At 42.6% G+C, this 57,671-nt stretch carries 44 protein-coding genes, 1 tRNA gene, 1 rRNA gene and 4 pseudogenes (1 of these 50 only partly in view); 24 read left to right on the top strand and 26 right to left on the bottom strand.

Going from position 1 to position 57,671, the window contains the following annotated elements; all coding sequences use genetic code 11:
* The 7 genes from LEP1GSC194_RS02745 to LEP1GSC194_RS02715 all read right to left on the bottom strand — a co-directional run.
* On the bottom strand, positions 1-422 hold the beginning of the coding sequence (locus LEP1GSC194_RS02745) for an AEC family transporter (protein ID WP_036040950.1). Its footprint begins 514 nt before the window's first position; 422 of the gene's 936 nt are visible here — the first part of the coding sequence; its start codon is at positions 420-422; the stop codon falls past the left edge of the window.
* A gap of 48 nt (positions 423-470) precedes the next feature.
* Positions 471-542, bottom strand: a tRNA-Thr gene (locus LEP1GSC194_RS02740).
* A gap of 150 nt (positions 543-692) precedes the next feature.
* On the bottom strand, positions 693-1,331 hold the full coding sequence (locus tag LEP1GSC194_RS02735; protein ID WP_020772202.1) for a DUF2889 domain-containing protein: 639 nt from the start codon (positions 1,329-1,331) through the stop codon (positions 693-695).
* A gap of 96 nt (positions 1,332-1,427) precedes the next feature.
* A complete protein-coding gene (locus LEP1GSC194_RS02730) occupies positions 1,428-2,765 on the bottom strand; it encodes a formylglycine-generating enzyme family protein (protein WP_020772108.1) in 1,338 nt (445 codons plus the stop codon).
* A 144-nt stretch (positions 2,766-2,909) separates the two neighbouring features.
* Positions 2,910-4,448 (bottom strand): DEAD/DEAH box helicase, encoded by a 1,539-nt coding sequence (locus LEP1GSC194_RS02725; RefSeq protein ID WP_036040947.1) that lies wholly within the window; start codon positions 4,446-4,448, stop codon positions 2,910-2,912.
* Between the two features lie 412 nt (positions 4,449-4,860).
* Positions 4,861-6,645, bottom strand: a complete 1,785-nt coding sequence (locus LEP1GSC194_RS02720) for an alginate export family protein (RefSeq protein ID WP_408605324.1) — start codon at positions 6,643-6,645, stop codon at positions 4,861-4,863.
* A 515-nt stretch (positions 6,646-7,160) separates the two neighbouring features.
* Positions 7,161-7,832: a YdeI/OmpD-associated family protein gene (locus tag LEP1GSC194_RS02715; protein ID WP_036040944.1), complete on the bottom strand. Its 672-nt coding sequence runs from the start codon at positions 7,830-7,832 to the stop codon at positions 7,161-7,163.
* 430 nt (positions 7,833-8,262) lie between these two features.
* Here LEP1GSC194_RS02715 and LEP1GSC194_RS02710 point away from each other — a divergent pair, with 430 nt between their 5' ends.
* The gene (locus tag LEP1GSC194_RS02710; protein ID WP_020772149.1) at positions 8,263-9,594 is read left to right on the top strand and encodes an MFS transporter; all 1,332 of its coding nucleotides are present in this window, start codon (positions 8,263-8,265) and stop codon (positions 9,592-9,594) included.
* A 93-nt stretch (positions 9,595-9,687) separates the two neighbouring features.
* Complete coding sequence (locus tag LEP1GSC194_RS02705) at positions 9,688-10,224, top strand: inorganic diphosphatase (RefSeq protein WP_020772193.1); 537 nt, start codon at positions 9,688-9,690, stop codon at positions 10,222-10,224.
* Between the two features lie 165 nt (positions 10,225-10,389).
* Here the strand turns inward: LEP1GSC194_RS02705 and LEP1GSC194_RS02700 are convergent, their stop codons facing one another.
* Positions 10,390-11,292, bottom strand: coding sequence for a lysophospholipid acyltransferase family protein (locus LEP1GSC194_RS02700; RefSeq protein WP_020772175.1), 903 nt, complete (start codon positions 11,290-11,292; stop codon positions 10,390-10,392).
* A gap of 422 nt (positions 11,293-11,714) precedes the next feature.
* Here LEP1GSC194_RS02700 and LEP1GSC194_RS02695 point away from each other — a divergent pair, with 422 nt between their 5' ends.
* The 4 genes from LEP1GSC194_RS02695 (at position 11,715) to LEP1GSC194_RS02680 (ending at position 18,487) form a co-directional block, all read left to right on the top strand.
* Complete coding sequence (locus LEP1GSC194_RS02695; RefSeq protein WP_020772151.1) at positions 11,715-12,428, top strand: 7-carboxy-7-deazaguanine synthase QueE; 714 nt, start codon at positions 11,715-11,717, stop codon at positions 12,426-12,428.
* On the top strand, positions 12,429-15,284 hold the full coding sequence (locus tag LEP1GSC194_RS02690) for a DEAD/DEAH box helicase (protein ID WP_020772160.1): 2,856 nt from the start codon (positions 12,429-12,431) through the stop codon (positions 15,282-15,284).
* Between the two features lie 81 nt (positions 15,285-15,365).
* A complete protein-coding gene (pheT, locus tag LEP1GSC194_RS02685) occupies positions 15,366-17,792 on the top strand; it encodes a phenylalanine--tRNA ligase subunit beta (protein WP_020772185.1) in 2,427 nt (808 codons plus the stop codon).
* Positions 17,793-17,917: 125 nt separating this feature from the next.
* Positions 17,918-18,487, top strand: a complete 570-nt coding sequence (locus LEP1GSC194_RS02680; protein ID WP_020772177.1) for a gamma carbonic anhydrase family protein — start codon at positions 17,918-17,920, stop codon at positions 18,485-18,487.
* 212 nt (positions 18,488-18,699) lie between these two features.
* On the opposite strand, the gene LEP1GSC194_RS02675 is transcribed toward LEP1GSC194_RS02680, so the two are convergent.
* The 6 genes and pseudogenes from LEP1GSC194_RS02675 to LEP1GSC194_RS02650 all read right to left on the bottom strand — a co-directional run bounded on the left by LEP1GSC194_RS02675 (position 18,700) and on the right by LEP1GSC194_RS02650 (position 22,846).
* Entirely contained in the window at positions 18,700-19,206 is a 507-nt protein-coding gene (locus tag LEP1GSC194_RS02675) for a hypothetical protein (RefSeq protein WP_020772164.1), read from the bottom strand.
* Positions 19,207-19,262: 56 nt separating this feature from the next.
* Positions 19,263-19,698 (bottom strand): annotated as a pseudogene (locus LEP1GSC194_RS22840) (PIN domain-containing protein).
* Positions 19,688-19,905, bottom strand: a pseudogene (locus tag LEP1GSC194_RS02665) (antitoxin). The pseudogenes LEP1GSC194_RS22840 and LEP1GSC194_RS02665 overlap by 11 nt, the downstream one beginning before the upstream one ends.
* Before the next feature lie 60 nt (positions 19,906-19,965).
* Positions 19,966-20,610 (bottom strand): LIC_13215 family putative lipoprotein, encoded by a 645-nt coding sequence (locus LEP1GSC194_RS02660; RefSeq protein WP_020772179.1) that lies wholly within the window; start codon positions 20,608-20,610, stop codon positions 19,966-19,968.
* Positions 20,611-20,887: 277 nt separating this feature from the next.
* Complete coding sequence (locus tag LEP1GSC194_RS02655) at positions 20,888-21,475, bottom strand: cytochrome C oxidase subunit IV family protein (RefSeq protein ID WP_020772186.1); 588 nt, start codon at positions 21,473-21,475, stop codon at positions 20,888-20,890.
* A 105-nt stretch (positions 21,476-21,580) separates the two neighbouring features.
* A complete protein-coding gene (locus LEP1GSC194_RS02650; protein WP_020772169.1) occupies positions 21,581-22,846 on the bottom strand; it encodes a hypothetical protein in 1,266 nt (421 codons plus the stop codon).
* A 44-nt stretch (positions 22,847-22,890) separates the two neighbouring features.
* On the opposite strand from LEP1GSC194_RS02650, the gene LEP1GSC194_RS02645 reads away from it, so the two are divergent.
* Complete coding sequence (locus LEP1GSC194_RS02645) at positions 22,891-23,685, top strand: LIC13212 family protein (protein WP_086005136.1); 795 nt, start codon at positions 22,891-22,893, stop codon at positions 23,683-23,685.
* A gap of 50 nt (positions 23,686-23,735) precedes the next feature.
* Here LEP1GSC194_RS02645 and LEP1GSC194_RS02640 read toward each other — a convergent pair whose 3' ends face one another.
* The gene (locus tag LEP1GSC194_RS02640; RefSeq protein WP_020772139.1) at positions 23,736-23,945 is read right to left on the bottom strand and encodes a hypothetical protein; all 210 of its coding nucleotides are present in this window, start codon (positions 23,943-23,945) and stop codon (positions 23,736-23,738) included.
* A 176-nt stretch (positions 23,946-24,121) separates the two neighbouring features.
* A pseudogene (locus LEP1GSC194_RS02630) lies at positions 24,122-25,522 on the bottom strand (MFS transporter).
* Positions 25,523-25,617: 95 nt separating this feature from the next.
* On the opposite strand from LEP1GSC194_RS02630, the gene LEP1GSC194_RS02625 reads away from it, so the two are divergent.
* The 3 genes from LEP1GSC194_RS02625 to LEP1GSC194_RS02615 are packed head-to-tail and all read left to right on the top strand — an operon-like array spanning position 25,618 to position 27,155.
* Positions 25,618-25,845: a (2Fe-2S)-binding protein gene (locus LEP1GSC194_RS02625; protein ID WP_051185296.1), complete on the top strand. Its 228-nt coding sequence runs from the start codon at positions 25,618-25,620 to the stop codon at positions 25,843-25,845.
* The gene (locus tag LEP1GSC194_RS02620; protein WP_036040903.1) at positions 25,842-26,504 is read left to right on the top strand and encodes a RibD family protein; all 663 of its coding nucleotides are present in this window, start codon (positions 25,842-25,844) and stop codon (positions 26,502-26,504) included. Before LEP1GSC194_RS02625 ends, LEP1GSC194_RS02620 begins: the two co-directional genes overlap by 4 nt.
* Before the next feature lie 18 nt (positions 26,505-26,522).
* On the top strand, positions 26,523-27,155 hold the full coding sequence (locus tag LEP1GSC194_RS02615; protein ID WP_020772121.1) for a biosynthetic peptidoglycan transglycosylase: 633 nt from the start codon (positions 26,523-26,525) through the stop codon (positions 27,153-27,155).
* 40 nt (positions 27,156-27,195) lie between these two features.
* Here LEP1GSC194_RS02615 and rrf read toward each other — a convergent pair.
* Positions 27,196-27,312 (bottom strand): 5S ribosomal RNA (gene rrf / locus LEP1GSC194_RS02610).
* Between the two features lie 137 nt (positions 27,313-27,449).
* Between rrf and LEP1GSC194_RS02605 the strand changes: the two genes are divergently transcribed.
* On the top strand, positions 27,450-28,043 hold the full coding sequence (locus LEP1GSC194_RS02605; protein WP_020772180.1) for a TetR/AcrR family transcriptional regulator: 594 nt from the start codon (positions 27,450-27,452) through the stop codon (positions 28,041-28,043).
* Positions 28,030-28,536 carry a PaaI family thioesterase gene (locus LEP1GSC194_RS02600; protein WP_020772205.1) on the top strand — a complete coding sequence of 169 codons (507 nt, stop codon included), beginning with the start codon at positions 28,030-28,032 and terminating at the stop codon, positions 28,534-28,536. The genes LEP1GSC194_RS02605 and LEP1GSC194_RS02600 overlap by 14 nt, the downstream gene beginning before the upstream one ends.
* 501 nt (positions 28,537-29,037) lie before the next feature.
* Here the strand turns inward: LEP1GSC194_RS02600 and LEP1GSC194_RS02595 are convergent.
* Complete coding sequence (locus tag LEP1GSC194_RS02595) at positions 29,038-29,979, bottom strand: cation diffusion facilitator family transporter (protein ID WP_036040937.1); 942 nt, start codon at positions 29,977-29,979, stop codon at positions 29,038-29,040.
* A 373-nt stretch (positions 29,980-30,352) separates the two neighbouring features.
* On the opposite strand from LEP1GSC194_RS02595, the gene LEP1GSC194_RS02590 reads away from it, so the two are divergent.
* The 4 genes from LEP1GSC194_RS02590 (at position 30,353) to LEP1GSC194_RS02575 (ending at position 38,059) form a co-directional block, all read left to right on the top strand.
* Positions 30,353-31,366 carry a hypothetical protein gene (locus tag LEP1GSC194_RS02590; protein ID WP_020772162.1) on the top strand — a complete coding sequence of 338 codons (1,014 nt, stop codon included), beginning with the start codon at positions 30,353-30,355 and terminating at the stop codon, positions 31,364-31,366.
* A complete protein-coding gene (locus LEP1GSC194_RS02585; protein WP_017810044.1) occupies positions 31,351-31,785 on the top strand; it encodes a hypothetical protein in 435 nt (144 codons plus the stop codon). The genes LEP1GSC194_RS02590 and LEP1GSC194_RS02585 overlap by 16 nt, the downstream gene beginning before the upstream one ends.
* A 27-nt stretch (positions 31,786-31,812) precedes the next feature.
* Positions 31,813-33,537, top strand: coding sequence for a GMC oxidoreductase (locus tag LEP1GSC194_RS02580; RefSeq protein ID WP_020772131.1), 1,725 nt, complete (start codon positions 31,813-31,815; stop codon positions 33,535-33,537).
* A 325-nt stretch (positions 33,538-33,862) separates the two neighbouring features.
* Positions 33,863-38,059, top strand: a complete 4,197-nt coding sequence (locus LEP1GSC194_RS02575) for an AAA family ATPase (RefSeq protein WP_020772117.1) — start codon at positions 33,863-33,865, stop codon at positions 38,057-38,059.
* A gap of 117 nt (positions 38,060-38,176) precedes the next feature.
* On the opposite strand, the pseudogene LEP1GSC194_RS23525 reads toward LEP1GSC194_RS02575, so the two are convergent.
* The 4 genes and pseudogenes from LEP1GSC194_RS23525 to LEP1GSC194_RS02555 all read right to left on the bottom strand — a co-directional run.
* Positions 38,177-38,356: pseudogene (locus tag LEP1GSC194_RS23525) on the bottom strand (hypothetical protein); the annotation flags it as partial.
* A 106-nt stretch (positions 38,357-38,462) separates the two neighbouring features.
* On the bottom strand, positions 38,463-39,173 hold the full coding sequence (locus tag LEP1GSC194_RS02565) for a class I SAM-dependent methyltransferase (RefSeq protein ID WP_017809453.1): 711 nt from the start codon (positions 39,171-39,173) through the stop codon (positions 38,463-38,465).
* 250 nt (positions 39,174-39,423) lie between these two features.
* Positions 39,424-40,992, bottom strand: coding sequence for a GMC family oxidoreductase N-terminal domain-containing protein (locus LEP1GSC194_RS02560; protein ID WP_020772183.1), 1,569 nt, complete (start codon positions 40,990-40,992; stop codon positions 39,424-39,426).
* A gap of 48 nt (positions 40,993-41,040) precedes the next feature.
* Positions 41,041-44,454, bottom strand: coding sequence for an alpha/beta fold hydrolase (locus LEP1GSC194_RS02555; protein ID WP_020772150.1), 3,414 nt, complete (start codon positions 44,452-44,454; stop codon positions 41,041-41,043).
* 253 nt (positions 44,455-44,707) lie between these two features.
* Here LEP1GSC194_RS02555 and rsgA point away from each other — a divergent pair, with 253 nt between their 5' ends.
* Entirely contained in the window at positions 44,708-45,787 is a 1,080-nt protein-coding gene (gene rsgA / locus LEP1GSC194_RS02550) for a ribosome small subunit-dependent GTPase A (RefSeq protein WP_020772203.1), read from the top strand.
* Between the two features lie 235 nt (positions 45,788-46,022).
* Positions 46,023-48,485: a hybrid sensor histidine kinase/response regulator gene (locus LEP1GSC194_RS02545; protein WP_020772146.1), complete on the top strand. Its 2,463-nt coding sequence runs from the start codon at positions 46,023-46,025 to the stop codon at positions 48,483-48,485.
* Between the two features lie 195 nt (positions 48,486-48,680).
* Here the strand turns inward: LEP1GSC194_RS02545 and LEP1GSC194_RS02540 are convergent, their stop codons facing one another.
* Positions 48,681-50,327, bottom strand: coding sequence for a B12-binding domain-containing radical SAM protein (locus tag LEP1GSC194_RS02540; RefSeq protein WP_020772161.1), 1,647 nt, complete (start codon positions 50,325-50,327; stop codon positions 48,681-48,683).
* 134 nt (positions 50,328-50,461) lie between these two features.
* Between LEP1GSC194_RS02540 and LEP1GSC194_RS02535 the strand changes: the two genes are divergently transcribed.
* The 3 genes from LEP1GSC194_RS02535 (at position 50,462) to LEP1GSC194_RS02525 (ending at position 52,557) form a co-directional block, all read left to right on the top strand.
* Complete coding sequence (locus tag LEP1GSC194_RS02535) at positions 50,462-51,724, top strand: esterase/lipase family protein (protein ID WP_020772147.1); 1,263 nt, start codon at positions 50,462-50,464, stop codon at positions 51,722-51,724.
* 161 nt (positions 51,725-51,885) lie between these two features.
* On the top strand, positions 51,886-52,326 hold the full coding sequence (locus LEP1GSC194_RS02530; protein ID WP_020772134.1) for a GNAT family N-acetyltransferase: 441 nt from the start codon (positions 51,886-51,888) through the stop codon (positions 52,324-52,326).
* A gap of 21 nt (positions 52,327-52,347) precedes the next feature.
* Positions 52,348-52,557, top strand: a complete 210-nt coding sequence (locus LEP1GSC194_RS02525) for a cysteine-rich CWC family protein (RefSeq protein ID WP_017808557.1) — start codon at positions 52,348-52,350, stop codon at positions 52,555-52,557.
* Here the strand turns inward: LEP1GSC194_RS02525 and LEP1GSC194_RS02520 are convergent.
* Positions 52,526-53,416 carry an RNA polymerase sigma factor gene (locus LEP1GSC194_RS02520; RefSeq protein WP_020772115.1) on the bottom strand — a complete coding sequence of 297 codons (891 nt, stop codon included), beginning with the start codon at positions 53,414-53,416 and terminating at the stop codon, positions 52,526-52,528. The two genes, LEP1GSC194_RS02525 and LEP1GSC194_RS02520, sit on opposite strands and share 32 nt — an antisense overlap.
* 267 nt (positions 53,417-53,683) lie before the next feature.
* Entirely contained in the window at positions 53,684-54,040 is a 357-nt protein-coding gene (locus LEP1GSC194_RS02515; protein ID WP_020772178.1) for an antibiotic biosynthesis monooxygenase family protein, read from the bottom strand.
* 182 nt (positions 54,041-54,222) lie between these two features.
* Between LEP1GSC194_RS02515 and LEP1GSC194_RS02510 the strand changes: the two genes are divergently transcribed.
* Positions 54,223-55,689: a potassium/proton antiporter gene (locus LEP1GSC194_RS02510; RefSeq protein ID WP_020772196.1), complete on the top strand. Its 1,467-nt coding sequence runs from the start codon at positions 54,223-54,225 to the stop codon at positions 55,687-55,689.
* A gap of 75 nt (positions 55,690-55,764) precedes the next feature.
* On the opposite strand, the gene LEP1GSC194_RS02505 is transcribed toward LEP1GSC194_RS02510, so the two are convergent.
* Positions 55,765-56,121 (bottom strand): SRPBCC family protein, encoded by a 357-nt coding sequence (locus LEP1GSC194_RS02505; RefSeq protein WP_231384509.1) that lies wholly within the window; start codon positions 56,119-56,121, stop codon positions 55,765-55,767.
* Between the two features lie 231 nt (positions 56,122-56,352).
* Here LEP1GSC194_RS02505 and LEP1GSC194_RS02500 point away from each other — a divergent pair, with 231 nt between their 5' ends.
* Positions 56,353-57,141 (top strand): ArsR/SmtB family transcription factor, encoded by a 789-nt coding sequence (locus LEP1GSC194_RS02500; RefSeq protein ID WP_036040898.1) that lies wholly within the window; start codon positions 56,353-56,355, stop codon positions 57,139-57,141.
* 29 nt (positions 57,142-57,170) lie between these two features.
* Positions 57,171-57,587 carry a hypothetical protein gene (locus LEP1GSC194_RS02495; RefSeq protein ID WP_020772124.1) on the top strand — a complete coding sequence of 139 codons (417 nt, stop codon included), beginning with the start codon at positions 57,171-57,173 and terminating at the stop codon, positions 57,585-57,587.
* The last annotated feature ends 84 nt before the right edge of the window (positions 57,588-57,671 follow it).

Below are 57,671 nucleotides of genomic sequence, written 5' to 3'. Positions count from 1 at the left end.
GCGAGAATAAATCCGGGAATCGCAAGGCAAAGAAACGTTCCGAACTGATCTATGATTAATACCGAGTTGGTGACTTCCTCTCCGTAGAACACTCGTAAGACGGGAAGTCCTAAAAAAGACGTGTTCCCCAATCCGCAACAAAGTGTCGTTACGATTTTCGTTTCCGAATCCCAATCGAAGAATTTTCCGATCGTATAAAAAAATGCGACCGAAAGCCCGAAGATCAACCAAGGCATCAAGGCCAAAAAACCAAGAGACGTTTCGAGTTTCATCGTCGGAACGTTAGCTAAAATTAGAGAAGGAAGGGAAATATAGACTACGAAATTTCCAAGAACGAGCCCCGAGTTTTCGGGAAAAATTTTTCCTCGTTTGAGTACCCAACCTCCTATAAGACAAACCGGAATGAGTATTAGATGAGACACGATGTACAAAGTCTATCGTGTCTGCAATAGGGCAAGAGATTTAGAATTAGCCCGCTGCCGGAATTGAACCGGCGACCTTTTCATTACGAGGGAAATGCTCTACCCCTGAGCTAAGCGGGCGTTTGTCGATTCGAAGAATGAAAAATCTTGAATACGGTTTCCGAAAAACAAACTCGAACGTTCTTTTTTTACGAAGACCACATCATCCGCCTTGTCCGTAAATGTGCTACCTAAGTAAAAGTAGATTGTAGATCGGACAACGGAAAAAATTCAGGATTCGTTTTTCTTCGACTTCTTAAATTCTTTTACCATCATTGCAGTAATGCTGTCAAGATGTTTCACCTGGTCCTTAAGTTCCGGTTTTTCGTGACGCGAGGAAAAAGAATAACAGGAATTTTTGACACCTCTGTCTTTCATCCACCAATGCCTTCCGATTTCCCTTCTTTCTCGAGCGGGAAGGTTTCCTTCGTACATTTTATACTCGTCGAATTGAGCGGGAAAATTTCTTTCTTTGAGATAAAAAGCGTATGCGGAGTGAAAATTCATCGCGGCGTTTTGAATCAGTTCGTTGATATGAAGACAGCCTAACGTTTTATCCGCCGGAAAACGATTCATCAGTTTTACGTAGGACATTTCCTCTCCGACTAAATAATCGTATGCTTTAACCGCGGCGGGACAGGTCTCGTAAGGCACCCTTTTTTCGTCTACGCCCGATTTTACGATTTTCAACGTGGTAAGATCGACTTCGAGATACAAAGTCATATCGTGATAGGGATCGTATTGGTTTACTTCGATGATACAAAACGGAGGGGACTCTTCCGGAAACCAATAGTACCTACTTTCATAATTTCTTTGGAAGTCCGTATTCCGAAAACGAATCCTTTCCTTAAGCTCCTGCAACGTATTCATTCAAACCTCTTATTCCGAAGAAACGTTTAAAACATTTTCCGATTCTTCTAGGATCATCTTTTAAAGAGATTGAATTCGCTAAAGGATTTTTTCCGTTTATTTTCCGGGTAGATCCCAGACGAGCCGAATTCCCGCCCTACGATCCGTTTTTAAATTCGGAATTCCTCCGAAGGATCGGAAATACGTTGTGGATTCTTCCTTTGCCGAGGAAAAAGATCCGCCTCGAATAACTTTATGCATTTTTCCGAATGCGTTTCTTTTGAGCGAATGTCCCGGATACGGAAGATAATCCGAACTCGTCCACTCCGCTACGTTCCCGCACATTCCGATCGCTCCGTAGGGACTCGCCGATTTTTTCGCAAGTTCGTAGACGGAGATCGTATCCATTTTTTTGCTTTCGAGAGTATTGCATAAGGAAGAATCGAAATCGTTTCCGAAAGGATATTCCAAGGCATTTGGAAAAAAGGAATAGGATTCGTCCCGATTGATCATCCAAGTTATACCGGTTCCGCGGGCGGCCTTTTCCCATTCCATTTCGGTAGGAAGTCGTTTGCCGGACCAGCGCGCGTAAGTTTCCGCTTCTCTGTAAGTGATTCCGTTTACGGGATGATGTTCTTTTCCCGCCGCGTATATTCCGCCTTTCCAATGAGGCGGAGGAGGAGTATTCGTTTCTTTTAAGAATTTTGAATATTCTTGATTTGTAACTTCGTATTTATCAATGTAAAAAGAGGAAATGTCCTGAAGGTTTCCTCGTTCGGGTTTGAAGTAAAACGGATTGTAACTGTCTTCCGAAGGTTCGTCGCCTTGACCGTGGAGAAAAAATCCCATGGACTCGTAAAACGATTCTCCGTTTTGTTCGTAACCTCCGAATACGAGAACCATTTCCTTTCCGTCTTTCGGATGTCTGAGTTGTTTTGCGGGCTTGGTTCTTCTTTTATCCTCGGTGAAGAAAGCGCCCGGTTCTATATAAGCTATTTCTTGTTTATAGTCCTGAATGAAAGTTCCCGCCGTGAGGAGTTTTTCCGGCACGCCCGAATTTGCCGTAAATGAACCGTAGAGTTCGATTTCGGAGGCCTTCTTTCCTGACGAATTTGTTTGATAAGCGACCGAGATTTGGCGGATAAAAAAGGAGCCGATTTCTTTTTCGGGATTTTTTTGTAAGACCGCGTATTGAGTTTTTTTTTCCAGGACGGCTTTGATTTCCTCTTCTTCCTTTCCGTAAAAGATCGAACCTCTTCGAATTCGAATTTTTACTTTCCCTTTTCCGCTATAAACCGCTTCCACTTCTCCTTTCCAAAGCGGAACCATTCTCATGTTGAGAGAGGATTCTTCCTTTTCTTGGTCTTGAGTGAATAAAGAAGTCGTAAATCCTACGGCAAAAAGGAAAAGAATTACGATGAATCGTTTGAGTTTAAAAATGGAATCGAAAATCATAATGCCCGACCGACCTTTTTTTGAAAGGACGGTTTTCTGTTATTAGTTTCGGCATAAATTTCCGATTTGGAAAAGAATTTTAAGCGGGGTCCGTTTCAAAAACTTTTCGTCCAGACTTTAAACGGACTTTATTAAAGTTCGTTCTTACTTTTTCTTTTTTTTGAAGGAAGGGGCTCCGCTCGGTTTTTTATCTCCCTGGGAGAATTTAGAGCGAGATCCGTTGCCGGAACTACTATTGCCGGAATGTGAACTCGAACTCGATTTGGACCTCGGCTCCGACCTTCCAAAATTCCGATCCCTATATCTTCCGCCGCCGGATTTCTTTTTAGGAGGATTTTTTTCATCGTATTTAAAATCGGATTCGAATTTTACGGAATCGTCGAAGGTCACACTGTCTTTAAGAATCGTCATCTTAAACAAGGCGGCGGCGATGTCGAGCGCGGTGTAATCGTCTCCCATCAGTTTTTCCACTTGGTTTACGTATTTGCCGATATGACCCGCGTCCACGATGGATCTGACTTTGGAAGTATAGGAATGGATTTTTGTTTCTTCGAGATCGTCTAACGTTGGAATTTTTCCCGCTTCGATCTTGATTCCGTTGATCCGTTCGATCTTCTTGATGTTGTAAATTTGTTTCCCGACGATAAAGGAAAACGCGATTCCTTTTTTACCGGCCCTGCCGGTTCTACCGATTCTGTGTACATAGTCCTCTCCGTCTCTCGGAAGGTCGTAATTGAATACGGCTTCGACGTTGTTGACGTCGATTCCCCTTCCCGCCACGTCCGTCGCGACTAAAATTTCGATACTTCCGTTCCGAAACCCGTTCATTACCTTGTCTCTTTGTTTCTGATTCAAGTCTCCGTGAAGCGCCTCCGCAAAGTAACCTCTCGATTTCAGCAGTTCGACGACGTTGTCCACCTGCGCTTTTGTATTACAGAATACTAATGCGAGCTTTACGTTTCTGTATTCGATCAACCTCGCAAGGGCCTCCCCTTTTGCGTTTTCCTGAATTTCATAATAGATCTGTTCGATTTTAGGCGCGCTCAGTTTTTGATGAGTCACGTCGATGATTTGAGGATGCCTTTGAAATCGTTTCATCAACGTAAGGATATCGTTCGACATCGTTGCTGAAAACATGATCGTCTGACGATCCACAGGTGTGTCTTTTAGAATGAACTCCATGTCTTCGCGAAAACCCATGTCCAACATTTCGTCGGCTTCGTCCAGAACGACGATTTTGATATCTTCAAGGCGGATGGAACCCCTTCTCATGTGGTCCATCATTCTTCCCGGAGTTGCGATTACGATCTGAGGATTTTTGCGAAGCGCTCGGAGTTGTCTGTCTATTTCCTGACCGCCGTAAACCGGTACGACTTCAAAGTTCCCTTTGTATTTCATCAATTTGCGGAATTGTTCGCTGACTTGGATGACGAGCTCCCGAGTAGGACAAAGAATCAAGGCTTGTAGATGTTTACTTGCCACTTCCAGGAGTTCTATCGTCGGAATTGCAAACGCGGCCGTTTTTCCGGTTCCGGTCTGCGCGTGTCCGATGATGTCTTTTCCTTTTAATATGACCGGAATCGCTTCCGACTGAATGGGAGAGGCTTCTTCAAAGCCCATTTCCGAAATCGCGTTTTGGATTTCGGCGGATAAGTTTAGTTCGCTAAACTTGAGTTTTTTCATAGATGTTCCTTTCAAACGATAAATCGCCCGCATTCCGGGAACCTCTAATACTTTGAATTTTCAAGATGAACTTATCCGGAAGATCAAAAAACCGATCGAAGAGAGGAAGGTTGGAACCAGGAGATATTTTACGTCTTCGTTAATGAGACGTTTGTTTTTACTACGATTTTAGAATCGGTTATTTATACAAGGATAAAAGAATGAGGCGCTCCTTGTTTACGAATTTCGGGAGTTTGAAGATTCGATTTCAAAAATAAATCCGGATGTCGTATAACGGAATTTCAAAACGAAACGCGTCGATTTCGGGATGAATTCCGTTTAAAAACAACGATTGCGCGTGAAATCCGCCTTTCGAATCGAAAACGTTTTATCGAAAATACATTCAAAATTTTGAAAGTTATTTTTCTTCGGTTTAAAATTGAACCGTCATCATTAAGTAACCGAACTGCGCTTGAGGAAGAAAGTTGGTTTTTCTAAATTCGGGAGAAATCGAGTCGTCGTTGAGTTTGCGTCGAACCGCGTCGCCCGCAAAAATCCAACTCCCTCCTAACGCCCAAAGAATATCCTTATATTTGAATGAATAAAGCATATCGATTTCTCTAAACAAATTCTTTCCAAGAGTCGTTACTCCCCTTTGATCCAAGGCGCCTTTTTCGTTTTGAATATAGGGATCCTTAAAGCGGTTGTTTGCGTAGGATTCCGTACTGGCTCCGTCCTTGAGGGTTCCCGTAACGTCGTACCAACCATCTTGTCTTTTTTGTTTGTCAACGATCCAATAGGCGATTTTTAACTTACCGAATTCGCCCCCGTCCCAAGTAAGATTTGCGGACTTACCGATCATGTTGACCCAACTCACTTGATCCGCTTCTCCGAAAAAACCGTGATTGGAATGAAACAGGTTTGAGAACGTCGCAATTTTTCCGTCCTTTCGATTCGGATCTCCGCTACCAATGTCGTATACGCCGCCGAGTCGGAAGGATCCGATCGTATAACCGAAGTCGAGTGCGAACGCATAAGCATCGTAAGCTTGTCTTTCTTTGTAAACGTTATTCGTCATTGTTTTGCCGGTAAGAGGATCCACGGTGGAAAAGTTTGTGTTTAAACTATCCCAACTCGGTGCGATGTTCAGACCGTTCCTTCCGGTTTGTCTCGCGTATTCGATCGAAAAATCAAACGGAATTTTCGCCTTTTTATCGGGACTCGTTCTGTTGGAAAGTCTGAGTCCGAACGTATGCAGTTGATCGTATCTGGAATCCCTCGGAATCGTTTCGGGATTAGGAAGGAGCAGAATCGTAGAGTTATTATGAGGCAGCCACTTCTTATACAATCCGATATAATACGCGTCTATGTGGAGTAAATCGGACGGTTTGAACGTATTGTAAAAGCCGGTGAAGGTCGCGTCTCCTTGTTGTTGTTTGGAAAGTTCCGCGGTGAACGTACAAGCGGAAGGCGAGAGGGAATTGGGAGGGCAAGTGTATTGTATCGGAAACGAATTCCTTTTTCCTAAATTAGTGGAATTGCCCGCGACGTCCGAATCTTGTTCGCCCACGATCATCGCCCAGGCGTGAGAGGAAAAAAGTTCTTTATCGATCTTTAAACGGAAACCGTTAAAACTTCTTCCGACGTTGTTCCACTCCAAAGCGCCCACGAGTCTTTCGTCTCCGTATTTTAGAATTTGTCTTCCCGCTTGTAACGTAACGGGGCCGATTAATTCTTTGGATTCTATCCAAGCTTCTCGAATTCCGACCGATTGCCTTGTGTTGTCGTTTGCGGTATCGAGTCCGATGGAAGAACCTTTTTCACCTCCCCAAAGAGCGGAATCTTGTAATGTGATCTTTGATTTCGTTTTTTCGGTGAATTCTTTTTCGATCCAAATTTGAGCTTTGGCGCCTACGAAAGAAACATTATCATTTTTGAATTTATCAAAATCGTAATTGTACCTGGCTTCGGGACGAATTCGAACCAAACCGCCGAGTTTAACCGACTCGTGCCAGGGAGTTTCTTTTTTCGGTTCTTTAATTTCGACTTCGGTTGCGGCGGGCCCTGGAACTACTTCCTGTTTTTGAACTTCGATCGGTTCTCGCTGAACCATTTGTGTCGAGTTATTCCGAACTTTCGGACGTTTGACTCTTTTCGTTCTTTTAGCGTTGATTTCCGAGAATGAAAAAACAATTAGTATGAGCGAAAGTTGGATCATTTTCAATTTGCAAATTTTCAAGTCGGGTCCTCTCGATTTTTATTTCTCGTTTGCAGTGTCGCAAAAAATACGCGGGAACGGCCGGACTTAAATTTACGGAACGCAGCACGGCCCCTGATGGTTATAATTTGAATTTATTATATTATAAAATATAAATGTATTCAAAAATTGAATATGGAACGTTAAAGGGAATAGACGAATGGAATGCGGAAATTTTTTTACCGATTATGTCGGATGGCTAAGAATTTGCTCCAAACCTGTCGAGCGCCAATAGAAGCGAGACACTAAGTTCCACAAAAACGCAGGGAGTTCCCACGTTTCAAGGGCGAGGGTTTAGTGACTAGGGGTTAGGTGGGGGATCGTCCCTTCTGAATGCGTGAGTTCCCACAGATTACGTCTCTTCGATGCGATTGTCCTAACCCCTAACAACTCGCTACTAACTACTCGAAGCGGGAGTTCCCACGTTTCAAGTGGCGAGGGTTTAGTTGTAGGGGTTAGGACGCTACGCGGTCTTCCTATGAGCCGGTTTTCTTTTTCGCAATCGGCTTCTTTGAATTTACCGCTTGTATTAATTTTTGAATTCGTTTTGTTCTGGTTTCCGAAGATTTCGCGTCTAAGATTGCTTCGATATATTCTCTTTTGTGCGACCAAGATAGGGATTCGAAAGATTTTTTTATATCCTTATCTTTGGAAAGAGCCTTGTTTACGTCTTCCGGAAGTTTTACGATCTTTGTTTCGTAATCGATATATTTGGAAAGTTCCGGACGTTTTTGTTTCTCCGCTTTGGAGCCGCCTTTTTTTACGGTTTCGGCTTTTTTAAATCGGACCGCGGACCAAATATCGTTTAAGGAAATAAGTGCGATCCCGTCGTATCCGTTTTGGGAAAGAGGTTCCCAACCGCGATCTCTATCTAAGTCCGTTTTGATGCCCGAGGATTTTTTCGGATAAGCGATCCAAAGCAGAGTTTCCTTACCGATCGTTTTTAGAATTTTTGAAAAAGAAGATTTGAGCGAAGAGGTGGAATCGGCAAAAAGAAGAATTCCATCCGCTTCGGAAATTTCATTCGTAACAATAACGCCCGAGATAGGAGGAGTCGACTTGTATTCGTTCTCTTTCCCGATCACGATCAGCCGATTTCCTTCCTTGAGTCTCATCTTTTTAATTAAGTCAGGATTCAAATCTATCATAAGGCGTAAGGAAACGAAGGTTTTTAAAAAATGCAAATCCGTTTTTTTATAAGTTCCGCAAATTGCTGGAACTCCTACGTTTTAGGAATCAGGCCTTAGTGGTTAGGGATCAGATATTTCTGTAAACCGAAGGAGATTCTACTTTTACAGAAAAACATACTGTGTAAAGTCCTAAAATCATGTTGGCAGAAATCAGCAGCTTGATGAACAGAATCAGTAGTTAAAAGGCCTAAATGCAGATGAAAGCCGGACATTGTTGTAAAGAAAGACTGCTTGATTGAGAGCGTTTTGAGTTTCTTTAAAATTATCGAAAGAATTTTTTAAAGAGAACTCATATTTAAGGGTTTTATTAACTCTTTCCGTAACGAAATGCAAACCGAACCATGAAAATGACCTTGTAAGCGATTCTAGATTCTTAAGATTGGGCCTAATGATTTCACCATTGCGTTGGTTTTTGCCCGCCAAACCAAAACCCCTATTACCGAAAGAAGTGATCGACCGATCTTATCCTCGTTTTAGATGGAGAATTTTAGAAGCGACCTTTATCGGTTATGCAGTATTTTATCTCGTAAGAAATAACTTTCCGGTCGTTTCCAAGGAGATGGGAGAAGCCCTTCGTTACAACCAGGAACAGATCACGAACATTTTAGCGGTGACCGCGATCACGTACGGGATCGGAAAATTCCTGATGGGAATTTTATCCGATCGTAGTAATCCGAAATACTTCATGCCTTTGGGTTTGATCTTAAGCGCGGTTTGCAATTTATTTTTCGGGGCTTCGAGTCAATATGAAGTTCATTTTTATCTCTGGGCGTTGAACGGATTGGTTCAAGGAATGGGATGGCCTCCTTGCGGGCGTTCTCTCGGCCACTGGTTCGGAGTCGCCGAAAGAGGATCTAAATTCGCAATTTGGAATATAGCGCATAACGTGGGCGGGGGTTTGGTGGGAGTTGTCGCCGCTTATAGCGCCGCCTGGTGGGGATGGAGAAACGCATTTTATATTCCCGCTTCGATAGCGGTGGTAACCGCAGTTTATCTTCTGTTCCGATTGGTGGACACTCCTCAGTCGGTAGGTCTTCCTCCGATCGAAGAATATCAGGAAGATCCCGAAAAAGAATTGAGAATATCCTCCCAAGAACAGGAAAAAGAACTTTCGTTTCAGGAAATCATCATCGGATCCGTATTAAAGAATTATTATGTTTGGACGTTCGCTTTCGCGAACTTTTTCGTTTATGTGGTTCGTTATAGTTTAACGGATATCGGTCCGACTTACTTAAAATTTGCAAAGGGCGCCTCTTTGGAAAAGGGAGGGATGAGTACTCTCATCTACGAATTTGCGGGAATCGGTTCCACGCTTCTTGTGGGTTGGGGTTCGGATAAACTGGGCGGGAAAAGAGGGATGGTGAGTTTCTTATGTATGCTTCCGATTTTATCCGCTTTGATCGCATTGTTGTTCACTCCTCCGGGTTTTCTTTGGTTGGATCTTACTTTGTTCGGTATAATCGGTTTTTTTATTTATCCGCCAGTCATGCTGTTAGGCGTTGCGGGCCTTGATTTCACTTCGAAAAAAGCGGTGGGGGCCGCGGCGGGTTTTATCGGATTATTCGGTTATTTGGGAAGAACGGTTCTTTCAAAAGCGGTGGGATGGCTGAGCAAACAACCCGGATTTCATTGGGAACAATCCTTGTATCTCATCATAGGTGCGACATTGATCTCTCTCGCATTACTTGCCGTTACTTGGAGTTGGAAGCCCAAGGCTTAACTCGATCGTATGGAAGAAGGGAGCGTCGTTCCGTTCGGAAGGAATCGTATTTTAAACTTGCCTTTCCTTTGACCGTTAAAATAGTTTTCTAATATGGTACACCCTTGGCACGATATTTCACCCGGAGATCAAGTTCCGGAATTCGTAAACGGCATTATTGAAATAAAACGCGGAAGCCGCGCGAAATACGAAGTCGATAAAGAATACGGAATTTTGAAACTGGATCGGGTTTTATATTCCTCTTTTTATTATCCGGCAAATTACGGATTTATTCCTCAGTCTTATTGTGGAGATCACGATCCTCTTGATATTTTGGTTCTTTCTCAGGTTGAGTTGGAACCGCTTTGTTTGGTAAAATCAAAAGTGATTGGTGTGATGAGAATGTTGGATTCCGGCGAGGAGGACGATAAGATCATCGCAGTCGCGGCTAACGATATGTCGGTCAATCATATCAACGATATTTCGGAACTTCCCCCGCACTTTACGTTGGAACTCAAACACTTCTTCGAAGATTATAAGAAGTTGGAAAACAAAACCGTAGTTATCGAAGACTTTCAAAACGCAGAGTTGGCGAGAAAGATCGTTTTAGATTCTTTGGAATTGTATAAGAAAACGTTTCCTAAAAAGTAATCGGTAAATTTTCGTTTTCGGCGAACGATCGAAGTTTTAAGAATTTCGATTTGAATCCGATCGGAAACTTCGTCCGCAAAAAAAGTATATTCCAAAATTAGAATTTAGTTCTGGAATATACTTTTTTTCAGCCTTACGACTTTTCAAAAAAAGAGAATCCCGTTTTCAAACTTGACCGGGAAAATCTCCCGGTTTCGTTCTCCAGCGTCTATGAACCCAGAAGTATTGTTCCGGAAACAACTTCACTTCTTCTTCTAAGGCCTTTGTCCAGACTTCCGTGTAATGGCGAATTGCGGTTTCCCGATCTTCAAACGCCTTTTTATCCACAAATCCCAGGTCTTTGACTCGAACGATCACCTTACCGTTCTCTCCGCAAAGAACCGAATACAAAAGCATCTTTGCGCCGGTAAGATAAGCCATCAATGCGGGACCTTGATAAGTGGATGCGGGGCGATTGAAAAAATTTACGAAAATTCCGACCTTGCCCGCGTTTTGATCCGAACCGAACCCGACCCAATAACCTTGTTTTAACATTTTGGTCACTTGACTGGATTCTTCCGTAGAAACGAGTTTGATTCCGTTTTTAGTTCTGAGTTGATAGATCAATTTATCCACAAACGGATTTCTTACCTTTTTATAAATTCCTCCGCCTTTCATGCGCATGCCCATAAACTGAACTAAGATTTCCCAGGTTCCGAAATGACCGGAAATCAAAACGACTCCGACGCCTTCTTCGTTTGTTTTCTTTTCAAGAGCTAAGGATTCGGGATCATAAACGAGATAACGATCCATCCATTTTTGATTCAAACGCGGAGCATACAAAGTTCCCGCGGCCAGATTTCCGATATGAAGAATACTTTTCCAAACGAGTTCTTTCTTTTGCGCTTCGGAATATTCGGGGAACGCGTGAGAAATATTTTCATACGCGATTCTTCTGTGTTTTCTTGCAAGGGGATAGAGAAGAATCACGAGAAATCTTCCGTATAAAAGACACAAACGATACGGTAAAATTCGAAACGGAAGATAGAATAGATAAACAAAGATAAAAGACGGTATATAACGAATCAAGGGGGCCCCGAAATTGTTTTTTTACAGCTTGTGCTAAACTTAATTTTACTTTATCGTCAAGGTCACAAGCCGTGTGAACTGATGCCTAACTCGGCAGGTTCTTATTACAAAGGGAACGATTTCCATCCGGATTGACAAGCAAAAGAACTACCCTTTTCGACGGACTTTATTGAAGGATCAAACTAAGCGGGATTCTTTCTTTTTTCTAAGAAGGAATATTTTAGAATCTTGCATCTTTCTCGATTTTAAAATATTCTTTTTGTCAACACGAAGTTTTGAAGATGAAAAAAATCCGCGTTTTAAAAATGGAAGCTCCGAGAGTTGACCGCAAAGGGTAGGTCGGAAATTCTGGAATTCACCCTTTCTATTTTTTTACGATCTCGTTGCTTGCTCAAAGAAAAATCTTGTACTCGAAAGAACCCATGGACAATCTGAAAACCTCCGTACATGAAATTTATCTTTCTCTTTCCGGAGAAGGAATTTCAACGGGCGTCCCGACCGTATTCGTACGTATGGCGGGATGTTCGCTTCGATGCGGAATGGTGACCGGAAGAAAGTTATGGTGTGATACTCCATACGCGTTGTCTCCGAACGCGGGTGAAGAATGGAACTTGAATCGGGTCTTGGATAAAATTCAAAACTTAAGTCCGGTTAATACTCAAGTTCTTCTTACCGGCGGAGAACCTCTTGAAGGAAGAAACCGAGACTTCAGCGTCGCATTGGGAAAAGAGATTTTCAGAACTAGAAAATCTTCCGGTTTATATCCGAGACCGAGGGTGGAAACCAACGGTGCGGAATCGATAGAAGGGTTGGATCAATTCGTTTTTACTCTGGATTACAAACTTCCCGGTTCCGGAATGGAAGACCGTATGAGTTTGAGAAATTTAGAAATTTATAATAAAAGAAAGAACGATTTGGACGAGATTAAGTTCGTGATCCGCGATAGAAACGATTTTGAAAGATGTCTCGAAGTGATCGAAAATCATAGATTGTCCGGGAACCTCTTGGCTTCTCCGGTGCAGGGAGAATTGTCGCCCGAAGTACTCGCGGAATGGATGAAATCCTCTTTGGGTTCCGGACTTCGCCTTTCCCTGCAAACTCATAAATACATCTGGGGCGATAAGAGAGGAGTTTAGTTGGAAGATACTTTACAACTCAGTCTTGATTTTGAATCCAGTCCCCGCTCGGGGTATCGCGGAGATTTTTGTTATCTCACCAATTCTCCCGAATCGGGCATCGGAAAGATCGTTTCATCGAACGAAGGAAAATTTACGATCGAGTTTACGTCGACTTCCTCCAAAAAGACGGTTTCGGAAAATTCTCCGTATTTGAAAATTCTTCCGGGTTATCCTTCCCCTCTCCGAAACGTAGGCGAACAAGCGGGATTGATGGATCTCGCTCTGACCGCTTATGAGTTAAAACTCACACACGCATTCGATAAACTTTCCGCTCTTTCCAATTCCAGAACGAGACTTCTTCCGCATCAGATCGAATCGACTTACATCGTGGTCAACAGTTTGCGACCTCGTTTTATTTTGGCGGACGAGGTCGGTTTGGGAAAAACCATCGAAGCCGCTCTTGTGATGAAGGAACTGATCTTTCGAAGGGGTTACAAGAAGGTTTTGATCGTAGCGCCTTCTCCCCTTTTGGTTCAGTGGCAACAGGAGTTGAAGAATAAGTTCAACGAAGATTTTGAAATCGTTAAGCGAAGAAATTTTCACACGGAGGGCGATAAGAACTGGAAAAATTTTCAACACGTCATCACTTCCGTCGACTTTATTAAAAATCCGAAATACGCGGAAGAAATTCTCAAAACGAAATGGGACATCGTCATTTTCGACGAAGCTCACAGGCTCAGAAGGGATTACCATAAAATTACGCGCGCCTATCTGTTTGCCGAAAAGATTTCCAAGAAGTGCGAATGTCTTCTTCTTTTAACCGCGACTCCGTTTCGAGGAAAATTAGAAGAACTTTATTATCTAATGCACCTAGTCGATCCGAATATTTTGGGTCCGTATCATACATTCGTAAACGATTATATTCTGGGAAATAAAACCGACCTCAAGGACAAAATTTCCAAGGTTCTTTTGCGGAGAAGAAAGGTCGAGGTCGGCGGGTTTACGAAACGATTCGCCAAAACGGTAAGAATCGAACTTTCTCCGGTGGAACGAGAATTTTACGAGGAAACGACCAACTACGTACGAAGAGAATACAATCTCGCGATGAGAACGCAGAACCGCGCGATCGGATTCGTGATGATCGTATTTCAGAAATTGTTGGATTCTTCGGTGTTCGCTCTTATTTCCGCGCTTACAAAAAGAAAGTTCCTTTTGGAAAACCGATTCCATCATATTAAACAAATGGAATCTAGCTTGGACGAATGGGACTTGGACGAAACCGAAGACGTGGAGGAATTCGTTTCCGGTTTGGACGAATCCGTTCAACTCGATCTTCAAAGTTTAAAAAGAGAGCTTCTTTCGCTCAATCGATTGATTCTTCTCGGAAAAAAAATCAAAGAAGATAAAAAATCCATAAAATTAAAGGAAACGATTCTCAAACTTCAAAAGGAAGGGCATTCAAAATTCATCATATTCACTCAGTTCAGATCGACTCAGGATTTTTTGGCCGGCGTTCTTTCCGATTTTCAGGTCACTTTGTTTCACGGTTCTTTAAGTGCGGACGCGAAGGAAAGGGCGATCGTTGAATTTAAAACGAAAACTGAAATTCTGATCTGTACGGAAGCGGGTGGAGAAGGTAGAAACCTTCAGTTTGCGAACGTACTTTTCAATTACGATCTTCCTTGGAGTCCCCTCAAGATCGAACAAAGAATCGGAAGGATTCATAGGTTCGGACAAAAGGACAACGTATTCATCTTTAACTTTGCGAGTAAAGATACGGTTGCGGAAAGGATTTTGGAAGTGCTTACGAACAAGATCCGTCTTTTCGAGGAGTCTATCGGCTCATCGGACGAACTGCTCGGAGCGATCGAAGACGAGTTGGATTTTAATTCCTCCTTTATGAAGTTTGTAACGGGCAATAAGTCCAAAATCGAAATGGAAGATGAGATCGATAACCGGATTAAGATCGCACAAAAAGGTTTTGAAAAATTGGGCGCGCTTGTCACTCCGAAGTTGATTGACTTTAATCTTTTGGATTATTACAGTCACACGCTCGAAGAACGTTCGTTTAACAATACGCATTTGGAAGAATTTATTTCCAGGTTTACTCGATTCTTTTCGGAAGAAGCGGGTTTTAAACTGATTCGGAAAAAACCTCAGATTTACGAAATCGACTCGCCTCAGTATAAGGGAAAATTAGGAACGTTCGATTCCGAACTCGCGCTCCAAAACGACAGTTTGGAATTTTTGGCCTTCGGACATCCCCTCATCGATAAGACCGTTTCTTATCTGATTCAAAATCAAAAGGGATGGAGCGCTTCTTTTCATTCGATTTCCAATAAGGAATATTACGTTTTCTTGGTGGAGTTTCAGTTCACACTCAAGCGAACCGAGTTATTTTACTTCGAGACAAATCCGAGAACGGGTTCCGTAAAAAGAATCGAAGAACTTCCCGAAGAAATTAGGGAAGCTCATTCCGTCCCAAAATCTTCAACTGTAACTTCAACACCTGATCATTTCGAACTTCCTTCCCGTTTGGAGGAAAATTTAATCCGAACTTTCCTTGCCTTGGATGAAATTTTGGAGACCAGAAAAAAGGAACTCGGAGAGCAGACTTTGGATCTCTTTCAAAAGGAGGAATTCAAAATCAGAACGAGCAATCAGAATACGCTTAGACAACTCGAAGAAAAATTGATGCGTCAAGAAGCCGCCTTCAAATGGGAAGGAAAGCCCGAAAAAAAATCGGCGATGAACCGAACCCGAAACGAAATTCAAAAAGTTAAGGAAGACTTTGATCGAGAGCTTCGTAAGGTAAGAAACGGTAAAACGATTCAACATCGATTTCAACTCTTTCAGGTATATCTCCCGAACTAAAAGCCAAGCGGATTTTCCTGCTCGACATCCGATTTTGATCGAGGTTTCTGGACTTCAGTAATTGGAACGGAGTTTGACGACGTGAAACTTTCCTTAGATTGGATGAACGATTTTACGCCTTTGAAAGAGGTTGGCCTTGACGCGATTTTAAAGAAGATAGCAATCTCCGTTTGTGAGATCGACGGAGCCGATCCGTATCGTCCCGAGTTGGACTTTGTAAAGATTGTTAAAATAGAATCTCTGGAAAAACATCCTTCTGCGGATAAACTTCAGGTCGCGAAGGTTTTCGACGGATCTTCCAAATCACAAATCGTCACCGGAGCCGCCAACGTAAAAGTCGGAGATTTGGTTCCTCTCGCGGTTCCGGGCGCCAAACTCGGAGAAAAGGAAATTGTAGAGTCGGAACTCAGAGGGGTCAAAAGTTCGGGAATGTTATGCTCCGAAAAGGAACTTTTTTTGTCGGAAGAAAGCGACGGGGTTTGGGTTTTAAACGGACTCGAAGGCGCGGAAGTGGGGAAAACGGTCCGTTCTTTGTTACATTACGATGATATTATATTCGATGTTGATAATAAATCCATCACACACAGACCGGATCTTTGGAATCATTTCGGTTTTGCGAGAGAACTCGCCTCTCAACTTCGTCTACCGATAACTTTCAATCCGTTCGAATCGCTTTGGAATTTCGACCTTTCGATCGAACTTCCGAAAGTATTAGAAAATCAGAATGCACATTCCTATTACGCTTCTTCGATTCGTGATATTTCCATTCTTCCTTCCAAGAGAAAATTCCGATCCCGTTTGCAGAAATGCGGAATTCGAGTCATCAACAACGTGGTGGACGTTTCCAATTATGTGATGTTGGAAATGGGCCAACCCACTCATTTTTTTGATAAGAAATTTTTGGAAAGTCAAGGCGGGATTTCTCTCGAAGTTTCCTATGCAAAGAAAGCGGAACGTTTTGGGCTATTGGACGAAACGTCTCCTTCTTTGGAAGAGGAAATTCTTCTCATACGCAATCAAGGAAAACCGGTCGCGATCGCCGGAGTGATGGGTGGAAAAGAATCCGCCGTGCAGAATACTTCTACCGAAATCGTGATGGAATCTGCGGTGTTTGCGAGAGAAAAAGTTCGTAAGTCCATTCGTTCCACGGGAATTCGATCCGATTCTTCCGTACGTTACGAAAAGGGTCTCGAAGCGACTACAACTCTTCCGGTGATTCGTCGCGCTCTCAATCTATTGAAAGAGAACGGATGTCCTTCTCTGAAGGCCGGGGAGCCGGTCGGATTTTTACACACACCTCATAAAGAAGTTCATATTCATACGAACATCCACTTTATCAACGCGAAATTGGGTGTTACGTTATCTCAAGGCGATATCACGGATATATTAGAAAGATTGCATTTTGTAGTTTCTTGGAAAGGAGATCAACTCGAAGTGTTGGTTCCGAAATTTCGTCATAACTACGACATTACGATTCCGGAAGATCTCGTGGAAGAAATCGGAAGAACCAGAGGTTACGATACGATTCAGGTGGCTCCTCTTTTGGCGGAAGTCAAAACTCCGATTCGAAATTTAAGCAGAGAATTGGAAAAGAAGTGTAAGACGTTCTTTTCCGGAAGTCTGGGTTATCACGAAGTTTTTAACTATTCCTTTCAATCTTTAAAAGAAAACGAGTTGGATGGAGATCCAAAACTTTCCGTAAAGATTAAGAATGAAATGCCGGAAGAACAGTCGTTTCTTCGAAATTCTCTATTGCCTTCTCTGTTAAAAAATATTCGAACCAATCAGGATCGTTTTGGGGAGATTAAGATTTTTGAATTTGGCAGGGCGTATTTTAATCTTCCGGAGCCGGAAAACGAAAAGAAATTTCTGTCGTTTGCGGTTTCGTATGACAGAAAAAGTTCCGAATCGGATCTGAAACTTTTGGAAGAGGATTTCCTGAAGGTGAGAAAAGAAATCGAATCCCTTTTGAACTCTATTCAAATTTTTGAAACTACCTGGGAGATCAAACCGGAGCCGATCTTTCATCCGGGAGCGAGTTTGCGTTTGGTCGGAAGATCGTCAGAGAACGATAGATTAAATATTATCGGAAATTTAGGATACGTTCATCCGGCTGTTTTGGATTCTTTTGAACTTAAAAAAAGGGTAATTTACGGTTCTATTGAATTCGAGAAGATTGTCGAACTCTGGAATCAAAATCGAAAAGTTTCCCGTTTTATCGTTCCTTCCCAATTCCCAGAAGCTGAAATCGATCTTTCGATTTTGATCGGAGAAAAGGAAAATACGAACGTGTTTACTGATCTCGTAAAAAAGGAAAGTATTTCCGAATTGGAGGAAGGTTGGGTCTATTCTCAATTTGCGGGCGGTAACGTTCCGGAAGGAAAAAGATCGGTGAGTTATCGTTTTCGATTGGTCAACTACGAAAAAACTTTCACTCAAGAAAGAATCAAAGAGATTTCCGATCAGTTAGTCGCGCTTGCCGGAAAGAACGGATTCGTTTTACGGTAAAACGTTTGAGTTTTCACGTTTCAAGGAGTTAGGAACTATTGATTAGGATGATCTTTCTTAGGAGACGATGATTCAAGTCGCGACTCATCATGCACCGCGATGAATTCGGGAAAATATAAAATAAAATGAATATTCATGAAACTGCATTCATTCATCCTCAGGCTACGGCGATCGGTCTCGTGGAGATGGCCCCCTATTCTTCCCTTTGGCCCGGAACCGTCGTTCGAGCGGATATGAATCGGATCGTTTTAGGAGAGGGAGTCAACATTCAGGATAACTCCACTCTTCATACCGATTCGAGCCGAGGAATTTTTATCGGAGATTACACGTTAGTCGGCCATAATACGATGTTGCACGGTTGTAAGATCGGAAGAGGTTGTCTCATCGGAATCGGAAGTATTGTTTTAGACGAGGCCGAAATCGGAGACGGGGCGATGGTGACTGCCGGTTGTACGGTTCGAGGCGGAAAAAAAATTCCTCCGGGAGCGATGGTCATACAGAAGAACGGGGAGCTGAAAATTTTCGAAGGGAAAGCCAAACCCGTTTTGAGTGTCGCCGGTTGTTTGGAATACATCGCTCTTTCCGATCGATTTAAGAAGGGGATTTTCGGTCCGTTTACAACGGAAGAGGAAGTCGAATTTCAGAATCGAGCGAAAACGATCTTGAGAGGAATGGGAATTCCTTTCAAAGAATAAAGAGTTTGTTTCCAATCCACAAAAACCTATAATCCGTCTCTTTCGATAGTTTACGGATTTTGAATGACTTTTTCGTTACTAAAGTCCGTCAAAGGAAGTTCCTGCATTTTACGCTAAAATTTCGAGTTCGCGTAACGTTACGTTTTTGCGGAATTTGTCCGTTGATTTAAAATGACTCTTTTAAGGTTTTGGGACGGCCTTTAGATTTTGGATTAGTCTTTTTTCCTGAACCCGAATTCCAAAAAGTTTTGGCGAAATAAGGCTGCGTTTTTCGGACTGAGAAGTTTCACTTTTTTTTCTATAACGGTAATGTGACAGTCGATATATTCGTTTCGATAAGCGTCTCCTTCCTGAATTGAAAAATCAATGCTAGAAAATATTCTACCTTGTTTGGTTGGCTTTCTGATTTGAAACGGAAGTTCTTTGTGACCTTCTCCGTTTAACGAAATTTTGAACAAAGAGATAAACTCGGAGGGAAACTGAGTGTTTGCACCGAGTACGATCCGATAATTGCCCGGTATTTTAGCGGGTAATCGAACCGTCGCAGAAAGATCGTTATTCAGTTTGAAGTTTAAATAAAATGGATAACTGGAAGTTTCTTCTTCTTTGAAATAATCCGGAAGTGTAATATCATGACTCCATATTTTGTCCGTTGAAAATGGAGATAGAAGAAATATCCATAAGAATAATTGAATTCGTTTTGATTGAAAAAGTTTCATCCTCAAATACCGTCCTTATCTTTTTGGGAATGTCGCTTAATGAAGTAGGCATCAAACTACTTTTTCTTTTTTATTGTATTATGAAATGGGTTGGCAATTTGCAGGCCTTTGATTTGAAGTCCGTCTTGCAAATCTTCGCTTAATAATGTTTTACAATTTGCTTCAATAGCAGAACCGATAAGAACAGAATTGTAGAAAGAAAGTTCATATCGGTCCCTGATTTCAATTGCATTCAGAATATTCTCATTAGTATAATAAACACTGCACAATGGAAACATAACTCTTTTCAAATATATTTCTAAGTCTTTTGGTTTTAAGGGTATCTGAAACTTTTTCAATGCAACATTTGAAAACTCTTGGATAGCTAATTACGTAATTATTTTCTGCTAACGCGGTTGAAACGATTTCCTTTGATTTCTCATATTTCGTTTTGTTTTCTGCATCGAAATTATAAATGAACAGATTAGTATCTAAGAATACTTTATCTTTCATTCATCTCTTCCCTGGTAAATTTTCGACCGACTTTAACGTAATTTAGTTTTTGTAAAAGATTTTCATAATCAGAAACGTCTTTAACAGAGTTTGAGTAATTTTTAAGAAATTCATTAAAAACATCAGTTAAAGACTTTCGTTCACTTGCCGCGCGTAGGTCTCGCTTTTTCAAGCAAGGTCGTCTGCTCTAAAAGTAATATTCTTCATAGTTCATTTTAAGCACGATTTTCGTGCATTGTTAATCGGTTTTCGCCCATGTCGTTTAACTTACAACTTCACGAACTTACCCAAAACTTCCAGAACCTTCGGCCCTTTGGAACTTGCGTCTTTTTCTAAAAACGCGCCCGTAAAAACATGAGCTTTTTGATTCACGATAAAAATTCTCTGATAGTTGTGAATTTTCAGATTTTTACCGCCGATTGATTGTTCAAATCTGCTTTCTAAAATTACGCTTTCGATTCCGTGGATTTTGGATTTTTTCGGAGGATTGATCATTTCGTATTTTTGAAATACGATCGGATAAAGACCCGTCATTGTGGAAATGTAATCGTCCAAGGAAATTTCTCTCGGCTGTTTGGAAAGGTCTTCTATCGTATAATTGATGTTCGTATTGAAAATACCGGCTTCCGTACTTCCTTGAGGATATTCAAAAAGAAAAAAGTTGATTCCTGCAAATTCAAGAGCCTTTTTAATCGTGCCTGAATTATCCGAGTTCGATGCGATTTCTTCCGCTTGGTTCATGAGATTCGGATTATCGTTAAAATTCCAACCTTCGTAGTCGAGCCCGAGTCCGAGAGAAGGAATTTGCACTACCTTCGCGTTCGATTTTAAGGAATGTTCTTTTTTACAATCGAGTATTACGAATGTTAAGACGAAGAGGATGGAGATGATACGAATCGGATTGTGTTTCATACGGTTGAACTTCCTAGGAAATGAAAAGAATACTCTCTTCGATAAAAAAAGCGAGTCAATTTAGAATTTATCCTAAAACCTATCTGATTTTCTTTCCCGCATGTAAGAAGAAAGTTGTCGGATATAAAAAATTTAAGACAAGTCGCTCTATTTCATTTAACGGAAATAAGGCGAAGAATCCTTGTGTTCGGTTGTGTTTGAATTGAGAAAGGGGTTTCAAAGAAATAAAAAAGCCGATCTGTTTAGATCGGCTTTTAGGATTTTCAAGAACGATTGATTAGAATGCGAAAGAAAGCAGAACCTTAAATCTTGTAAAGATATCCGCAGCAGAAAATCCGAAGAGGAGGAGAAGGAATAGAAAACCGGAACCGAAAATGACTCGGTTCATAATCGAATCGTATTTAAGGTGCATAAAATATCCGAGCACCAAAGAAGCCTTTGCAGTTGCAACGGCCATCGCGATAATCACGTTCATCGCACCGAAGTCGATTCCTGCAACCCATACCGTAACAAACGTAAAGAAAATCAAAGTGGCAAAAATCACTGAATAGGTTTTTACGGAGATGACATGGTGTGAACCGTGACTTTCTTCCGCGTGAACAGGAGCGGCCGCCGGAGCGCCTTTCAATTTTTCCTGGCCTTTTAAAACTGCGTCTTGAAGAGCCTTTCCTAATTTATTGTCTTTGTTTCTTGTGATAAAGTCTTGGAGTTTATTTTCTTCTAAAACTTGAGAAAGAAAGTTAACGGTAAATCCCGCGAGAGTCGCGCTGACAATCGCTCCGGCTCCGATGACAAACCCGGTAAAGGGGATCATAAACCCGATGCTAACGATTACGTAAAGAGCGTAGTTTAAAAACAGTTCCATTTTCTATCCTGAATGTGGACCGCATAGATTGCGGATGGTTTTCCGGGCGGTAAACCGCGACCTGGAGGACATACTGGCAAGGTCTGAAAAAGCCTCAAGTACATTTCAGTGAAGAATTCGTTTCCTCCATTCGGAATAAAACTTTTGAATTCTCTCTTGTATCGTTTCTCGAGAATTTTCTAAAAAGCTCAAGAGAATCCAGGCGGTTCCGTAGGACTTTCCCGAAGTAAATCGATCCGGAGTCAAGGGAAGAATTTCAAGCCCCTTCGACTTACCCCAGTCTGAAATCCATTCCGAATATTTCGGAATCGGTTCTTTCAAGGGTAAGGGAAGAATGGAAAGATTTTCATCGAATCCTTTTTTGATTTCGTTGAGAGCAGGGGACTTCGAAAATTCAAACAAAATTCTTCCCATGGACCATCGAAAATTCGTTTCACTGATCCTTTGTATTTTTTTTATATTTTGAGAATAGAACTCAAAACCGTCGATCGAAATCGGGCCGATGTATTCGGGAGAAAAACTTTTGGATAACTCTTTCACGATCGGTTCCAAAAGTGAAGCGAGAAGTTCGGATTCTTTTTCCGAAGGGAGATAAGCTCCGTTGTATTTTCCTTTTTCGTCGCAGATTTGGATCGTAGTTCCGGAAAATGTGGGAACTCCCGCGTTAAAATCATAGAGGCAGGAAAAATCAAACGTTCGTAACATCCAAGGTTCCGCGACGCAGGGAAACCAAGAAGAATCTTTTTCGGCGTTCCAATCTTCCCAATTTTCCGAAACGATGGGAGAGAATTTAAGGATTTTATGTCTTCCTGAAAAACTAAACTCCGGTTTGAGAACGGTTTTGTCCGGCCGTAGTTCCGACCATTCCGAAGACAAAGTGGAAAGATAAGAAGGTTTCTCCAAAATCATGGCGGGAATATCTTGAAAACCTCGTTCCGATTTCCAACGAGCCAGAAGAATTTTAGAATTCAATCTTTTGGAAAGTTCCGCTTTTTGAGGAGAATAAAGAATTTCACCCGAATCATTCAGATCGGAAACGGAACCCCATTCTTCCCAAGTTCGGATCGGATCGATCGGTGAAGTTTGAAGATTTTTATCGGAATTTCTTTTTAAGAATTGAAACTTGCAAAATCGAATTCCTTTCTTTTCCCAAAATTCCGTCCAACTCGGATCGGGACGTTCTCGCAGGAAAATCGTAGTCGACGGATTACAAATCGATTGAAAGAGAAAAAACAGATTTTCCAGAGATCGGTTTTTTAAATCCAATCTTTCGGGAGCGATCTTTGCGGATCGTAACTCTTCCTCAAAAAATCCGTTGAACCTGCAATAACGAGTCATAATATCCTGAAATTTTTTGGTTTGTAAAATCAAGAATGGAACATCAGAATTTCGATAATCTGAATAAGGGTAAATTTATGAACATCCGTATTTTGACATTCCTGATGATTCTTTCCGTCGCCGGTTTAGGAGCCGCACCGAACAAGGTCCTAACGATGGAAGAAAAGGAAGAATTAAAACAGATCGAAACCGTACGCAAAAGCGGTTTTACGGATATTGAAATCGATAATCTTCACGCGTCCATTGCCGGGAACATTCTTAAAATCAACGGTCTACTCGGAAATGAAACGTATAAAAAAGCGCTTCGTTATATCGAAGACGAACCTCGGGTAGCCTCGAAGTTCTTGTTTCAAGATAAGGAAAATAAACAATATTTGGAACTCGACTTGGGTCTCGGTCAATCTTTTGCCGATTATCCGAAAACGTATCTCTATCAATCTAGAATTTATATTTATCCCGGAACGGACGGACAATCCTTGGAAAAGATCATTCTTCAGTTTAAAAGAACGAACGCAAAGGGAGAAGTTTTCATTCGAGAAATGAGACGTTTGGTTAATAATTCTCCGAAGGGACCGACTTTCTTAGGAGACGGAAAAAGAACTCCGAACAATAACAGTGAAATTCTTTTGGAATTCTTTTCGAGTCATGACACCGATTTTCTTTGGCCGGATAATCCGGTTCAACCCGTTTCCGCGAGCGTTTCCACCAAGTTGCACGATGCGGCCAATCCGCTTCCGTATAATAAACAAAAACAGATCATTCTTCAGTACAAAATTTACCTGAGAAAAGTGGATAAGATGGTAAGTCTTAAACTTCATGCGATGGAATTGGATCAGAAAATAATGATCTCCAAAATGTTGGAGTTTCGATGATCGTCGCTCAAATGTAGAATTGTAGTTGCGGCGTTGGATTTCGTCTAACGTTATTTTTTGATTAAGAAGTCGCTGATGACCTTTTCTTGGGTCAGATATTTTTTATTTAGGTAGGAAATTGCGAGATTGATAAATCGTGGAACTTCTTTTCCCGCTTCCAACAAATCCAATTTTGTCTGAGTCAGTTCGTCGATCGTAGACAAAGCCAATTTACGCTGACTCTGATGCGATTCGAACTCGTCTTCGGTTACGAAAGTCATTTTACTTTTTACCTTTCTTTCAGAGTATCAAAATCTCAGGAAAACGCAAGTCGTTCCCGAACGATTTTGAAAAACACTGTAATTAACGTTGAATTACCCGAAGAAAGTTTGGGCGAATCGCTAGCGAATTTCATCGCGGAGATCGGCTCGCGACCGCGTTTGAACTCAAATGATCCTCAAGTCTCCCTATAATCGATTGCGGTTTGAATCCCTCTTTCTTCATCCACTAAAAAGTTGATGAGAAGAGAAATGATAAAAAAAACGGAAACCACCAAGAAGGAATTTCTTAAATCGAAAAGAACCTGCAATCCTCCCACCGCAATGAGACCGAATGCGGCGGCTATTTTTCCGGATAAACCCCAAAGACCGAAAAATTCTCCGGACTTGGATTCGGGTGCAAAAAGACCTACGATCGCACGGCTTGCGGATTGTGTGGCCCCGAGTCCGGCTCCTGCAAAAACTGTCGTCCCTACGAACACCCATTGTTGTGTGGTCGGAATTCCGATTTCGATCAAAAACGTCGTGATATCTTTCACCCAATAAATCAGTAAGAGACAAACAACCCATAATAAAAGCGTAATATTGAAGGTTTTCTTCGCGCCGATTTTATCTTGAATAAAACCGAATACAATCGCGCCGATTGCTGCAAAAAGTTGGATCAATAAAAACATTGCGATCTCGTGTTTTTCTTCCGTTTTGATTTCCTGCGCGCCGTAAATAAAGGCGAAACTGATTACGATTCCGAGTGCGGCCATCGCAAAAAACAAGGACACAAGATACAAAGCCATATCGCGGAACTTGTGGATTTCCTTCATCGTGGCAATCACTCTTTCGATTCCGATTTTGAGGTAGGAAAGTCCTTCCGGTTTTTCTTTTCCTGCCGTGTATTCTCTCAAAAGAAGAAAGGTCGGAATTCCGGCGAATAAAAAGAAAAATGCGGTATAAGGGCCGACCAAACGAAGATTGCCGAAATTCGCCAAGGTTTTAGGACCCAAGGTATTGACTAACGCAACGGCTGCGATTCCGCCGAAATATCCGATTCCCCAGGCGTAACCGGAGATTTTACCCAAATCTTCTTTCGGTCCTAAATAAGGAAGAAAACTGGAAGCGAAGTTTTCTCCCGAGGCGAAAAAGAAATTGGAAAAGATAATGAGAATAAACGCTAAAAGATATTGTCCCGGAGCGATTACGAACCAGAGCGCGCCCGTGGAAATGATGCAAAAAACATAACTATAAAATAGAAATTGTTTTTTACGCGCGGAGTAGTCGGTGATCGCTCCGAAAATCGGTCCCGTAACGACTACTAGGAGATACGAAATCGCAAGAGCGATCGACCAGAGAAGATTTCCGTATTCAAACGGATTTTCTTGGTTTGCGGTGGAGGGAACCACCAATTGACTGAAAATGATTCCGTAAGTTACGCTGATAATGACAGTCGTATAAGATGAGTTCGCAAAATCGAACATGCACCATCCGAGAATTTCTCGAAAGGGGGCTCTTTTGGTATCCTGCATGGTTTGCCTTTTTGATTTTAATCAGGGATTTCGAAGGCTATTTTTTCGAAAACCCGGTGTCAAATGAAAACCGTAAAAAATTTCTCTTGCAGAAGATTTTCGGAATCTCTAATCTGAATGGAAAATCGTTTTCCGACTGTCCAATTAAATATAAGAATATGGATTCCTCATTTTTTAACCAAGTAGATCTCTGCCAACTAATGCGCCCTCGTAAAGTTTGTGTGTGCAACCAAATATCCGAAGAGGAAATCCTGACTTCGATTCGAAGCGGAAACGATACCTTTCAAAAGCTTATGGATGATACGGGCGCTTCGACCGGATGCGGGACCTGTTCGAATTCGGTTCGTAAAATTTTGGCTCGAGAACTGAACGTTCCGAGAGCATGACTTCACTTCCTAACGTATCAATCAATATGGCGATGACTCTGGACGGGAAGGTTTCTCGTCCGGACGGAAGGTGGTACGGACTTTCTTCCGGGAACGATAAGAAAAAAATGGATGAAATTCGTTCCAAGTCGGACGTTTTAATTCTCGGAAAAAACTCGATTCTTAACGACGATCCCGTCGTTCATCTTCGTTACGTTAAAAACGGAAAGGATCCTCGTCCCGTGATTCTTCTCAGATCCGGAACTCTTCCGGAGGATAAAAAAGTATTCCGTTTTTCTAAACAACCTCCGCTGATTTTTTGTCTGAATCAAAATTATTCCTTGGTCCGCGACAATCTCGATTCCGCGGCGGAAGTCGTTCTACTTTCAGGAAACGATTTGAGCCCTTTGGAAGTTCTTAAGGTCCTTTCCGAAATGGGATACCGGGAAATTCTTTTGGAAGGAGGGCCTTCCCTGAACGACTCCTTCTTTAGATCCGGCCTCATATCGAGAATTTATCTCACAATCGTTCCCTTTTTAATCGGACAAAAAGATCTTCCTTCCATTACCGGCGGTTATAAGGAATATTTGGACTTCGATCGAAAAAAATGGGACCTAATCTCTTCGGAAGTATTAGAAAATGAAGTTTTTCTAATGTATGAAAAAACGATGGAAGTTTAAAAATCAAACTTCGGATATATGAAACAAAAGGAATTGTTCTACGCTTTTTTTTTGAGAGTTCTCCCGATTTTTTTTGCCTCCGTTCTAATTTACGAACAATTCTTTCCGGAAAGAAAAATTTTGGTGCAACAGGATTCTTTGATTTATTTGCCGGATCGAAAAGAATCGATTCCGTTGGAATCGGAATGGATCCGTCTTTCGGAGATTCCGGAAGAGTGGATTTTATATACCGTTCAGGTGGAAGACAGAAGATTTTATTCTCATAAAGGATATTCCATTTCGGATATTCATTCTACGTTAGTTTCTTCCGCCTTATTTTTTCGGAAGATAAGAGGCGCGAGCACGATCACTCAGCAGTTGGCCCGTACGCTTTTTTTATCTCGGGAAAAATCCTTATCTAGAAAATGGAAAGAAATTCAGATCGCTTCCGCGTTGGAAGATGAACTTGGAAAGAATATGATTTTAGAATACTATCTCAATAACGTTTATTGGGGTAGGGGAATGAGCGGTTTGAATCAGGCTTCTCGATATTATTTTAAAAAGAAACCGATCGATTTGGAAACGAATCAGTTTAAATCGTTGATTCAGATCTTAAAAAAACCGGACGCTTATACTCGGGAAGAAGTGATTTCGCTTTCAAGAACGTTGTAACTAACGTATCGTAAAAGAAATAAACCGTAAAAACAAGAAAACCCGGCAACGTCCTACTCTCCCATGCAGCGAACCACACAGTACCATCAGCGATGAGAGGCTTAACTTCCGTGTTCGGGATGGGAACGGGTGTGGCCCTCTCTCTATAGTCACCGGGAATCTTAAAGACATATTTTTATTCTCGCCGGTTTTGTCATTCTTAAATTGAAAAGACGGAGGAACTTTATAAGAACCTGTCGATTTTTTAATTAAATTTAGATTGACCCACTTACCTACCGATAGGTAAGTGGTTTTATGAAACCCGTGGTAGATACAAGAGAGAAAATTGTCACTCTTGCCAGAGATTATTTTCAAAACGTCGGTTTTCAATCTTTCAGTTTTCAAAATATAGCGGATGATTTAGGAATTAAAAAGGCTAGTATTCATTATCATTATCCTTCCAAAGATGAATTGGGTCTTGAAATACTTGAAGTATATTATAGGGATTTTGAAGAATATAAGAAAAACATAAAGGAAAGATCGCCCAGAGTCAGACTATTCGGGCTTTTTAAACTCTACGATAGTTATACGGGCGAGAACGGAAGGATTTGTCCGTTCGGCGTTGTGGGTGCGGAATATCACGTTCTTGCTCAAACAATCCGGGACAAAACGCGGGTTCTTCACAATCAACATCGCGATTTTCTAATACAAACTCTGGATGACGGAATTAAGGACGGGTCCTTTACGCTTACTCTCGGCGTTCGAGACACGGCGGATTTATTTATGTCTGCGATTCAAGGGGCGATGCAGATTTCAAGAATCCGAATGGATAAGGAATATTTTCCGAAGACGATCAAAAGTCTTAAATTGATGATACAAACTAAGGAGCATAAAAATGTCGGTTTCTGAATCCGTAACACAGGCGTGGGTTGATATGAACAAGATGGCGGATAAAATGTTCAAGGAATACGGTCTCAACCTTGAACTTCCGCCCAAATCCTTTAAGGAAATGAATGCGGAGTTCGTTGAATTCGAAGGAGCAAAAAGGATCGTAGTTCGAATTCCGTACGACGATCGTTTTACGAACCCGGTCGGAGTTTTTCAAGGAGGAATGCTTTGTACCGCTTTGGATAACACGTTCGGTCCCCTTTCCTATCTTGCCGCCAAAAAACCTTGTGTCACCACCGATCTATCCACTCAGTTTTTTAGAACCTTCTCTCCAAAAGACGAATACGTTTTGATCGAAGCGAAGGTGGTTTCCAAATCTCCCGCTATTTTGACGATGCAAGCTGAAGTTAGAAATCCGAAAAATAAACTCGTTGCGATCGCCACTACGAGCGCTTTGATTTTACAGGAATCGATGTTAAAAAGAATGAAGGGCAAACAGGATCAGGAAGAATAACCTTTCGGGCTTATAAACGGAATATTAAGAAAAATTTATAGACTCCCGATCGGACTTAGAGTCGAACCCAAAACCATCTTGAACGACCTGCAACGCGACCCATAGGGAGCGTTGCATGAGTTTCTTAAACGCGACCCATAGGGAGCGTTGCATGAGTTTCTTAAACGCGACCCATAGGGAGCGTTGCATGTAACGTTATGCCCGCAAGCGACACGCAGGGCCCGGTCCGAGCGCCTTGATCGGTCTTTTTTATCTCAACTTCATAATGCGCGATGGACCGAGCGGGGCTCCGCGAGCCCGGAGTCGGCGCGGTCCGTGAAAGCGGAACCTTTGTCTTGTCTATGATCTCTGCTCGGTCGCTTTCACGGATGCGGCCAAAAGTGGATTTGCGGGAGTTCTCGACGTTCAAAGGATCGTGCTTTTGGGATTCGGATGCGGCGGATCAGCCGTATTGCGGGGTTTGGCGATCGTATGTTTATTGGGAATGTAAAAATCTCATGGTCAGTTGCAATCGATTTGTCCGCAGTTTTCCCTTTCTTCTTCGGTTTCTAAAGTGACGTGCGCGATTTTCAGGCCCTTCAAAATTTCCCTCGCTTTGGACTTAATGACTCTTTGATGTTCGGAAGAAAGATCGTTTTTCAAAACGAGATGCGCGGTAAGCGCGTTTTCAGTCGTACTCAAGGGCCAAATATGAATATGATGAATATTTAATACACCTTCTATGGACTTGAGCTCCTTTTCCACGGTTTCCGATTGAATCGTATCCGGAGTCGAATCCAGACTCAATCTGACGCTTTGTTTAAAAAGCGGAATGTTTCCGTAAAGAATGACGAACCCGATCAAAAGACCGATGAGCGGGTCGATCCACAAAAATCCAAACCACTGAATCAATAATCCGGAAACGATCACTCCCAAGGATACCAATCCGTCCGCAAGAAGATGTAGATACGCGCCTTTCATGTTTATATCTTCGTCTTTACTTTTGTGAAATAAGAAAGACGAAGAGAAATTCACCAAAACACCCGCAAAAGCCACGATGGCGATCATTCCTCCGGAAACTGCGGTCGGTCTGGAAAACTTCTCAATCGATTCGTAAACGATAAAACCTACGGTGCCGAAAATGAGTATGGAGTTAAGAAGACTGACTAAGATCGAAGATTTTTTCCACCCGTAAGTAAATCCGGGAGAAGGCCCTATTTCTTGAAGTTTAATCGCGATCCAAGCGAGAAGCAACGAACTCACATCCATCAGATTATGGCCCGCGTCCGAAAGCAAGGCAAGCGATCCCGACGCCAAGCCGATTCCCGCTTCGATTCCCGCGTAAACGAGGTTGAAAAACATCGCGATCACAAGACTTTTGCCCGCGTTTCCGGAATGATGATCGTGGGAGTGATGAGAATGATCGTGAGAATGGTTATGTGAGTGAGGACGGTGATTTCCCATGAGCCGTTTAAAATGATCTCTTTCCCAGAATAGCGAAGCCACAGGCTTGTAAACAAAAAAATACTTTCGTTGTTGAGAATCGATTCTCTTAAAAGATATACTTACCGTTTTGTGAATCGAAGACATTGTCTTCTATTAGACTTTTCTAAAGTAACCCGGCGCGCCGAAAATGAGGCATTGAATTTTCAATTCGCCGTCTTTCTGACGTCGAGCTTCGGTTAAATTACGACTTTGGTGAACGTATTTCTCGAATTCCAAACGTTAAATCCCCGTTATTCGATGTTGCAAATCTTTTCAAAAAATGTCGGGAAAGTCATCGGAAAGAGAAACAATTGTTGCAATTGTTGTCAAAAAAAGTATTCATTGTCGATCTATGTCTTGGAAGAAATTGACTCAATACCTACTGATTCTGTTGTTTCCGTTATGTCACGGCTTGAATGCGTATCAGGAAGACGGACATTTTTATACGGTTCAAACCGTTTTAAATAACTTTCAAACTTCTTCTCCCCTAACTAAAGAGGAAATCGCTCTTGTCGCTTTTTGTACTCAGCTTCCGGACGAGGTTCCCGAGTTGGACGCGATTTCCGTATACCAAAAGTTGGCTCTTGAACATCCATTCGATTATATACTTTGGGTTTTTACCGATAAAGGTTCTCCTAAAACCCTCGGGAGAATGGCCGAAGTGCAACAGTTGTTACACGGTTTGACCGGAGGAGATAGCGAACATCTTCGTAATATTGCCATCGTAACTTTGGATCGACTGCGTACGGAACTTACTTCTAAAAAGGAAAAATCTCCCGAAAAATTATGCGCGTTAGGTTTTGCTTTTCATCTATTGGGAGATTCATTCGCACATCGTAAATTACGGAATTCTAAAAAGATGTATCCTACGGGAAGAGGGCACGCTTCCGATATGACATTGCCCGATCATCCGGTTTACAACGACGATCGTGTTGTAGAATGGGAAAGTTATGCGAAAGGAATTCCGAATCTGTTTCGTTCCGATCTGAAGGAAATCGTAATCAATGACGACTTTAAAAAAGTCAGGGAACTTACCGGAAACAACAATCCTTGGCATTGTATCTTCGGAAGGAAATGCGAGGACAAACTCAGAAAAATTTTATTACATCGATTGAGAGAATCCGATTCTTTTCCAAAATACAATCCTATACAGAAGGATCGTTATCCCGCCGCCAATTGTCAAGAATACGTTCGGAGAGTAGTCGAACAAAAGGACATTCCATTCACTCCGGATTGCGGCGGGTCTTGGAAAATTTACAAACAAGTCTCTTTGAACGTTTGGAAAAGTCTGGGTTACTTTAAGGACGAAAAGTCCCGTAAACAAATCGAACTCTACGAGGGAGACGACTTATGGCAGAATCGTTAAGCGAAGAGCACCCGCGTAAAAAAAGAAAAAGAAAAATTAAGAAGAAGTCGATTTGGGGAGAAGTCCTGATCGTATTCGCGGGATTTCCGATTTTGATGGCTTGGATTTCTTTTCGCAGTTTCGTATGTTGGGGAAATTTGAGTTATACCGGAGAGGTTTTTTGCACCGTTTCAGGTGCGATCAATCCGCTTCTTTTGATTTTAACTTTGTTCCTGATCCTATTGACGTTTGTGGATCTTCACAAATTGGGCGACGAACTGGAGGAACTGCCTAAATGGTCTTCGAAACGGATTTATAAGGGGTTTCGATCCCTGGAAAAATGGGATAAGATTCATTTTTTGTTTTCATTTGTTTCCTTTCTGGGGGCTTTGATCATCGGGATTTATCTCCTGAATCATTTTGAGTTTAGTTTATTTTAATGTACGAACATAATATTCGGGGTTGTGATGAAAAAATACGAAGCGGTTGTGATCGGTACCGGATTCGGCGGAGCCGTAAACGGTTGTAGGTTGAGTAAAAAATGGCCCGGCCAGGTTTTGATTCTGGAACGCGGAAAACGTTATCCAAAGGGTTCTTTCCCCCGTTCTCCGCACGATATGTCCAAGAATTTTTGGAACGTTCCCGAAGAGAAAAGTTCCAAAGCCCGTCCCAGAAAACTTTCCAAATTGAATCAAACGGGTTTATTCGACGTTCGAAATTACAAGAACATGGACGTCGTTATTTCCGCAGGGCTCGGCGGCGGATCTTTGATTTACGCGAATGTGTTTCTCGAACCGCCGGATCATGTCTTTGACGAACGTTGGCCCGCGAACGTAAAAAAGAAGAGTTTAACAGCATATTATAAAATTGTAAAAGAAATTTTGGGCTCCAGGCCTATTCCGCTTAACAACGATCCTCGCAGAAAAGTCGTTCGGACTACACTCTATCAAAAGTTCGCAAAACACGCGGGCCGCGAATCCAAACTCGCCGACATCAACGTCTTTTTCGGTAACGATTTTAAAAATCCCACCCCGATAGGACTTCAGGAAAAAAATCGATACGGAGCCGTTCAAACTTCCTGCACCTATTGTGCGGAATGCGATATAGGATGTAACACACATTCCAAAAATACTTTGGATCTGAATTACCTTTTTGTCGCGGAAAACAAGTATAAGGCGGACGTTAGAACGGAACATCTGGTTCAAAAGATCGTTCCTCTCGGACCGGATGGACAGGACAATCCTTCTTGCCACGGTGAAAACGGTTACCGAGTTTATTTCCGGGATCTTTCAGGACAAACGAGGGAATTGACTTCCGTAGTTGCAAAACGAGTCGTAGTTTCTGCGGGCACGTTAGGAAGTACCGAACTTCTTCTCAAATGTAAGAAGGAATTCAAAACCCTTCCCGATATTTCGGATCATCTAGGAAAACAATTTTCCGGCAACGGAGATTTTTTGTCCTTTGCAATCAAAGGAAAAGAACCGGCAAATCCGAACTACGGTCCGGTAATCACACAATACACGGATTATAACTTATTCAAAAGTTACGATCCTAAAAAGGCTTTTATTCTTCAAGACGCAAGTTATCCGGTATTCGCCGCTTATTTTGCCGCGGCCGCAGTTCCTTGGTTTTTAAGGATCGGATTTTTCTTTCACATGCTCGGCGAACTTTTACGACGATTTTTGGACGGAAAAATTTTCGGAAAAGTAGGTTATCTGATGAGCGAACTATTGAAAGGGGATCTTTCTTACACGTCGGCGGTGCTGCTTTGTATGGGAATCGATCGCGCGGACGGTCAAATGGTTTTGGATCGCAAAAGAGGATTTCAGATTCAATGGCCTCAAAAAAATAGTATGTCGCTTTATGAAGCGATTCTCGGAGTGATGAAGGATTTTGCTTCGTTTATCAAAACCGATTTTTATTTTCCGCTTCCGACTTGGTCTTGGCCGATTCGGAACAACGTCTCCGTACATCCTCTAGGCGGTTGTGTCCTCGGGAATTCGAAAGCCGACGCCGTAACTTCGGCGGACTCTAAAACTTTCGGACAGGTTTTTTCGTATCAAGGACTTTACGTGGCCGACGGTAGCCTTTCTCCAACCGCGATCGGCGCAAACCCGTCTATGACGATCGCCGCCCTTTCCGAAAGAGTGGCCGAGGGGATTACGGGATTGAAACCGACTGCTAATCTTTAACTAACATGAATTTGGTGTTAAAAATGCGAAAGCGATTGTATGTTTAGACCCGCATCATGACCCGTAGGGAATGTTGTGCTTTAGTTTCTTATTCGCCCAAATTTTCTCAACGAATTTCATGTTAAGCAAGGTCGCCTATTCGTTGATTCGCTGACATCTATTCACTAACAGGTGAGGGAACTACTGCATTTTGTTAAGAATTTGCCGATATTTGTAGACAATTTCACTTGAGATTTTTGGTAAGGGCTCTTATAAGTCATATCGATTTGCCTATCCGGCTTGCAAAATTGAATACACGAAAATAATATTCGTTTTTAGGATTGTTATGAATAGCACAACGGAATCCCCCAAAGACACACTGGAATTGATCAGACCTTATTTACCCTCCGGGATCGTTCGGAGATTAGCGGATTTCGGCGAGTCGAAACTGCAAAGGTCGCAGTCCTTCGAAGGCGCCATTTTGTTTTTCGACGTTGTCGGGTTTACTCCCACCACATTGGCGTTAGCCGCCAAAGGAACGCGGGGAATCGACGCCTTACAAACCGTTCTTTCCAATTATTATACGGGGTTGTTAAAACATCTCAGTCAATGGGGCGGGGCGGTTTATCAATTTGCGGGAGATTCCGTTTTAGTCAGTTTCGAGAAAAGGGACGGTGAAACCGATGCGGGAGCCGCGCTTCGGGTCGCGAATTGTGCATTAGGAATTTTTAATTCGATTTCCGAATATGTCTCCAACGAACTTTTGGGCGAAACCGTAAATCTTCCGGCTCGAGTTGGTTTGGCTTACGGAGTATATCAGGAATTTATCTTAGGAGAACCGGACCGATTCTTAAGGGCCGTGATCGCAGGCGCTCCGGTGGACCAATCCATTTCCGCCGAAAAACACACGTTAGGCGGGGAAATCATTCTCAGCGCCGGGCTCTGGGACCTTCTTCCGGCATCCAAAGTCGGCGAGAGCGTTGATTCCAATTTCTATCGTCTGATTGATTGCGAAAAATGCGAGAATATCGTCCCACCTCCGGCCCGTTCCGCGGCGGAAGAAAGAATTTCGGACGAACGTTTTTTCAAACGTTGCAAACGTTTTATCGTGCCGGAGTTGTATCAAAGAGTAACCAATATTCACAAGGCTTTTTCTGGAGATTACCGCGAAGTGGCTTCCGTTTTTGTTCGAATCGATTCTCCTTTGGAGTCGAACACGGATTCGAAAAGTTTTAACGACTTTTTTGTATACGTCCAAAGCGCCGCGGCTTCCTGTTCCGGAACGTTCGTACTTACCGATTTATCCGACAAAGGCGGAGTGTTCAGTATTCTATTCGGAGCTCCTGCCGCGCTTGAAAACAAGGAAGCGTTGTCCGCTCGATTTGCGATTCGACTTCTGGAAGGTGCCTCCAATTATCCTGCGGCAAAAAATTTGCAGATCGGGATCTCGACGGGGATGGCGTATTGCGGAGATTTAGGAGCGCCTTTCCGAAAGGATTTTACCGCCATCGGTGAGATGATGAATATCGCCGCGAGACTTGCGACTCTTTCCGATCATATCGGAAAAATTCTCATCGATTTTCAAACGAAAAGCAAATTAGGGAATAATTTCTCCTTTCACGAAGTGGGAGACGTCGAGCTCAAAGGAGTCTCGGGAGCTAAGAAGGTATTTCAGCTAACGTCAGAGCAAAAGAATATTCCCGGACTTTTGATCCAATATAGGGATAAGATGATCGGAAGGAAGGAAGAGATCGATCGTCTCCACAAGATGTTGGACGTTTCCATGGAAAAAAGCGGAGTGGTTTGCAGAATTATCGCGGACGCCGGACTCGGCAAATCCAGATTGACAAACACTTTTATCGATCAGGCCTACGATCGAAACGTCGAGATCCTCATCGGTTATTGTTATCCGTACGAAAAGTTCACTCCGTTTTATCCTTGGAAGGAATTGTTGACCCTCTTTCTCGGAATTTTCGAGGACGATTCTCCGGAAACAAGAGTTTCGAAAGCGGAAAAAGCATTAGATAATTTGAATTCGTTCGACGTCGCTTGGGCCAAAGCGCTCGTAGCTTTGATGGGAGTTCCCGTGGAAGAAGATCCTCTTACAAAAGAGATCGATCGAAAACAAAAGAATGAAAGATTGTTTGAAATCATAATCTCCTTGTTGCAGGAACGAGCCGCAGCAAGACCGTTGATGCTGATCTTCGAAGACGTTCACTGGATCGACGAACTTTCCAGTCGCCTTTTGGAGCAACTCGCTTCGAGATTGCCTGGGATGAGAGCGATGCTCATCCTCGTATCCAGACCGGAAGGACAGTTCGCGGAAGAGACGGTTTCGCCTAACGAAGAACTCATTCGTTTGAAAGAATTCAAACCGGAAGAAGCGAAGGATTTTCTAATTCATAAATTCAAAATGGACACGAGCCAGGAGGAGTTTTTGGATCAGATTCTCAACCGATCCAGCGGAAACCCGTTTTTCCTCGAGTCCATCGTTCACAACTTGATCGAAGAAGGAACTCTTAAAAAATTAGAGGACGGAACCCTGTCTACTTCCGATAAAACCCGGGATATCCAGATTCCGAATACGTTAAACGACGTTTTGCTCGCCCGCGTGGATCGTCTTCAGGAAAGGGAAAAGATCGTTTTAAAAACCGCATCCGTAATCGGGCGTTTAATCAACGTTGAAACTCTCAATCACTTATTACCGCCGGAGTTCCGTTCTCAAATTCAGAACATTATGCAGAGTTTGGAAGGTTTGGATCTGACTCCTCTCGAGGTTACGGATCCTCTTACGTATATCTTCAAACATATCGTGATTCGGGATATCGTTTATAACACTCTTCTACATTCCACAAGAGAGGATCTTCACAAAAGAATCGCTTCGTTTATCGAAAAAGAAAACGAAAACAACGTGATTGAGATGGCGGACATTCTCGCGTTTCACTATCAGCAATGTTCGGATTTTGAAAAAGCCTCCAAGTATTCTTTGATGGCGGCCCGTAAGGCGAGAAGCAAATACGCGAACAGAGACGCGATTTATCACTACGGCAAGGCTTTGGAGATGATCGCTCAGTTTGAAAAAACAAAAAGCGAAACCTATTACCAAGTCAAAGAAGAGCTTGCACACGTTCATCGCCAGCTCGGAGAATATTCGATCGCCGAAGTCCTTTTTAAGGAATGTTTGGAAAACAAATCCACGCTCAATTTGATTCGTTCTTATACCGGGCTCGGTCAGATTTATCAAGAGCAGGACGATATTTCCCGCGCGATGGAAACCTTGGAAAAGGCATTGCGGATCACCGGAATTCGTCCACCCGGAAGTAGGCCCGATACGATTTTAAAAATCGTATTACAACTTACTTTTGTTCTTCGATTTTCCATTTTCGGATCCTCTTATACTTCTTCGGACAAAGCGGAACGTTTGAGACTCAGATGTATCATTTTGGTTACGTTGGCAAAGATGTATATCATGAAGGACGTTAAGAAGTTCGGTTGGTCCGTGTTCACTCAGTACAACGCAACTCAACGATTCGAAGATCCCGTTCGTCAATCTCTTGCGGAATGTGCGCTCGGCCAAGTTTTTGTGGGAATGAATTTGTTCGGACCTTCGAAGCATTTTTTGATCAAAGGAAGGGAACTCGCCGAAAAAACGGGCGATCCTTATGCAAGAGCGATTAGCCTTTTGATGCAAGGCGTATATTATATGATGCTCAATCGTCCGGATCTGGGACTTCCGTTCCTTCACGATTCGATTTCAATCTATCGTCAGGTCGGAGAGAAATGGGATCTGCTTTCCGCGCTTTCTTCGGGCGGGTTTCTCTATTATTTTCAATCCGACTTTAGAACCGCAAAAAAATACTTTGACGATATCGGAGAAATCGCAAGCGATTTAGGCGCTCAGTTGCAACTTCGATGGACTCGGATCTGGTCCCCGTATTTCGGATATCTTCTCGGCGAAGTAGATTCCCTCGAACTCGAAAAAAAATTGTTAATCGAAGTGGAAAGAGCCGCTTTGGAAAACGACGTGATGAACGAACTTTCCACAATCAATAAACTATTAAAACTTGCGATGCTCGAAAGCTGGCCTGAAAAAGCGGCTCACTGGTCTAAAAGAAGTTATGCGGGATTCCTAAAATGCGAAGTGAAATTTCCGCAACTTCAAATCGGAAACGTTTATTTCGCCGAAGCCGCTCTTTATGCGAAGAGGGAATTGGGCGATAATAGTCTGAATAAGATCATCAATTACGGTTTAAAAAGCGCTTTAAAACTCGGAAAGTCTCTTCCGTATCTTTACGGTCCGGCTTTGATGCTCAAAGGAAAGTTGCAATTTTACGGCGGCGACCGAAAAAAAGCGGAGTCCATCTTTAAAGAAGCGGAATCCTTTTTGTCCAATACGTTGAATCAATGGGAATACGCGACCGCACTGTATGAGGCCGGGTTGCTTTTGGAAGATAAAAATCGTATTTCGATCGCAAAGGGAATTCTACAACAACTCGAAGCTAAGGCGGATTTAAAACGTTTGGAAAAAAGTTCGATCGTTTGAGCAACTTGTTCAATGCCGTATTTCTTATATAAGAAAAAACTTGAGAGTCGGGAAACTCAAAAGGTTCCTGCAAAAATAATCAACCGAAGATACAAGAAGTCGAACATAGCCGCGAAAAGAATCGATATAAAAAGTAAGGTCGAAAGATAATACGACCGTATATAAAACCGAAGAAACAATTTGCACGATCACGGAACTGAATACGGACATTCTGGATTTTTTTACGATTTCGAGAATGTGCGCACTGTCGGTCGTTCCCGGATCGGGCATTAAAAACCAGCTCAACCAAAATAGGATTGCGGCGAGGACGAGTAGTTAGCCCGTCCAAGAAGTTTGTTTTTTCATTTGAATATTCCTCTTATGGATTTAAAAATCTTTGGGGACTATGTTTTGGAATAAATCCTTACTTTGCTTTTCGTCCTACAAAAAATGCGATGACTCCGATCACATACAACTCATAATCTTCGAAGTTTTCTTTGAGCGCCGCTTCCAAATCCGGGAACGTATCCTCCGTATTATGGAAAACGCCTTCCCGATTTAGATTTTTCATTCCTCTTCTGGATAAGTAATGAGTTTGTCCGAGATCGTGCAACGCGGTCGTACCGAAAATGACTCCGTCCGGTTTGCGGATCTGAATCAAGTTCTTAAATGCGATCGATGCCTTTGTGCGGATCGGTCCGGGAACGCAGTGAAATAAAAAACTCAGTCCGATCGAATCGAATTTTTCTTTTGTGTTGATAGGTTCCAGTATGTTGGCTCTATATGCGTTGAATTGTCCCGCGATTTTGGAAAGTCTCTTTCTGGATTCGATCAGGGAATTCGGATTCAAGTCCATTACGGATAGAGTGGGTTTTTCAACCGGGAATTTGGCGTTTTGCAAAAGATAACCCGTTCCCACTCCGATATCCAAGTGATTGGCGCTCAAATTTTTGTTGTAGAGGTTGATCATGTTTTGAGGAGGGCATCGCCAGAACCATCGGCTGATGATATTTAAAACGATGAGGTCGTAAAACCTCAGAAAACTCGGAGTATAAACCTGTTGTCCTTCTATGACTTCCGGACTGTACTGATTTTCAGACATACCAAGATCGATATACAGTTGATTTTGTTGCATTTTTAATCCTTTTTATATTCCGGAATTTACCGTGTATAAGGAATGATTTATTTTTCCTCAAATCTTTCAAGTATATTCCGAAAACACATTAGGATCTTCTTGTATTCAGAAAATATGTATTATTGTGAGTTCGGTATAACCAATGTGAAAGCGATGATATGTTGCGACCGAGGAAACTTAGGCAGACGCCTCTCGATGATCGGCATCTGGGCAAGCAGGATTGAGTTCAAGCGCGGTTTTCTATGCCGAATTATAATCCCGCACAGATTGAGGCGGCCGTATGTTCGGCCACTGCGGAAATCGTCATCACCGGATGAAATCCGATTGAAGAAGGGATGACCGATCCGTCCGCGATAAATAAATTTTTATAACCGAATACTTCTCCGGTTTCGGATACGACCCCCTTGTCCGGATTAGAGGCGAGAATACAACCTCCCAGAGAATGCACCGAAATGATCCGATTGAATAATAAAAAACTTGCTAACGGTCCGAATTGTCCTCCGTATGCGTCTCCGATCTGTTGCATGGAGGCCGTCATATCTTGAATAAGAGTTCGGTTTTCCTTGGCGTAATTCCACTTCACGTCGATATTCTTACCGCGGCGGACGATTCTACCGTTTGCGTTGTCCCTTCCGATTGCAAATAGGTTTGTCATGTAGGTGGGATCGCCCGCACCCGGAAGACCGGGAGGCAAAGGTTTTGAAAGTAATCCCTTTCTAAACACGAAAGGAAGAATCCATTTTAAACTTTTCCAAAAAAAAGGTCCGATCAATCTTAAAAACCAATTCGGTTTAGCAATTCCTAATGAAGCAAGCACGGTCATTACGGGTTGACTGAAAGTCGGCGCGGCCAGAGTGAATTGAAATCCTTGCGGAAAATAATTGATTACGGTCGTTACGTCCGGGCCGTCCCAAGGTTTTAGATCCGTTTTACTCGATTCGATTCCGCCCAGAAAATCTCCGTTTCCGGAATATCCTTTTCCGAGATGTTTGCTGAGATTAGGTAGCGTTTTGTACCTGTCCCTACTGTTGAAAAGAATTCGATTGGTGCCTAACGTTCCCGCGGAAAGAACGACCCTTTTTGCGTATGCGGTTTTTTTCTCTCCGGTTTCCGTGTTTTCGTAGTAAACCGCGTAACCGTTTTTGGGATCGGGAGCGATATGCGATACTATAGAATTCGTTTGAAACAAGGCGCCGTTTTTTTGAGCGTCAGCAATATAATTAAAATCTAATGTATTTTTGGCTCCGTAATTACATCCGAACTCGCATTCCGCACAACGTTGACACGTGGATTGTCCCGGCCTGGAGGGTTTAAGCCAGCTCGCGGCCGCATCCGGATCGAAATAAGTATGTCGATTGAGTTCCGCAGCGGCTCGAAATTTATTTCTTTTCGGGAGATCCCATTCCGGCGGAACGGGTTTTACGTCGAATTCGGAGGCGACCTTATCGAAATAAGGATCCAAGTAGTTTCGATTGAACGGAGCCGGCCAACGAGGATCTTCAAAAACCTTTTGATCGGGTCGAATGTGAATGTTCGCGTAGATCAAAGAACCTCCTCCCAAACCCGAAGCGGTCACGGTTCCGAGTCCGCTGAAAAAGTTGAGTTCGTAAAGTCCTAGGGATTTTCTTTTTTTAGGATAACGCCAGAGTAGATTGTCCGTTTGACGCACGTCTCTCGGAAAGGATCCCGGAGGATATTTTTTTCCCCGTTCCAAAACGAGAACCTTTTGACCTTTTTCGGAAAGTCTTAAAGCGCTGATAGAACCTCCGAATCCGGAGCCGATTACGATAGCGTCGTAGTATACGTTGTCTTTTGACATATTTTCTTCCGTGAAATTATATTATAAATCTTTAAAATTAAAGATTCCTCAATACTGTTTTAAGGACTGGAGAATCAAAGGATACACGTCTTTGTGAGCGTTTTTACCGAACATACAATCGATATGTCCGTAACCCGGAATCACGTGACGTCTATACTGGGAAGGATTAAAACGGTCGATCAACTTTTTGTAAGTCAATTCCGTACTTTCCGGAAGATAACACTGATTTTCCGATCCGTGGATGAACGTGATCGGGAGGTTGAGTCGATCCCAATTCGGAACGTAAACGTCTCCGCCTTCCGCATTCACCACTTTGTGCGCGCGGATCATCTTGGATAAATGTTCGAACGCCTTGATATTGGATACTCCGAACATTTCCCCCAAACCGTATCGATAGGTTTCTTCATTCAGATTTTCTAATTTATAGAGGCTTCCGTAAAGAAAGGTGATTCTTCTGCTGACCGGATTTACGTCGTGAGCGAAAAGGGATTGAGGTTGTAGGGCCAAAACGGAGTTGAAAAATTTATCCAACCATCCGTCCCGATCGCTCGTATAAGCCGTCATGTCTTCCACTCCGAGCGCGTCCAAAATTTCCGCGGTATGAAATCCCACTTTGATATCCATCGAGGTCGGAACTTCTACGTTAGCCGAAACCTGCGACAGTACGACGGATCTAACTCCTTCCAAACCTGCGAGTAAGGCCATTGTAAACGTGGTTGCTCCGAAACAATGAGCCACCACTTGAATCTTATCGACCTTGGTAAGTTCTCGAACCTTATCAACCGCGGCCGGATAATCCTTGGTCGCGATTACGTCTCCCGTATTCGGAAGCGGCGCGGAGGGAAGGGCGATCGAAGTTCTATAATCGAAGAGCCAAACGTCGTACTTGTTTTCAAACAAATATTCCAAAAGATTGGTATCGATCGTATCGATGCTGAAAATCAAACTGGAAACTCCAAGACCCGGCGATAAAAGAACCGGACCTTTATTGCCGCCCTTATATCTTAAAAGTCTTAAGTCCGCTCCGTCCGTGGTTTTAAAAAAATGAACTTCGGGAGAAGAAACACGAAGAGGTCTTTTCGTTCTGGGTCTTGCGTCCTTGTCCCAGGGAACGATCGAACTCGCAACTCCGCCGTAAACGTCGTATAACGCTCCCGCAAAAAACGAACCGAACTTCGCCATTCCTTTGACGTCGTCGAGTACAGATTTCGCATTGATGACCTTCATCGTAGTCATTTGTTTTGCAAAATCCTCGGGAAGAATATGCAGAATTCCTTTTCCAAGTACGGGAGAATTTTCGGTTTCACCGTCGTAAACGGTCGTAAAGAGGGTGCTCGTGTCTCTCCAGATGTTCGTGAGTCCGTCGTTTTGAATCCACTTGGCCCCTACAAAAAGATATTTTTTACCTTCTTCCGTATTGAGAATCATACGATAGACCATGTTTCTCGTTTCCACTCGGTCTTCTCTGGAAATGAAAAGTAAAAATTCTCCGCCAGTGACCGTGATCACATCTTTGGAAAGGACGGGAGCTTTTACGGTGCCGAATAACGTGGCTTTGTGATCGGGGTTACCGACCATCTCCTCCAGATTTTCACTTCGGATCGTAAGCAGGAATTCGATGGAAGATCCTTCGTCTTTACCGATTTGATAACCTCTATCCGCGTCTTCTTTCGATTGAGTGGAAAAGAATCCTTTCATACATTCCGTGAATTCGATTCCCAAAGTGGTATCGTCCGGAACGTCCGTGTTTTTAGGATAAGAAGGGAGATTGTAATCGATCTTGAGTCCTTTTTGAGCCGTGAGTTTTTCGCAGGCTCTTTCCGAAATCGCGCAGATCGTAAGCAAAGGATTGACTCCTAAAGATCTTGGGATCACGGAACCGTCCATGATATACAATCCGTTATGGGTCGCGGAGCCGCTCGTACCCGAATAAACCTGACAGTTCTCGTTTACGACGGATGAGGAGGCGTCTTCTCCCATCGGACAACCGCCGAGCGGATGTACGGAAATCAAATCCTGATCCGTCAAACGATTCCATACGGGATTCTTAATATAGGTTCCCTGCAAAGGAACCGTGGCTTCTTTTAAAATCGTACTTATCTTTTCGAAGATCGGTTTTTTCCCGACGTTCGGCCAGGAAATTCTCAATCGATCGTCTTTGAGAAACATCTTGCCGTCGTTTCCGTCGTGAGCCATCACGAGATAAGTCTGAGTATTTTTAACCGCACCTCGATAAGGGCCCAGAATAAAACTTAAGAAAATTCTAATTTTCTCAAGTACCCATTGGACAAAACCTTTTTTGGTTTTTACTCCTGTGAATTCCGAGCCCAACGCAAAAATCGCCGGTAATTGACCGCGTATCGCGCCCGGAATCGAACCTTCTTCGACGATCATTCCCTCGTTTAGAGGGGCGCCTTTGCGGGTATCGATTACTCCCGTAATACAAGGACCGACGTTGGCGTTTCCGTTCGTTTTTTTGGATCCGAAGCCGATTCCGTTGATTGTCGTATTTCCATTATAAGAAAATCCTAACATATCTCCGTTTCCGCTAAACCGAACTCCGACCGCGTCCGAAACGTTCAGTCCTTTTTCCTTGGAACGAAGAAGAATTTCCGTGGAACCCAGGGCCCCTGCTGCGAGGATCACCGTGTCGGTTCGGATGAACAATTCGTCGTTGCTGAATTTCTCGCGATCCATTCCGAGAGGAATGAAATGAACCAACCAAGAGTCGTCTTTTTTTTCGATGTAATTTACTTTTACCTCCGTAAAGATCTGCGCTCCGAAGTTAACCGCGTCCGGAAGATAATTCATCAGAGTCGTGTTTTTGGAGGATACGTTACAACCCGTGACACAATCTCCGCAGTTCGTACAAGCTTCCTGCATAACTCCGACGTGATTGATCTTGGATTCGAACGTGACGTTGATCGGAGTGGGATAAAATTCTTTCTTTAAAAACGCCGCGGAAGTTTTAAGCGCCTGGTGTTTTGCAAGATTGCGATATCGACTCGGAAGAACGTTCGGTCTTAACATTTCTTCCGCGAGGGAATAATAGGGGTCCATTCCGTGACTGTTCGCTTCTTCACGGATGATCCGCGGCCAAGCGGGATCTTGAAACACTTCCGGAACCGCTCTCAAACTAACGTTCGCGTTGATAAGCGAAGTGCCTCCCAGGCCGCAGCCGACTAAAACGTTGATGTCCTTGTTAAAATGAAAATCAAACAGACCTGTTTTGGAACCGATATGTTTGTCTTCGTAGTTCGCTTGAACCTCTCCAAGCGCGGGGATTTCCTTGTTCGGAAATTCTCCCGGTCTGATTTCCTTGCCTCTTTCTAAAAGACAGACCTCGATTCCCGCTCTGGAAAGTCGAGAGGCAGCGATGCCGCCGCCGTAACCGGAACCGATCACGACCGCTCCGTATTGACTTTTAATTTTTTCGATGGGTTGAGAAATTTTTTGAATCAATGTTTTTGCCTGGGTTAAATTGGCAGAATGTTTCCAAAAAAGGAAAATATTGCAAGAAAAATAGCGACCTAAGGATTTGAATTCTCGGAAATATTTTACGTCATTCTTTGGTTGACGCCCGATCTGAAATCGTACAGGCTAACGTCTCAAATACGCATATGATTGTTTGATTCTATTCTGAAAATCTAAACTCTTCGCTTTCCGAAAAGGGAAGGGTCGTTCTGTATTTTTACCTAAAATCGGAAGAAATCGCATGTCACAGTCAACTTCAATCCTCGTATCTTACGGGTGGGAGCCGGAATTTTTTCTTTCGAAAGCCGAATCTCTCGAAAACTTAAAACCGGGGCGAATCATCGCCGTTTACGGAGAATATTCAAAAATTCTAACAGAGCAACGCGAACTGAGAGGGATTCCCTCCGGCGTTTTGACTTCTTCGGGAGAATCGATCGTAACGGGGGACTGGGTTCTCGTTCGGGAAATCGACGGAGACGATCTTTGTATCGTGGAGAAAATTCTTCCTAGAAAAACTTTTTTAAGAAGGAACGATCCGGGAAAACGAAACAAGGCACAGGCGATCGCGTCGAACGTTGATTTGTTGCTCGTGATTATGGGTTTGGATAACGATTACAGTCCGAGAAGAATCGAACGTTATTTGTTTTTAGCTAAGTTAAGCGGAGCGGACGTAACGATCGTATTGAATAAACAAGACCTCTGCGTCGAACCGGAAAAAAGATTTTCCGAAATCAAAACGATCGCGGGAGAAATTCCGGTCCAAATGATTTCCGCCTTGGACGGATCGCAAACTCGGACGATCCTTCGGTTCGTCAAACCCGGAAAGACGATCGCGTTTCTGGGATCTTCGGGCGCGGGTAAATCCACAATCATCAATTCATTGTTAGGCGCCGAAATTCAAAAGACGAACGAAGTGAAATCCTCCGACGGAACCGGAAGGCATACTACGACTCACAGGGAATTGTTTCTTTTGCCTTCGGGCGGAATTCTTATGGATAATCCCGGAATTCGAGAGGTCGGTCTTTTTTCCGGAGGAGGCGAGGACGAGTTGGAGGAAATTTTTCCGGAAATCGCGGCGGCGGCGGAAGAATGTCGCTTTAACGACTGTTCGCATAACGGAGAACCGGATTGCGGAGTTGCGGCGGCCTTGGAGGAAGGACGGATCAGCGAGGTTCGGTATTCTTCTTATTTGAAACTTTCAAAGGAACTGCGGGCTTACAAGGTTCTTACGGATCCGGAAGAAGCGAGAAAGAAAAAACAAAAGGACAAACAAATGTCCAAGGACTTGCAGAAGCGACTCAAGGATAAGGGAAGAATTTAAAGTAATTCCGATAGAGCGTATTGCCTTTTCTTCCTAAAATCCGATACTAAATGAAATCGAGGAGCCGATCTTCGGTTCCTCCTACTTTGCCGGAATGAGCGCAAATTATCCGTCTCATTCCAAAATCCGATCAAAAAAAGATTTGTCTAAAAAATCTTGTTAGTTATAGAACAAATTTCGGATACTATATCGAAACGAAATTACCGTTTCAACGATCGGTTTCTTATTTTTTAATATGAGATTTTTCTTAATATTATTCGGCATAACCTTTCTGCTCAATCATTCTCTGTTTGGGGAGTCCCCTATTTCGGGAAAGATTTCCCAATTGCAGAAGAGCTCTTACTTTCGTTCCTTCGTGTACTATTTCAGCGATTTTGAAAACGAAAATTTTCAGGAAAGAATTTTTGCAAAAGATCCTTCTCTTTCATTTCAGAATATTCCGGCGGAAATGTTCTCTCTGGGGTTTACGAAAAAAAAGGCCTGGTTTTATATTCCTTTGAAGAACGATACCGAAAAGGAATATTATGGAATATTCGAAATATATAATCCCTATCTCGAAGAAGTCGATATTCATTATCGATACGGGAATCAGGATCGAATTCAAAAAATTCTTGCGGGAACAAACCGCGTTTACGAAGAAAACTTTCCCACTTTCGATTTTTATCTCCGCCCCGGAGAAGAAATTCAGATCGTTTGTACGATCAAAAGCGAAACCCCTTTTCGTATTCCTTTCGTTTTGGAATCGGAAAAAAAATACGGCCTTACGAAACAATTCAGGTCGATATTAGTCGGCTTAACCATCGGCTTCGGAATTGCGATGGGTTTATACAATCTGTCGTTGTATTTCTTTTTTAGGGAAAAATCGTATTTATATTACTTTATTATGATTTTGTTCTCTACGATTTACTTGACTGCTTGGGACGGTTTGATTTTGCCCTTGTTTAAACCGGGGTACGGACATTATTATCTTCCCGTCGTCCTGATTCTAATTTATACGTCCGCTTTGTTCTTGTTTTTGTTTTCTCTGGAATTTTTGTATCCGGAAAAAAAGGAAAAGAAGGTTCAAATCGTTATCATCGTCTATGTCGTTTTCAATCTTCTTTTGATGCCGCTTTCGATTTTGTATCCGACCCAACTGAATCGTTTCGCCTATTATCTGGGACTGATCAACAACTTAATCATCGCGTATTTTTGTATCGTGAGGATTCGGGACGGTTTTAAGTCAGCAAAATTTTTTTTGCTGACTCATATGGTATTTTCTATCGCCGGGATTCTCACGAATTTAAGCGCCGTTGGCGCGATTTCGATCGATTATCTTTCACTTCATCTTTTAAAATTGGCCTTTATTTCCCAGTCCGTCCTTTTTTCGATCATGCTCGTTCAAAGAATTAAGGAATTGGAATTTAGGCTGAAGGAAGGTTTACAGTCCGAGGTTCATAAGAACGTCGTTCTTCTCAAAAAAGAGATCCAACAGAGAAGAGAAACCGAATGGGAATTGATTCAAGCGAAGGAAGCGGCGGAAAAGGCCGCCAAGGTGAAAAGCAGCTTTCTTGCAAACATGAGTCATGAGATCCGAACTCCGATGAACGGAGTATTGGGAATGGTTCAACTTTTGGGGACCACAAAACTCAACGACGAACAAAAAGAATACGTCAAAATTCTATCCATTTCCGCCAAATCGCTGTTACAGATTATCAACGATATTCTCGACTTTTCCAAAATCGAAGCTGGAAAAATTTCACTGGATAAGGAAGTGTTTTCTATCCGTTCGGTTTTGGACGAGATACACGATCTTTTATATCCTCTTGCAAAACAAAAACAAATCGACTTTCGTCTGGAAGGTAAATTCGAAATTCAAGAATACGTTTACGGGGATCAACTTAGACTTCGGCAAATTTTATGGAATCTTACCGGTAACGGAATTAAATTCACGAATCGCGGAGAAGTCGTTCTTAACGTGTTTCAAAAAAATATTTCGAACGATAAGGTTTTGATAGAATTTACGGTTTTGGATTCCGGAATCGGAATCCCTTTCGAAAAGCAGAAACAGGTATTCGACGCATTCTCACAAAGCGATACGTCCATTGCGAGAAAGTTCGGAGGTTCCGGTTTGGGTCTCAGCATCACGAAACAACTTGTGGAACTTCAAGGAGGAGTTTTGAACTTGGAGAGTAAGGAAGGTCAAGGTTCCAAGTTCTCGTTTGCGATTACTTACGACATTCCTTCCGAATCGGAAATCGAAAAGATTCTGGAAGCGGAAAAAACGAAAGATCTGGAAAGCTCCTATTCGAATACGATTCCTAAAAGTATAAAAATCCTCATTGCGGAGGATAATGAAACCAATTGCCTTTTGATCGAAAGAGCGCTTAAAAAATTGGGTTACGATCCGGTTGTCGTTCACAACGGCAGAGAAGTGATCGAAAGGATGCAGTTGGAAATTTTCGATTTGATTCTTATGGATATTCATATGCCCGAGGTCGACGGAATCGAGGCTACGAGATGGATTCGTTCCAGAAAAGAAAACGCGGAATTTCCGATCATCATCGCTTTGACTGCGGATGCGATCGAAAGTAGTAAGGAAGAATACGTTGTTAAAGGAATGAACGACTGTCTTCTCAAGCCGTTGGATTTACCGATTTTCAAAAAGACCTTGGACTTTTGGTCCGATCGTGTGGAAGCATCTCGCCGCAAATTATAATATTCGTATAAACTAGAATTTTTTTTTACGAAAATCGAAAACGAATCGAAATCTTCCGTTTCAAAACGAACTCGAACTAAGAACTTGTCCCAAAACTCATCGAACGACCTGAAACGCGATTCTTAGAGAGCGTTTCATTGAGTCCGGTGAGGTGAGACTTTAGTTTCACAAAAATGTGGGAACTCCTGCTTTATATTATTTTTGCGGATCGATTTTCCCTCCGGAAAGAGCGACGATCCGATCCAATCCGGAAAAAACCCTTTCAAAAATTTCGTAGCGGAACTTTTCCAAAAGAATCCAATTTCGATTTGTGAAAGCGTATAACTTTTTCTCATCGAGCAATTTTTCAAAAAGACGAACTCCGATCGAGGATCTAATTCCATGTTTTTCTAATATTCTTAAAGCTTCATTTAGCGAGACGGTCGTTTCCTTGGGGACGGCGGCGCTTTTTAGAAAATTCAGAATGCGGGTTACGATAAAAAGGGAATAGATGTCTTCCCTTTCGAAATGTTCGGAAGGAATCGCCATCGAAGTCAGTCTGGAAAGGAAAATGTCCGATTCGTTTCTTTCCGGAAAACCCGAAGCGATCGGAGAATTCGGAGTCAGATAAAAAAGAGAAGCGCCCATCAAAACGGGTTGCGCCGCGTTAAACGCCATCGTTTGAATCATCGAATCCAAGGTTTCCATCGGAAGCCCAAGGATTTGATACGAAGTGATTTGAAATCCGAGTTCAAAACCTTCCCGAACGATTTGAAGATACTTTTCGATCGTATGCGGTCTTTTTGTGGTTTCTCGAACGAGCTTATCGGAACTGACCAAGGCAAGATTCAGATTCGTAAATCCCGCCTCCTTCATCAAGCCGAGAAGTTCGCCGTCCAAGCTGATGTAAGAGATTCCGTTCATTGCGACGAACCGAACGTCTTTTTTCGGAAAGGCCCGGATCAATTCTTGGCAGAGAAGTTTCATCTCCGGACGAAAGAAAGTCAGATTGTCGTCTTCAAAATCGAAAACCCGATAACCGAGTTCGTAGGACTCTTTGATTTCGTTTAACACTTTTTCCACCGTGTTTCTTCTGTACTTGGTTCCGAAAGTCGTGTGAACCGAACAAAAACTGCAACGATGCGGACAACTTCTGGAAGTGATGATGAAACGCATCGGCCTTCCTTCGAAAAGATAATGTTCCTTCGATAAGGAAGATAGATCGGGAGGAGGAAGTTCCGGGATCGAAAAATTTTCTCCAACAGGATTCAGACGAAGTTTTCCGTTCTCCTTCCATCCGAGAGAATCAACGAGCGCATAACGTTTATCCGTTTGAAATTCCTTTAAAAAATCACAGATCGGTTTTTCTCCCTCTCCTCGAATGATAAAGTCCACGTTCGGGTTGGAAAGCATCAGTGTCGGACAAGCGGAAACGTGAGAACCGCCCATCAAAACGGGAACGTCCAATACTTTTTTTACGGCCCCCGCCGTTTTTAAAGCCTCTCTATAATAGGGAGAAAACAAGGACGAAATTCCCACGAGATCGGGTTGCAGAGATTTCACTTCTTTTGTTATATCCTCGTAGGAAGCTCCGAAATGAAAATATTCAAAAAACGTGGAGAACGGACTTTTATCCGGAACCGGATAATATTCTTTTAAGTATTTGAGTTCGCTCGGGATCGGGACCGTTCTTCTTCCTGCGAGTTTGTTTCCAAGACCTCTGTGAAAATCGCGGATGATCACTTCTATATCGGGTAAAAATTTCTGCACGGCGCCTTTGAGATAACAAAGTCCGATGGGTTGTAATCGGATATCCGTATCGTAAAAATCCTCCACCGGCGGTTGAATGAGAAGCAGACGCATGTCGCCATAGAAACGAAAAGAATCACAAGATCAAGCTTCTTCGTCCTCCTCGAAAACGGACGAATTGAATTTTATCCGTTGACCGAAGCGTCTTTCCGAGTTATACTTCGCGGGCAATGACAGGAGATTCGAAAATGCCTTACAAACCCACACAAGCAAGTATGGATCTGAGTAAACTGTTGGTTCGACTCGCAGAGAACGTGTCGGCGGGAACCTTGGAAGGCGTTCGTTCGATTCTTACGGAATCCTTCGACTGGTCGTCAGAACAGTTGTCTCAACTTTCCGGAGTTCCTCTGATTCAGAATACGAGTCTCGCGGAATTTTTTTCCAAGTCCGGAGAATCTCTCAAAAACGCCGGTGAAAAAACGGAACAGGGTTTGACTCAGGCTTTGACTTCCACCGCAAAGGCGATGCATATTGCGTTAGACGCTCTTGACAGTGCGGACATGGTCGTTAAACGAACTCTTTTCGAGAACATTCCCGTTTCGAGCATCGTAGGAGAATCTTTTGCCGGACTTGTGACCACTTCCGATATCCGGGCGTCGTTTCGTTTGAACGGAAAGGACGTGGAATATCAAGAAATCATAATGGACTGGAAAAATTCGAAACTCCCGCATTTGATTCTTTGTATTCCCGGGCTTTTCTGCGACGAAGGGCTTTGGAACGCAAAGGGAGAAGTTCCTCTTTCCGATACGATGAAAGAGTGCGGTTATTACCCGGTCTATCTTCGTTTTAATCCGGGAGTTCATCTTTCCACGAACGCAAAACTGATGTTGGATCTTGTGGAGAATTTTTTGAATTCCCCCGAAGTAAAAGAAAAAACGTTAGACGTCGTTTCTTATAGTCAAGGCGGTCTGATTTTCAGAAGCGCCTTGTATCAGGCTAAACAAAAGAATTCGTCTTTTTCAGATAGGATTCGTCACGCACTCGTGATCAATTCTCCCGACGGGGGATCGTATATAGAAAAGATCGGTTTTTGGCTCGGACTTGGAGCGGAATCTTTGCCGATCCTTCCGGTAAGTATCTTAGGTTTTATCGGAAATCAAAGAAGCGACGCGATCAAGGATCTTTCTCACGGAATTATCCGAGAAGAGGATTGGATTCAAAATAATCAAATCAAGAGGTACGTAAACGATTTGTATTTCGGAGAGTTGGACGAAGTGAATGCGACTCAGATTTATAGTTTAGTGACGAAAGAAGAATCCAAATGGTCCTCTTGGATCGGAGACGGAATCGTTGAAAAATCGAGTCTTACTTTGTTAAGCGACAAGGTGTATAGAAAAAAATCCGATCCTGAATCGCGAGTCTATTGTTTGTTCGAAACGTCCCACTATCAAGTGGTGATACACCCGGAGATTCGTAAAATTCTTTCTAAAGTTTTGACCGATCGATTTTAAATCGAAAAGGCGCCGAGGAATCGGTAGAAATTTATCTCCTTCGAAAGGAAAACCCCTGGAAAATGAAAATGATTCGTAAATGAATGCAAAGTATCGCCAAAAAGTTTTAAACTTGTATTCCGTAAGAACTTTCAAAAATGGTTCTATTCGGAAAATCAAAAATGCAAATCAGAGAAGCTTCCATTCAAGATCTACACGAGATCGCAAAATTGTTCGACGAATACCGTCAGTTCTATAAACTAAACTCGGATCTTTCGGGTGCAACGAAGTTCATCGAAGAAAGAATTCTCAATCAAGATTCTAAAATCTATGTATTATTAAATGGAGAAACGTATTGCGGTTTTACTCAGTTGTATCCCGTCTTTACTTCTTTATCCATGAAACGGGCTTGGATTTTGAACGATCTTTATGTTCGACCGGAACATCGTAAAAAAGGAGGAGCCAGGGCATTGATCGAACAATCTGCAACTCTTGTGAGAAATACGGGGGCCAAGTATCTTCAGTTAGAGACGGCTCTCGACAATCATACGGCTCAAAAATTATACGAGTCGATCGGCTTTGTCAAAGACGAGAAAAATTTTCACTATACTTGGATTGTTTAGTTTATTTGAATTTTTGAATATATGTCCGAAGTAGATCTTTCAAAATCCGGAATCGTCTCAAAGTCCTGTCAGCGTTGCGGAAAAATTTTCGACTGCGGAGCGGCCGCAAATTCCTGCGAATGTTTTTCCTTGAATTTATCTTCCGAGCTTCTAAAACAACTCAAGGGAGATTACGGGGATTGTCTTTGTGTTTTTTGTCTTAAGGAATTGAAAGATCGAATATATCCTTAAATTTCGGATCTTGAAACATAAGCCGCAAATTACTTTCCTGATTCGGCGGAATGAAAAACTTATGTTTTCGATAGAGCTCGGCGTATTTGGCTTCCACATAATCTTCGTATTCTTCCGATTTTTTAGGGGCGACTCTTCGAATCGTTTTTAAGGACATATCCGAAAATTTTAATTCCGCAGGATTTACGACTCCGGCCTCGATAAACCCTTTCGTTTTTCGAGAACAGCGACAAGGATTATCCTTATTCACCAATCCGCATTTTTCATTCATAAAATTATAAAGATCTTTCCTCGCTCTGGATAATTTTTTTCTAAAGTTCGCCCTGGAAACGCCCGTAACTTCCGCGCCGATCGCGTCGCTAACGGAAAAAATCTCTCCTAGTATAAATACGATTCTTTGATCCCGGCTCAAACAAAGCAGCATACCCGACATACAACTTACTTTTGCCTCTTCGATGAGAAGTTTCCTCTCGGTGCTTCCCGCTTCTTCTTTCGATAAATTTCTGTTTTTTATGGAATCCAAATCGTTCCCGTAACTTCGGAAGGAGGAGGCCGTTTTTTCGATCCGACCTTTTTTCATACGCAAAACGTGATTTACCGCGATTCGATAAATCCAAGTACTGAGTTTGCTTTCCTTTTTAAAAGTCCGTAATTTTTGAATTACTTTTATGAGAATTTCCTGAGTGATGTCGGAGGTTTCTTCGCGATCATAAACCATACGCAAAACAATATTATAAATCCATGATTGATGATTTTTTACGATTTTTTCGATCGCTTGCACATCTCCTCGTTTTGCAAGATCAATTATAGAATCCTCTTCTTGGAGGGGATATTTTTCTTCTGTAAAAGGATTGTTCATGTTATTTTTCTTATATGTGCTGCAATTTTAGACGCATTTAAAACCGATCTATTGTTCGAATTAGGAATTCGTTTCAGACCTCAAAAAAATCAATCTATAAGGTTCGCCGCAAATTATCCGGTAAGTTTCAAGGCAAGTTCTTAATAAAAAAGTAAATGCAGTAGTTCCCACAGATTATGTTTCTTTGAGGCTTATTTCGGCCTTTGCGTGATTTTTCTCATCGTTTAAAAACGTAGTAGTTCCCGCATTTAAGATTCAGACGAAAGCCTAATTATAGATCCGTTTGGCGGTAAAAAGAGAAACACCTTCGCCCGGATTGTTGTGATCGGCTTCCGTCATCAAATTGAAATATTGAGAACAAGCGGAACTAACGCTTGCATTTTCCATTGCCTTTTCGGCCGCTTCCTTATTTTTCCAATAAACCAGATCCACCCACCGATTGTCCGGGCCTTTCAGCAATTCCCGTCTGATAAAACCTTCTTGTTTGGATAAAAAATCCGATTGTAAGACGGTGGAGGCATTCAAAAGCAGATTTTCATCTTTCCCTTCCGACAACGTAAACGGCGCCCATTCCACGATCAACTCCGATGGAACGTCCTTATTTTCGTTTTCATTCTGAAACATTTTATACTCCTAGAAATCGTTTTGATAATCTCTTAGAGACATCAAAAAAGCAACTGTGACAGTTGGAAAAAATCCGAAAGAAACTTTTCGGAACGAAGGCTTTTATTCTTGAAAAAGGCGACGAGAATAAACCTATTTCTTGTGTGAGATCGATAAAATGGAAATCATATTAACGGTATTGAATGGAATTTGAATTCGGCACTCTCGTCTTATCCGGGCTGATCATACTCAGCATAGGGCTTTTAAGAATCTCTTCCAAGTTCGGACTCCCTTCCCTTCTTCTCTTTCTAATGATCGGAATGGCTGCGGGATCGGACGGACCCGGAGGGATAGACTTCGATAATCCTCTGCTTGCAAGACAAGTGGGTTCGATCGCATTAGCGTACATTCTTTTTTCGGGAGGATTGGAAACCGAATGGCAAAAGATCAAACCCGTTTTATGGAAAGGAATCCTACTCGGAAATTTAGGAGTATTGATTACCTGGGCCGCTATGGGGCTTTTCTCCGTTTATGTACTTGGGTTTACACCGATTATGGGATTTTTATTGGGAGCGGTAGTATCTTCCACGGATGCGGCCGCGGTTTTTAACGTACTCAGAACCAGAAATACGGGAATGAAAAAAGGGCTGACTTCCTTACTCGAGTTAGAATCGGGAAGCAACGATCCGTTAGCCGTTCTTTTAACCGTAAGTATTTTGAGTCTTTTAGGACCTCAACCGCCGAAAGCCGGAGAATTGGCGTTGCATATTCTTATACAATTTTCCGTCGGAATCGCTGCGGGCGTGATTTTCGGATATATGATCCACAAAGGACTCAACCGAATCAAACTCGAATACGAAGGATTGTATCCGGTTTTGATTTCCGCATCCGTATTGTTCGTATATTCGGCGACGGAGTTGATCGGAGGAAACCCGTTTTTAGCGGTTTATATCGCGGGACTCGTCTTAGGGAATCAATCTTTCGTTCACAAACGGAGTAATCTCCGATTTTTAGACGGAATCGCATGGTTGATGCAGATCGTCATGTTTTTAACGTTAGGTTTGCTTGTTTATCCGAGTAGGATTCCGCCGCTTTTCGGAACGGGAATCTTATTCTCCCTTTTCCTTGTCTTTATCGCAAGACCGATCGCGGTGTTCGTTTCTCTTTTTCGATCCGGTTATAATATTAGGGAAAAGTTATTGGTATCTTGGATCGGCCTTAGAGGCGCGGCTCCGATTATACTTGCTACTTTTCCGTTCGCTCAGGGAATCGAAGGATCGGACAAGATCTTTCATTTGGTGTTTTTTACGGTACTCGTCTCGTTACTCGTTCAAGGAACGAGCGTACCTCAAGTCGTTCGATGGCTCGGATTGGACGCGCCCTTGGAACAAAGGGCTTCTTATCCGTTCGAATTCGAAAATCGGGAGCAAAGCGATTCGAATCTTTTGGAGTTCATCGTACCTTACGGATCGGATTCTGTGGGAAAGTCCGTATATTCCCTGAACTTTCCTGAAAATTCGCTGATTACCTTGGTCTATCGAGGGGACAAACATATCGTTCCAACAGGAAAAACTAAATTAGAAGAAGGTGATGTTCTTTTGATTTTAACTCCGAAAGGAAGCGAGGACAAAATCAGGGAGATACTTTCTAAAATGGAACCTGCGGTCTAAAATCCGAACTGATAGAAAAGACGTTTGTCCGGAGCAACGATAAACGCGATCGATCCGCTTTTTCGAAGCGCAAAATTATTTCTCCAAAAATTCCTTCAAGATATTTAGAGCGTGATCCCAACCTTTGTCGGAATGTTCATAAGACGTTTGAGTGGGAAAATTCTCTTGGGTCAAAGAAAGAGAGGTCGAAGCTCCGTTCGCTTTTAATTCAAAGGTGATGACGGAGTAATTTTCGGGAAAGTCCGGGACGCCTGAAAAATGGCTCCAATAGTCGTATTGGAAAATTTTTTCCTTTTCCAATTTGAGAATCGTTCCGCCGTCTTTATATTCTTTCCCTTCCCAGACGCCCGTAAAAAGGATCGAACTTCCTTCTTTCCAATCGGAAATAGTCTGCGTACCGAAAAGATAAAGTTTGATAATTTCCGGATCGATAAGCCCGTTTCAAACCTTCGTAATCGGGGCTTGGATGGAAATATTTTTTTTGAGGATTAAACTTTGATTCATCCTTGTTTCTCCAAAATGAAAAATGAAGCGTTCCTTCGATAGATTACCATCGAAAATCATGACGTCACGCTTCGGTTTGAGTTTTCGACAAGTTGAAAATTTTTCAAAAACACGGATTGACGGATTCGTGTTTTGAAATACATGTGACTAATAAGTCACATGTCAGATGAAGAATTAGATCCGGTTTTCAAAGCCCTCGCTGACGAAAGTCGCAGGCGAATCCTGGATATCACTAAGAACCGACCCGGTATTTCTGTGGGAGAATTGGCGGATTTTTTTGAGTTCAGCCGTTTTGCGGTGATGAAACATCTCAAAGTTCTTTCCGAAGCGAATCTTCTCAGGATAGAAAAAAAAGGAAAGTTTAGAAGCATTCATCTCAATGCGATTCCGATTCAGATGATCTACGATCGTTGGATTTCGCAATACGGCAAACATTGGGCGAGCGCGCTGACACGACTAAAATACGAAATGGAAGGTGAAAGTAAAATGGAAGAAGTTAAACAAATCTATACTTTGTATATTAAAACAAGCGTCGATAAACTCTGGGACACTTTGATTCAATCCAAGATCACACCCGAATGGTTTGCGGGAATGGCCGTGACTTTCGAACCGAAAGTCGGCGCGAAACTGACTTACGACGTTACCGGTCCCGATGGAAACAAGATGTCGGTCGTTCAAGGAAAAGTATTGGAATTCGATCCGAAGAAAAAATTGGTTTATACTTTCAAATTGGTCGCGGAACCGAAGGCGGCTGCGGATAGAGAATCCAGAGTCAGTTATGAACTGGAACCGGTGGGAGATTCCGTTAAATTAACCGTGATTCACGACGATTTCGACGGCAAAACTCCGACTTATCTCGGCACTTCCCAAGGTTGGCCTATGCACTTAAGCAACTTGAAAACTTTCGTCGAAACCGGTAAGGCGATGGACTTGCCGAAGATGCATTGATTTAAAAAAAAGAATTAGGAGAAATGAATATGATAAATTACGGTAAGATCAACGTAGTCGCTGGATTTTCGGCGATGTTGCTGGCGGCAATGGGCGGGTTTGCGTTAGGCGCCACCTTCGATGCAAACGTAGTAAAGGACGGGCAGTACGTTTTGAGCATAGTTCGTTTTTATCTGAGAGAAGGCCATTCTCACGGTATGCCGATCGCGATGTACAACATGGTAGTCGGACTTTGGATCGATAAGGTCGTTCTTTCGAATCGCGCGAAGTCGATCGCTTCTTGGGCCGCGGTCTGCGGACTTCTTCTTCCGATAGGTCTTGCAATGAAAGGCGCCGCAGGAGCTCCCGCAAATTTTCCGCCCGTCGGTCTTCCCGGAATTTTTGGAATGTTCGTTTCCATCATTCTTCTTTTGATCGGAGCGCTTCGTATTAAAAGAAACGCTTAAAAATCTTCTAATTTAAAACGCGCGGGGGTTACGCGCCTCGCGTGAATCGTTATTTCCATAAATTTCAATCCCTTGGATCGAATG

This window comes from Leptospira alstonii serovar Sichuan str. 79601, assembly GCF_000347175.1.
In the GTDB taxonomy this organism is placed as follows: domain Bacteria; phylum Spirochaetota; class Leptospiria; order Leptospirales; family Leptospiraceae; genus Leptospira; species Leptospira alstonii.
The sequence above is the reverse complement of the archived record's forward strand: the minus strand, read 5'-3'. Positions and strand labels throughout refer to the sequence as shown.

What these genes read in the sequence shown, in the direction of transcription:
- rsgA (WP_020772203.1), top strand. Translation starts at nt 44,708, where the DNA reads ATGTCACAGTCAACTTCAATCCTCGTATCTTACGGGTGGGAGCCGGAA.
- LEP1GSC194_RS02540 (WP_020772161.1), bottom strand. Translation starts at nt 50,327, where the DNA reads ATGCGTCTGCTTCTCATTCAACCGCCGGTGGAGGATTTTTACGATACG.
- LEP1GSC194_RS02730 (WP_020772108.1), bottom strand. Translation starts at nt 2,765, where the DNA reads ATGATTTTCGATTCCATTTTTAAACTCAAACGATTCATCGTAATTCTT.
- LEP1GSC194_RS02615 (WP_020772121.1), top strand. Translation starts at nt 26,523, where the DNA reads ATGAAACAAAAGGAATTGTTCTACGCTTTTTTTTTGAGAGTTCTCCCG.
- LEP1GSC194_RS02535 (WP_020772147.1), top strand. Translation starts at nt 50,462, where the DNA reads ATGCCTTACAAACCCACACAAGCAAGTATGGATCTGAGTAAACTGTTG.
- LEP1GSC194_RS02625 (WP_051185296.1), top strand. Translation starts at nt 25,618, where the DNA reads ATGGATTCCTCATTTTTTAACCAAGTAGATCTCTGCCAACTAATGCGC.
- LEP1GSC194_RS02530 (WP_020772134.1), top strand. Translation starts at nt 51,886, where the DNA reads ATGCAAATCAGAGAAGCTTCCATTCAAGATCTACACGAGATCGCAAAA.
- LEP1GSC194_RS02545 (WP_020772146.1), top strand. Translation starts at nt 46,023, where the DNA reads ATGAGATTTTTCTTAATATTATTCGGCATAACCTTTCTGCTCAATCAT.
- LEP1GSC194_RS02495 (WP_020772124.1), top strand. Translation starts at nt 57,171, where the DNA reads ATGATAAATTACGGTAAGATCAACGTAGTCGCTGGATTTTCGGCGATG.
- LEP1GSC194_RS02620 (WP_036040903.1), top strand. Translation starts at nt 25,842, where the DNA reads ATGACTTCACTTCCTAACGTATCAATCAATATGGCGATGACTCTGGAC.
- LEP1GSC194_RS02525 (WP_017808557.1), top strand. Translation starts at nt 52,348, where the DNA reads ATGTCCGAAGTAGATCTTTCAAAATCCGGAATCGTCTCAAAGTCCTGT.
- LEP1GSC194_RS02655 (WP_020772186.1), bottom strand. Translation starts at nt 21,475, where the DNA reads ATGGAACTGTTTTTAAACTACGCTCTTTACGTAATCGTTAGCATCGGG.
- LEP1GSC194_RS02575 (WP_020772117.1), top strand. Translation starts at nt 33,863, where the DNA reads ATGAATAGCACAACGGAATCCCCCAAAGACACACTGGAATTGATCAGA.
- LEP1GSC194_RS02720 (WP_408605324.1), bottom strand. Translation starts at nt 6,645, where the DNA reads ATGATCCAACTTTCGCTCATACTAATTGTTTTTTCATTCTCGGAAATC.
- LEP1GSC194_RS02710 (WP_020772149.1), top strand. Translation starts at nt 8,263, where the DNA reads ATGATTTCACCATTGCGTTGGTTTTTGCCCGCCAAACCAAAACCCCTA.
- LEP1GSC194_RS02600 (WP_020772205.1), top strand. Translation starts at nt 28,030, where the DNA reads ATGTCGGTTTCTGAATCCGTAACACAGGCGTGGGTTGATATGAACAAG.
- LEP1GSC194_RS02560 (WP_020772183.1), bottom strand. Translation starts at nt 40,992, where the DNA reads ATGTCAAAAGACAACGTATACTACGACGCTATCGTAATCGGCTCCGGA.
- LEP1GSC194_RS02590 (WP_020772162.1), top strand. Translation starts at nt 30,353, where the DNA reads ATGTCTTGGAAGAAATTGACTCAATACCTACTGATTCTGTTGTTTCCG.
- LEP1GSC194_RS02640 (WP_020772139.1), bottom strand. Translation starts at nt 23,945, where the DNA reads ATGACTTTCGTAACCGAAGACGAGTTCGAATCGCATCAGAGTCAGCGT.
- LEP1GSC194_RS02520 (WP_020772115.1), bottom strand. Translation starts at nt 53,416, where the DNA reads ATGAACAATCCTTTTACAGAAGAAAAATATCCCCTCCAAGAAGAGGAT.
- LEP1GSC194_RS02515 (WP_020772178.1), bottom strand. Translation starts at nt 54,040, where the DNA reads ATGTTTCAGAATGAAAACGAAAATAAGGACGTTCCATCGGAGTTGATC.
- LEP1GSC194_RS02580 (WP_020772131.1), top strand. Translation starts at nt 31,813, where the DNA reads ATGAAAAAATACGAAGCGGTTGTGATCGGTACCGGATTCGGCGGAGCC.
- LEP1GSC194_RS02725 (WP_036040947.1), bottom strand. Translation starts at nt 4,448, where the DNA reads ATGAAAAAACTCAAGTTTAGCGAACTAAACTTATCCGCCGAAATCCAA.
- LEP1GSC194_RS02595 (WP_036040937.1), bottom strand. Translation starts at nt 29,979, where the DNA reads ATGGGAAATCACCGTCCTCACTCACATAACCATTCTCACGATCATTCT.
- LEP1GSC194_RS02680 (WP_020772177.1), top strand. Translation starts at nt 17,918, where the DNA reads ATGAATATTCATGAAACTGCATTCATTCATCCTCAGGCTACGGCGATC.
- LEP1GSC194_RS02645 (WP_086005136.1), top strand. Translation starts at nt 22,891, where the DNA reads ATGAACATCCGTATTTTGACATTCCTGATGATTCTTTCCGTCGCCGGT.
- LEP1GSC194_RS02715 (WP_036040944.1), bottom strand. Translation starts at nt 7,832, where the DNA reads ATGATAGATTTGAATCCTGACTTAATTAAAAAGATGAGACTCAAGGAA.
- LEP1GSC194_RS02695 (WP_020772151.1), top strand. Translation starts at nt 11,715, where the DNA reads ATGGACAATCTGAAAACCTCCGTACATGAAATTTATCTTTCTCTTTCC.
- LEP1GSC194_RS02500 (WP_036040898.1), top strand. Translation starts at nt 56,353, where the DNA reads ATGTCAGATGAAGAATTAGATCCGGTTTTCAAAGCCCTCGCTGACGAA.
- LEP1GSC194_RS02735 (WP_020772202.1), bottom strand. Translation starts at nt 1,331, where the DNA reads ATGAATACGTTGCAGGAGCTTAAGGAAAGGATTCGTTTTCGGAATACG.
- LEP1GSC194_RS02660 (WP_020772179.1), bottom strand. Translation starts at nt 20,610, where the DNA reads ATGAAACACAATCCGATTCGTATCATCTCCATCCTCTTCGTCTTAACA.
- LEP1GSC194_RS02585 (WP_017810044.1), top strand. Translation starts at nt 31,351, where the DNA reads ATGGCAGAATCGTTAAGCGAAGAGCACCCGCGTAAAAAAAGAAAAAGA.
- LEP1GSC194_RS02705 (WP_020772193.1), top strand. Translation starts at nt 9,688, where the DNA reads ATGGTACACCCTTGGCACGATATTTCACCCGGAGATCAAGTTCCGGAA.
- LEP1GSC194_RS02605 (WP_020772180.1), top strand. Translation starts at nt 27,450, where the DNA reads ATGAAACCCGTGGTAGATACAAGAGAGAAAATTGTCACTCTTGCCAGA.
- LEP1GSC194_RS02675 (WP_020772164.1), bottom strand. Translation starts at nt 19,206, where the DNA reads ATGAAACTTTTTCAATCAAAACGAATTCAATTATTCTTATGGATATTT.
- LEP1GSC194_RS02510 (WP_020772196.1), top strand. Translation starts at nt 54,223, where the DNA reads ATGGAATTTGAATTCGGCACTCTCGTCTTATCCGGGCTGATCATACTC.
- LEP1GSC194_RS02565 (WP_017809453.1), bottom strand. Translation starts at nt 39,173, where the DNA reads ATGCAACAAAATCAACTGTATATCGATCTTGGTATGTCTGAAAATCAG.